This window comes from Agromyces sp. S2-1-8 (assembly GCF_021129215.1).
In the GTDB taxonomy this organism is placed as follows: Bacteria; Actinomycetota; Actinomycetes; order Actinomycetales; family Microbacteriaceae; genus Agromyces; species Agromyces chromiiresistens.
The window spans coordinates 172,636-229,303 of sequence record NZ_JAJOLP010000001.1 but is presented as its reverse complement, the minus strand read 5'-3'; the positions used below and the strand labels follow the sequence as shown (position 1 = coordinate 229,303).

Sequence of the window (56,668 nt, the reverse complement as noted above, 5' to 3'; positions counted from 1 at the left end):
CGCCGACGAGCCAGTACTCGAGCAGCCATCGCATGCGCGGCACCGGCGTCGCGAGCACCTGTTCGGCGGTGCCGTGCGCCTCCTCCTGGCGGGCGCGGATCGCGACCTGCACGGCGCAGCACGCGGCGAGGATGCCGATGATGCTGAGGAACATCGCGATGAACGCCTGCTCGAGCGTCGCCCCGCCGCCGAGGGCGGCCTGCAGGGTGTCGACGACCTGCGGGACGTCGCCGCTGACTTCGTCGATGAGCCCCGACAGCGAGCTCGCGGTGAGCCCGGCGACGGCCGCGCCGACGGCCCACGCGATGAGCGTCGAGACGTTGAGCCGCCAGGCGAGCCCGAACGAGCTCGACAGGGCCCAGCTCGCCGACGCGCGCCCCTTGCGGCCGGGCAGCAGGCTCGCGCCCTGGTCGCGCACCGACTGCAGCGCGAACACGATCGCGACGAGCACCACCGAGACGCCGAGCGCGAGCAGGAGCGGCCACAGCTCGTTCTCGACGAACGCGCCCGTCGCCTGCCCCCAGCCGATGGGCGAGAGCCAGCTCGGCCAGGCCGGGGTCACGTGCAGCAGGTCGTCGGACGGCGTGCCCGCGGCATCCCCGATGCCGCGCAGCAGGTACGCCCCCACGACGACCGCGACGCCCGCGCCGTTCGCCCCGCGCGACGTGCGGAACAGCTGGGCGGCGAACAGCCCGATCGCGACGAACGCGATGCCCGTCGCTGCCATCGCCGCGCCCGTCACCCACGAGCCCTCGGCTTCGAGCCCCGCGCCGATCAACGCGAGTGCGACGACGACGCCGAGCACGAGATTGGCGACCACGCCGTGGATGAGCGTCGCGACGGTCGGCTTCACCCGGCCGGCAGGGGTCGCGGCGATGAGCTCGGCTCGACCCTGCTCCTCTTCCGCGCGGGTGTGCCGGGTGACGAGGAAGGTGCTCATGAGCCCGCCCATGAGGGCGAGCCAGGCGAACAGCTCGAAGAAGCTGAAGGCGCCGAGATCGGTACCGTTCGGCGTGCCGCGGAACACGAGGATCGTGCGGCTCGCGGTCGCGAGCTGCAGGATCTGGGTGCGCTCCGCCTCGTCGCCGTAGGTGTCGAGCACGGCGGCGATCGAGCCGTAGGCGAGCACGCCGATGCCGATGATCCAGAGGGCGAGCTGCAGGCGGTCGCGGCGCAGTCGCTGCCTGAGCAGCGTGCCGAGGGTGCTCATGCCAGCGCCTCCTCCGAGACATCCGTGCGCTCGCGGAGTTCGTCGCCGTAGTGGCGCAGGAAGAGCTCTTCGAGCGACGGCGGCGAGACGGTCAGGCCGTGCACGTCGAGGCGGGCGAGCTCGGGCAGCACCGAGGTCACCCGGTCGCTGTCGACCGTGAAGCTCACCCGCCCGTGATCGATGAGGAGGTCGTGCGCGTCGGGGATGCGGTCGACCTCGGCGGCGAGGGTCGCGGGGTCGACGCCGTCGGCCGCGAACGCGATCTCGGTGCGGGTGAGGTGGCGCAGCTCTGCGAGCGTGCCCGACTCGACGGTCTTGCCCGCACGGATGATGCTCACCCGGTCGCAGAGCTCCTCGACCTCGGAGAGGATGTGGCTCGAGAGCAGCACGGTCGCGCCCTCGGCGGAGACGCGCGCGATCTCGCGGTTGAACACCTGCTCCATGAGCGGGTCGAGGCCGCTCGTCGGCTCGTCGAGGATGTACAGCTCGGCCGATGTCGCGAACGCGGCGATGAGGGCGACCTTCTGCCGGTTGCCCTTCGAGTAGGCGCGGCCCTTCTTGCGCGGGTCGAAGTCGAACACCTCGAGCAGGCGCTGCTTGCGCGCGGCGTAGCCGGCCTTGTCGTGCGTGCCGCCGCGGAGGCGGGCGAGCAGGTCTATCGCCTCGCCGCCCGTGAGGTTCGGCCAGAGGCTGACGTCGCCCGGCACGTACGCGACGCGCCGGTGCAGCTCGCCGGCGTGCTTCCACGGGTCCTGCCCGAAGAGCGCGGCCGAGCCGCCCGACGCCCGGGCGAGGCCGAGGATGATGCGGATGGTGGTGGACTTGCCTGCGCCGTTCGGGCCGAGGAATCCGTGCACTTCGCCGGCGTCGACCTGGAGGTCGAGACCGTCGAGCGCGACGGTGCGGCCGAATCGCTTCTCGAGGCCGCTGGCGCTGATCACTGTCGTCATGAGCGCGATGCTACGCCTGATTCACAAATTTGTGAATCTCCCTAACGGAACACTAACGGGAGGGTTCCCGGTCGGCCGAGGAGGCGCGAAGCGCCGTATCGAGACCACCGCCCTGTCGCCGCGCGGTCCCACTCCGAGGCATCCGCCCCCCGCCTACTCGAGCGCCGCGAACTTCTCGATGTCGCCCTCGGTGCCCGACACGATGATCAGGTCGTGGTTCGACACGACCGTGTTCTCGGTCGCGTACGTGAACGGCTTGCCCGGGCTCTTCACGCCGACCACCGTCACGCGGTACTTCGAGCGCACGCCCGACTCGGTGAGGTTCTTGCCGCGGATCGGCTTCGGCGGGTACATCTTCACGAGCGCGAAGTCGTCGTCGAACTCGATGAAGTCGAGCATGCGGCCCGACACGAGGTGGGCGGTGCGCTCGCCGGCCTCGCGCTCGGGGTAGATGACGTGGTTCGCGCCGATGCGCTGCAGGATCTTGCCGTGCGACGCCGAGATCGCCTTCGCCCAGATCTGGGGGATCTTGAGGTCGACGAGGTTCGCGGTGATGAGCACGGACGCCTCGATCGATGACCCGACCGCGCAGACGGCGATCGAGAAGTCCTGCGCGCCGATCTGCTTGAGGGCGTCGATCGACTTCGCGTCGGCGACCACGGCGTGGGTGACCCGCTCCGACCACTTCTGCACGAGGTTCTCGTCGGTGTCGACGGCGAGCACCTCGCGGCCGAGCCGGTCGAGCTGGCCGGCGGTGGCGGCGCCGAACCGGCCGAGGCCGATCACGAGCACCGGGGCGTCGTGCCTGATCTTGTCAACCAACGATGGGCCTCTCTTCCGGTCGTTTGAACAGTTGGCGGCGCTGGCTCGCGGCGAGTGCCGCGGCGAGGGTCACGGTGCCGACACGGCCCATGAACATCGTCGCGGCCATGACGTAGACGCCTTCGGGCGGCAGGTCGGCGGTGAGCCCCGTCGACAGGCCGCACGTCGCGAACGCGGAGATGACGTCGAAGAGCACGTTCTCGAACGGCGCCTTCGTGATCTGCAGGATCGCGATCGACGCGACCGCCACGATCGTGGCGCCCCACAGCACGACGCTCACCGACAGGCGCAGCATGTCGCGGGGGATGCGCCGGCCGAACGCCTCCATCGAGGGGGCGCCGCGCGCCTCGGCGAAGGCGGCGAGGAACAGCACGGCGAGCGTCGTCACCTTGATGCCGCCCGCGGTCGACGCCGAGCCGCCGCCGATGAACATGAGCATGCTGCTGACGAGCTGGCTCGACCCGTACAGGTCGTGCATGTCGATCGTCGCGAAGCCGCCCGACCTCGTCATCATCGACATGAAGAGGGACTGGAAGATCGTCGGCCCCGCGTCGAGGTGACCGTACGTCTTCGGGTTGGCGTGCTCGAGCAGCAGGAACATCGCCGCGCCGGCGACGAGGAGGATCGTCGTCGTGGTGAGGGTGAGCTTGACGTGCACGCTCCACTTGCGCGGGGTGCGCCAGGCGCGGGCGAGCGCGAAGATCACCGGGAAGCCGAGCGCGCCGAGGAACACCCCGAGCATGAGCATCGTCTGCATCCAGTAGTCGTCGACGAAGGGCTCGAGCCCGCCGGGGTTCGGCGAGAAGCCCGTGTTCGTGAACGCCATCGCCGAGTAGTAGAGGCTGTACCAGATCGAATGCCAGCCGTCGTAGCCCGCCGCGAGCATGCTCGGCAGCAGCGCGACGGCGATGACGCCCTCGATGACCAACGCGCTGACCGCGACGGTGAAGAGCAGTCCGCCGACCTCGCCGAGTCGCACCGCCTGCCGCTCGGCGACCGGGCCGACGTGGATGCGCGACGGGTTGGTGTCGCTCGCGGCCATCAGCTTCGCCCGCAGCCCGAGCCGGCGCGAGATCACGAAGCCGAGCGTCGTCGCGAGCGTCAGCACGCCGACACCGCCGATGTTGACGCCGATGTAGACGAGCGCGTGGCCGAACGGCGACCAGTAGGTCGCCATGTCGACCGTCGCGAGGCCGGTCACGCAGATGACCGAGACGGCCGTGAAGAGCGCATCGTAGAGCGGCGCCGAGGATGCCTCGCCGGCACGCGCGATCGGCAGTGAGAAGAGCACCGTGAACAGCAGGATGAGCGCCGCGAACACGACGATCGCGAAGCGCGACGGCGAGCTCTTCATGAACGCGTCGACGCCGTCGCGAAGACGCCCGAGCCACGAACGCCGGTCGACTCGACCGAGGCGGCTCACCCGCTGTGCGCGCATCGACCCCCCTCGTCAGCCCTACCCGGCGCGAGTGTCATGGTACTCCCCGCCCCGAATGACTACCCTTGGGGCATGGCTGACATCTTCGACGTCGTGGCGGACGCGACCAGGCGAGACATCCTCGCCGTGCTGCTCGAGCGCGAGACGACGGTGCCGCAGTCCGGCGGGGAGATCAGCGTCTCCGAGATCGTCGCCGCGCTCGGCACGAGCCAGCCCACGGTCTCGAAGCACCTCAAGGTGCTGCGCGAGTCGGGCCTCGTCGCGGTGCGCGAAGAGGGCCAGCACCGGTACTACCGCCTCGACCGCGCGCCGCTCGAGACGATCGAAGACTGGCTCATTCCGTTCACGGCATCCGATGCCGCGGCCGATGCCGCGACCCTGGCCGGCGCCGACTCGCACGAGGTGGCGCTGAACGACGATCAGCTCGCCTTCGCCTCGAAGATCGGCAAGGCGTTCGCCGAGACCGCGCACCAGGTCACCGCCGTCGTCAAGCGCAAGTAGCCGTAGCCTCCCGACCCCGGCGGTCGTGCAACGTGCGCCGGCGCGCGTCGCAAGGCCCGGGATTCGGGCAACTTCCGCCAGACTGTCCCGATGAGCATCGTCGCCACCGTCCTCATCGTCGTCGGCATCGTCGGCACCGGAACCGTCTCGGGCGTCTTCTTCGCATTCTCGGGATTCGTCGTGCAGGGGCTCGATCGACTGCCGCCCGCCGACGCCGCCCGGGCGATGCGCGAGATCAACGTGACGGCGCCGCGCCCGCCGCTCATGCTCGCGCTCTTCGGCACGGGGCTCGTGCTCGTGGTGCTCGTCGTGCTCGGGTTCGTCGGCCAGCTCGCCGACGCGACGTGGTGGGTGATCGCGGCTGCAATCGTCTATGTCGCCGGTGCGGTCGGCGTCACCGCGGGCGCGAACGTTCCGCGAAACAACCGCCTGGCCGCCGTTCCCGAGGCGGATGCCGCAGCTCTCGCCGCGGCCTGGCATGAGTTTCGCGCGGCGTGGCTCGCCTGGAACCACGTGCGCTGGCTCGCCTCCGCCGCCGCGTGCGCGGGCCTCGTCGTTCCCCTCGTCGTTCCCCTCGTCGCCCCCTAGGTCCGTCCCGGCCCCGCCCACGCCCCCCACACGATCGAGTCGCCAAAAGACGCTCTTCGGCGAGCGCTGAGGAGCACTTTTCGGCGACTCGCCGGCTGAGGATGGGCGTGCTCGGCGTCAGCGGAGCGGCTTGATCATCTCGAGCTCGAGGCCGCCGGGGGCGAGCTCGTACGGGCGGTCGCGGCCGGTGAACGTGAAGCCGAGCTTCTCGTAGAAGCGGATGGCCCGCGCGTTCGTCTCGTGCACCTCGAGCCGCAGGGTGTCGGCGAAGCCGAGCGCCCACCGCTCGACCGATTCGAGCAGCGCCCGCGAGACGCCCGCGGCGTCGCCGCGGTACCCGGGAGCGACGTAGACGCCGACGAGCATGGGCCCGGTCGCGGCATCCGGAATGTAGCCGGCCATCGTGCCCACCCACCTGGCTCCGTCGATCGCGACCCGCACCGCCTGGTCGGTGTGCTCGCCGCGTGCCGCGCGCAGCCGCCACCCCGCCTCGTCGACGTCGAGCGCGTGCTCGAGCGTCTCGCCGTACGCGATCGGGAAGTCGCGCAGCATCTCGAGGCGCAGTGCGCGCACCGCCTGCCAGTCGTCGGCGGTCGTCGAACGGATCACGAAGTCGGGGCTGTGCATCACTCGACGGTAGCGGGTGAACGAGAACGCTTCGGGAATCGGCTAGACTACTCCGAGGCTTTCTGCCTTCGGCTGCGGCACGCGCGGCCGGCACGATCTTTCTCTGTGAGGTTCTGATGGGTTCCGTCATCAAGAAGCGTCGCAAGCGCATGGCGAAGAAGAAGCACCGCAAGCTTCTTCGCAAGACGCGCCACCAGCGTCGCAACAAGAAGTAGTCGCTCGCGACTGCAGCTGAGCGTCGAGCCCTTCGGGGTTCGGCGCTTTTCGCTGTCTTCGGCGACGTACGATCGAGCCATGGCCCGAGACATCCAGCTCACCCTCATCGGCAAGCCCGGCTGCCACCTCTGCGACGACGCGCGCGAGGTCGTGCAGGCGGTCATGGCCGAGTTCGAGAAGGATGCCTCGCGCAACGTGGCCCTCGACGAGCAGTCGATCCTCGACGACGAGGCGCTGCGCAACCGGTACGCGGAGGAGATCCCGGTGCTGCTCATCGACGGCGAGGTGCACGACTACTGGCGCGTCGACCCCGTGCGGTTGAAGACGGCGATCTGCGCGAAGGCCTGAGCGCACCCAGATCGCGGGGCGCCGTGTTGAGCGTGCCTCATCACTCCGAGTCCGCCGCTATTCTGTGGCGCACCGTGGTGCCCGTGGCTAGGGTGACGAGCGGGGGGCACGGGTCTGCTCCCCACCGTTCGGAGGGGAGCACGTCGTGGCACGAGAATTCAGGGGCAGGATCGAACTCGACATCCGGGACTCGACACCCGACTGGGAGGCGTACGAGGAGCAGAAGGCGCCAGACGGTGCCCCGAACGTCCTCGTCATCCTGTTCGACGACACCGGCCTCGCGGCGTGGTCGCCGTACGGCGGTCGCATCGAGATGCCGACGCTCGACCGGCTGGCGGCGAACGGGCTGACCTACTCGCAGTGGCACACGACCGCACTGTGCTCGCCCACGAGGTCGAGCTTCCTCACCGGGCGGACCCATCACCAGAATGCCTTCGCGACCATCTCCGAATCAGCGGTCGGGTTCCCCGGCTACAACGGCCACATCCCGAAGTCGAACGCGTCGATCGCGCGCATCCTCCGCGACGCCGGATGGTCGACGTTCTGGGTCGGCAAGAACCACAACGTGCCGGTCAACGCGATCTCGAGCGGCTCGAACCGCAGCGAGTGGCCGCTCGGCCATGGCTTCGACCGGTTCTACGGCTTCATCGGTGGCGAGACGAACCAGTGGTACCCCGACCTCGCGGTCGACAACCACTACATCGACCAGCCCTATCCGCCCGAAGAGGGCTACCACCTCTCGAGGGACCTCGCCGACCAGGCGATCCGGATGCTCCGCGACACGAAGCAGTCCGACCCCGACAAGCCGTGGTACCTGTGGTTCTGCCCCGGCGCGAACCACGCGCCGCACCACGCGCCCCAGGAGTACATCGACAAGTACAAGGGCAAGTTCGACGACGGGTACGAGGCGTACCGCGAGTGGGTGCTGCCGCGCATGGTCGAGCGCGGCATCCTGCCCGAGGGCACCGAGCTCACCGAGCTCAACCCGATGACCGAGGGCACCTTCTCGCCCGGTGATTCCGTGCGTCCGTGGAGCGAGCTCAGCGACGCCGAGAAGGCGCTCTTCTCGCGCACTGCCGAGGTGTACGCCGGGTTCTCCGAGTACACCGACGCCCAGATCGGCCGGGTCATCGACCACCTCGAGCAGTCGGGCCAGCTCGAGAACACGCTCATCATCTACGCCGCCGACAACGGCGCCTCCGGTGAGGGAAGCCCGAACGGATCGATCAACGAGAACCTGTTCTTCAACGGCTACCCCGAGGACATCGAGCAGAACCTCTCCATGATCGACAAGCTCGGCGGACCCGAGGCCTACAACCACTATCCGACCGGTTGGGCGGCCGCGTTCTCCACCCCGTTCCGCATGTTCAAGCGCTACTCGTACGCGGGCGGTTCCGCCGACCCCCTGGTCATCAGCTGGCCCGCACGCATCGCCGCCAAAGGCGAGGTGCGCAGCCAGTACCACCACTGCATCGACATCGTTCCGACGATCCTCGAGGCATGCGGCGTCGAGGCCCCCGCGGTCGTCGACGGGGTCGAGCAGACGCCGATGCCCGGCGTCGCGATGAACTACTCCTTCGATGCCCCCGACACGCCGACCGCGAAGGAGACGCAGTACTACGAGATGCTCGGCACCCGCGGGATCTGGCACAAGGGGTGGAAGGCGGTCGCCGAGCACGGTCCCATCCCGATCGGCCTCGGGCACTTCGACGAGGACCGCTGGCAGCTGTTCCACGTCGACGAGGATCGTGCCGAGGCGCACGACCTCGCCGAGCAGTACCCCGAGAAGCTCGAGGAGCTGAAGGCGCTCTGGCTGTCGGAGGCGAAGAAGTACGACGTGCTGCCGCTGAACGACCTCGGTGTCGCCGACTTGATCGAGCACGAGTACCACCGCCCGGTGCCGGTCGACGGCCGGTACACCTACTACCCGGGCACCACCGAGGTGCAGGAGCAGCTCGCCGCCCGCACCCAGCAGGTGTCGTTCAAGATCATCGCCGACGTCGATCTCACCGGCGAGACCGAAGGCGTGATCGTCGCGCAGGGGTCGCGGTTCGGCGGGTACAGCCTCTACGCGCAGGACGGCAAGCTGTCGTTCGTGTACAACTTCCTCGGGATTCCGCCCGAGCAGCGCCTCTCGACCGATCTGCCCGCGGCAGGCCGGCACCTCGTCGGCGTCGGGTTCGAGAAGCAGGGCAACGGCGAGCACGGCGAGGCGCTCGGGGAGCTGACGCTCTACGTCGACGACCAGGCCGTCGGCTCACGACAGATCCGCACCCAGCTCGGTCGGTACGCACTGACCGGCGAGGGCCTGAGCGTCGGCTACGACTCGGGCGACACCGTCACCGCGTCGTACCCGAACCGGTTCGAATTCACGGGCGGCACGATCCACGAGGTCGTGTACGACGTGGCCGACGATCACTACATCGATGTCGAGAAGGAATTCGCGGCGAAGCTCGCGAGCGACTGAGCGGCCCGCTGCCAGAATGGCGGAACGGGGGTGCGGATGCCTCGCGCCCCCGTTCCGCGTTTCGAGAGGATTCCCATGCCGAACGAACTGCCCTCGTGGGCCGACACTCCGACCCGTGCGGCGATCGTGGACTTCGTCGAACGCGTCACCACCGGCCCCGACGCGGTGCCCGAGTCGGAGCGCGTCGCCGTCTTCGACAACGACGGCACGCTGTGGAGCGAGAAGCCCATGCCGACGCAGCTGCACTACATCGTCGAGCAGTGGCGCACCCAGGCCGCGGCCGACCCGTCGCTCGCCGACGAGCAGCCGTACAAGGCGGCGGTGACCGGTGACTTCGCGTGGCTCGGCGGCGCGATCGACAAGCACTACGCGGGCGACGACCGCGACCTGAAGGTCCTCATCGGCGCGCTCGTCGGCGTGACCGCCGGCATGAGCGTCGACGACTACGCGACCTCGGTCACCGAGTTCTACGCGACGGCGAAGCACCTCACCCTCGGCACCCCGTACGCCGACGCCGTCTATGCGCCGATGGTCGAGCTGCTGCGCTACCTCGAGGCGCACGGGTTCTCGGTGTACATCGTCTCGGGCGGCGAGCGCGACTTCATGCGCCCGATGACGCAGCAGAACTACGGCATCCCGCCCGAGCGGGTCGTCGGCTCGGCGTTCGGGCTCTCGTACGACCCCGAGACGCACGAGGTCCGCTACGCCGCCGGTCTCGACGTCTTCGACGACGGCCCCGAGAAGCCGGTGCGCATCTGGAGCCGCATCGGCCGCCGCCCGCTCTTCGCCGGCGGCAACTCGAACGGCGACCAGGCGATGCTCGACTTCACCCGCAAGGGCGGCGGGTTCGCCCTCGTCGTGCACCACGACGACGACACCGATCGCGGCGACATCCCGTACGACAAGGGCGCCGAGAAGGTGCTCGCCGAGGCATCCGCCAACGGGTACGCGGTCGTCAGCGTGAAGCGCGACTGGACCCGCATCTTCCCCCAGGGCTGAACACGTGAGCACGACCGCCCACGCGACCCGACGGTTCCGGCTCTTCCCGACGCTCGCCGGGTATCAGCGCCGCTGGCTCGGCGCCGACCTCATCGCCGGGCTCTCGGCGGGCGCCGTCGTCGTGCCGCAGGCGATGGCCTACGCCACGATCGCGAACCTGCCGGTGCAGCTCGGCCTCTACACCTGCATGGTGCCGATGTTCGTGTACGCGATGCTCGGCGGATCGCGGGCGATGAGCGTGTCGACGACGTCGACGATCGCGACGCTCACGGCGACGACGCTCGTGTCGGCGGGGGTCGCAGCCGGCTCGGACGACCCGGTGCCCGACCTCATCGCGCTGACGCTGATGGTCGGGCTGATCCTGCTGATCGCCCGTGCGGCGAAGCTCGGCTCGCTCGTCGAGAACATCTCGCAGGCGACGATCGTCGGCATCCAGATCGGCGTCGGGGCGACGGTCGCGGTCGGGCAGCTGCCGAAGCTGCTCGGCGAGACCTCCGACGTGTCGGGCGAGGGATTCTTCAGTTCGTTCCTCGCCGCCCTCGAGGCGCTGCCGTCGGCGCACGTGACGACCGTGCTGCTCTCGGTCGCCTCGATCACGGCGATGTTCCTCATGAAGGCGTTCCTGCCGAGGGTGCCGGCGCCGCTCATCGTGGTGGCCGCCGGCATCCTGCTCGTCGCGTTCACCGGCATCGAACAGCAGGGCGTGGAGCTCATCGCCCCCGTGCCGCAGGGCTTCCCGCCCTTCGAGCTGCCGACGTTCGCGAACGTGCTGCCGATGCTGCCGGGCGCCTGCGCGATCGCGATCATGGCGTTCCTCGAGTCGGCGGCGGTGGCGCGCGGCATCCGCCGACAGGGCGAGCCGCAGATCGACAGCAACCAAGAGCTGTTCGCGACGGCGGCGGCGAACACCGTGGGATCGTTCTTCCAGGTGCTGCCGTCCGCCGGCGGGTTCTCGCAGAGCGCCGTGAACCAGGGGGCGGGCGCGCGAACCCAGCTGTCGACGCTCGTGACGGTCGTGCTCGCGGTGCTCGTCGCGCTCTTCCTCGGCCCGGTGCTGAGCCTGCTGCCGCAGGCGACGCTCGCCTCGCTCGTGTTCGTCGCGGTGGTCGGCCTGATCGATTTCGGCTCGCTGGCCAGGTTCTGGCGGATCAGCCACAACGACTTCTGGATCGCGGTGTCGACGGCCGTCGTCGGCCTCACTGCGGGCCTGCTGCTCGCGGTCGCCGTCGGCATCATCGCGACGATGGTCGTCATCCTGCGCGAGCTCAACCGGGTGCGGGTGCGCGTGGGGGAGGCGCGCGACGGCGTGCTGCCGGTGCGCCTGCTCGGGCCGATGTACACCGCGAACGTGCTCGCCTACGAGAACGCCGTGCTCGACGCGGTGCGGGCGCGCGCCGGCGTCACCGCGGTCGCCCTCGAGCTCACCCGGCTCGACGTGGTGTCGGTGACCGTGCTCGACGGGCTCGCCGAGCTCGACCGCGAGCTCGCCGGCGACGGCGTCGAGCTGCGCGTCGCGGACGTCCCCGAGGACGGCGCCGCCGCGGCACGCCGCGGGCGCTGGTTCGCCGGGCTCGAGGCGGCGGGCCGCGTCTACCCGACGCTCGACGAAGCGGTCTCGGCGAGGTCGTCGGAGGGTTCGGGCAGCTGACGACGCCCGCCGGGCGCGGTCGATCGAATCAGCCGGCGGTGCGGGCGCAGCGGAAGCCGATGTGCGTCGTGGCCGTGTCGTCGGCCTGCGGCGAGCGGGCGGCGGGGCGGTAGCGCAGGCAGTACTCGGGCGAGCAGAGGTGCGAGCCGCCCTTCAGCACGCGCCGCGGGATGCGCGAACCGGGCTCGGCCGACGCCGCGGCGAGCAGGTTCGGCCGGGCCCCAGCGTCCACCGCGTCGGCCTCGGTGCCCGGCACGATGTGGCGGGGGGTGTAGTAGTCGGTCGTCCACTCCCACACGTTGCCGGCCACGTCGAAGAGGCCGTAGCCGTTCGGCGCGAACGTCTTCACGGGCGAGGTGCCGGCCCAGCCCACGCTCGTCTCGTAGGGGAAGTGCCCCTGCCAGCGGTTCACCATGACCTCGCCGTCGGGAGTCTCGTCGTCGCCCCATGCGAAGCGCGCGCCGTCGAGGCCACCCCGGTGGGCGTACTCGAGCTCGGCCTCGGTGGGCAGGCGTCGGCCGGCCCACTCGGCGTAGGCCGAGGCATCCTCGAAGCTGACCTGCACGACGGGGTGCGTCGGGTGTTCGGCGAGCGCGTCGGGGCCGTCGGCGCCGAAGGGATGCCGCCAGCTCGCGCCCGCGCCCCACCGCCACCACTGGCGCCAGTCGCGCAGGTCGACCCGGCCCGAGGTGGGCGTGAACACGAGGCCGCCCGGCACGAGGTCGGCGGGGTCGGCACCCGGGAAGTCGGCGGGGTCGAGCGGTCGCTCGGCGACGGTCACGTAGCCGGTCGCCTCGACGAAGGCCGCGAACTGCTCGGTCGTCACGGGGTGCTGCTCGAGCTCGAACGCGTCGACCTCCCGTTCGTGCACGGGCGTCTCGTCGGCGTAGAACTCGTTCGAGCCCATGCGGAACGTGCCGCCCTCGATGCGGATGAGCGGGGTGAGGTCGACCATGACTCGAGCCTACGGGCTCGCGGGGATGCGCGACCTCGGCGCCGGCCGGCCGATGGCCTGCCGCGGGACTACGGCAGCAGGCGCGTCGGACCGCGGAACAGGTACGTCGTCTCGCGGATCGAGTGCTCGTCGAGCATGAGCATCAGCACGCGGGCGAGGCCCATGCCGAAGCCGCCGTGCGGCGGCACGCCGTAGCGGAAGAAGTCGAGGTAGAACTCGAGCTCCTCCGGGTCCATGCCCTTGTCGCGCGCCTGCTCGACGAGCACGTCGATGCGGTGCTCGCGCTGCGCGCCCGTCGAGATCTCGACGCCGTTGTAGATGAGGTCGTACGAGTTCGTCAGCTCCGAGTCATCCGCGTGCCGCATGTGGTAGAACGGCCGGATGCTCGCCGCGTAGTCGGTCAGGAAGACGAAGTCGTGGCCGTACGTCTCCTTGACGTACGCCGAGATCTGGCGCTCGCCCTCGGGGTCCATGTCGGCGTCGGCGCGGGGGATGACGTAGCCGCGGTCGGCGACGATCTGCTTCGCCTCGGCGAGGGGGATGCGCGGGAACGGCCGCGACGGCACCTGGATCTCGAGGTCGAAGAGCTCCTTGATCTCGGCACCGTGCTTGTCGACGACGGCCTGGAAGCCCGCGACCATGAGCTCCTCATGGAGGTTCATGACATCTTCGTGCGAATCGATCCAGCTGATCTCGGTGTCGATCGAGGTGAACTCGGTCGCGTGGCGGCTCGTGAACGAGGGGTCGGCGCGGAACGCGGGGCCGACCTCGAACACGCCGCCGAAGCCGGCGGCCTGCGCCATCTGCTTGAAGAACTGCGGGCTCTGCGCGAGGTACGCCTTGCCCTCGAAGTACTCGACCTCGAACAGCTCGGCGCGCGACTCGGAGGCCGATGCCATGAGCTTCGGGGTCTGGATCTCGATGAGGCCCTTCTCGACCCAGACGCCGCGCAGCGCGTGCAGGAACGTCGTCTGGATGCGGAAGATGAGGTTCTGCTTCGGGTGGCGCAGGTCGAGGAAGCGCCAGTCCATGCGCTTGTCGAGGCTCGAGTCGGCTGCGATGGGCGTCTCGGGGTTCGCGGCCGCGACGACGTCGAGCGTGGCGAGCTTCACCTCGATGCCGCCGAGCTTGACGCGCTCGTCGTGCTTGAGCTCGCCGGTCACGGTGATGAACGAGCCGTGCGCGAGGGCCGAGATCGCCTCGGTCGTCGCCAGGCGGGCGGATGCCTCGGCGTCGCCCTGCTGGCTCTCGTCGAGCTCGCGCGTGGCGGGGTTCACGAGCTGCACGGCCCCGGTCTCATCGCGCAGGATGACGAACTGCACCTTCTTCTGATCGCGAACCGTCTCGACCCATCCGGACACGGTGACGGGGCCGTCGGGCAGGGCGGCGAGGTTCTTGACGAGGGTGCGGTTGTTCACAGCGGGAAAGTCTACTTGAGCAGGGCGATCGCCCGATTCGGCCGGTTTCCCGTCGGTTGAGCAGCGCCGACGACGTCGACGCCTATCGAAGCCCTCCTGCCGCACGACTTACAGGATGAGCGGACCACCACCCCCGCATGCGAGAGTGGTGGTCCGCTCATCCTGTAAGTGCGATCGGGCGTCGGAGAGGACGGGATGAGATGGGTTCAAGCGGGCAGCGTCGCCGCAAGAAGCGGGCGAGAGACATCGAGGTGGATGAGTACGCTCCGGTGCGGGCTCGCCGCGCACGCCTCTTCCTCATTGTGGCCGGCGTCGTGGCGACCGTGATGTACGTGCCGATCATCGTGTGGCTCATCTCGGAAGGCATCGCGGGCACGCTCACGCTCGGGTCGTTCTGGGTGCTCACAGTTCCAGCGCCGGTCCTGCTCGGAACCATCGGCTTCATCGGCCTCGCCCAGCGCAACTCGACGCTTCGCGACAACCCCATGACGTGGACGCAGAATCTGTGATCGTGCAGTCCAGCCGCTATGTTCCACCGAAACCCGGCTGGGCCGCTGAGCTGCTTCTGCTCGGTGCTGTAGGCGGGCTTCTGCTCGGCGCTGTGTTCGGTCTGCTCCATGCGCTCGTTCTCACCGATGCGGCTCTGCGACAAGGCGCGGGCATCGCGGCCTTCTTCGCTGTCGGCGGAGCCTGCGCCGGAGTCTTCATCGGCGCCGCTGTGGCGGGCTTGGGCGCGCTGGTTCGCCTTGTTGTTGGGCTGTTCGTGCGAGCAGAGTGGATCGAGGCAGCCAGTGTCGGCCTTGGAACTGCGATGGGTGCGCTTTCCGTCTACTACCTGATCCCATGGGGATATCCGATGAGCTTGGGTCTTTACGTACCGCTCTTCGTCATTGCTCCAGCCGCCCTCTGCAGCATGAACACACTCTGGGCGCGGCGCATACCCGCGCTCCGGGGCTGAGACGAGCTACGAGTCGCACGCTGCGCCGAGCGCGCTTCCGATGAGCGGGGCGCGTTCAGCGGGTTGCCGATGGACTTCGGGCGTGCAACCAGAACACGTGACATGTCGGCCCGGCCGGCCGTAGGGTGACCGCAGGAACCGTCGCCGACGAGGGAGCACACGATGGACACGACCGGCCGCCGAGTCCCGTTCGACGCGCAGCAGGTCGACGCGCCGCTGTCGCGTTCGGCCGTCTTTCTCACCGTGACGATCGGCCCGGCACCGGAGCAGCTGAAGACCGCACTCGAGGTCGTGGCCGGCATCGACGACCTCGTCAAGTCGGTCGGCTTCCGCGACCTCGGGGCGAACCTCTCGTGCATCGTCGGCATCGGATCCGGCGCCTGGGATCGGCTCGGCCGCAGTGACCGACCCGCGGAGCTGCATCCCTTCGCCGCGATCGCAGGCCCGAAGCACACGGCGCCGTCGACGCCGGGCGATCTGCTGTTCCACATCCGCGCCGAACGCCCCGACTTCTGCTTCGAGTTCGAGCGGCTGCTGTTCGAGCAGCTCGGCGACTCGGTCGAGGTCGTCGACGAGGTCAACGGATTCCGCTACTTCGACGCCCGCGACCTGCTCGGCTTCGTCGACGGCACCGCGAACCCGACGGGGCGCGGCATGGCCGACGCGACCCTCATCGGCGACGAGGACGAGGCGTTCGCCGGCGGCAGCTACGTCGTCGTGCAGAAGTACCTGCACGACCTCGGCGCCTGGAACGCGCTCACCACCGAACAGCAGGAGGCCGTGATCGGCCGCCGCAAGGCCGACGACCTCGAACTCGACGACACCGAGCCGCAGCGCGCGCACAAGACGCTCGCGACGGTCACCGACGACGACGGCAACGAGTTCGACATCCTGCGCGACAACATGCCCTTCGGGAGTCCCGCGGCCGGCGAGTACGGCACCTACTTCATCGGGTACACCCGCCGCCTGTGGGTGATCGAACGGATGCTGCAGCGCATGTTCCTCGGAGACCCGCCGGGGTTCCACGACCGGATCCTCGACGTCTCGACGGCCGCCACCGGCGCGACGTTCTTCGTGCCGTCGCTGCAGTTGCTGGAGGGGATCGCTGATGGGTTGACCACCTCGTAGAACCCGCTCCAGGGCGTTCCCCCACGCCGCCGTGTGGTCATGCGGTCATCTGGTCGCGTTCTCCGAATCGGGTCTCCGCGGGCCGGGTGGCCTCGAAACGCGTCCTCTTCCGTCGGGCGCTAGGTTTCGAGATACGGCGCTTCGCGCCTACTCAACCCACTTCTCGACCGACGGGGTCTCGGCGGATTCAAAGGATGCGGCTCTCTAGACTGGAACCCGTGCCGGCCGAGCAGATACATCTCGTGCGCCATGGCGAGGTGTTCAACCCGCAGGGCGTGCTCTACGGCCGTCTTCCCGGCTACGGGCTCAGCGATCTCGGCCGCGAGATGGCGAAGACCGCCGCCGACGACCTCGTCGCGCGCGGTCGCCCCGTCTCGGCGCTCATCACCTCGCCGCTGCAGCGCACGCAGCAGTCGGGCGAGCCGATCGCGGCCGCGTTCGACCTCGAGCCGACGCTCGACGAACGGGTGATCGAGCCCGAGAACCGCTTCGAGGGCAAGCGCATGCGCGGCCCGGGCGGCGCGCTCCGCGACATCCGCAATTGGGGTCTGCTCGTGAACCCCTGGGAGCCGAGCTGGGGCGAGCCGTTCGGCTCGATCGCGGCGCGCATGATGGCCGCCATCGAGGACGCGTGGAACGCAGCCGACGGCGGCGACGTCGTGATCGTGAGCCATCAGCTTCCGATCTGGATGGTGCACCGCCACCTCGCCGGCGTCCGACTCTCGCACGACCCGCGGCGACGACGCTGCGCGCTGTCGAGCATCACGACCCTCGAGATGCAGGGCGCCGCAGGCAGTGCCGCCGGACGCCGCTTCGTCGAGGTCGGGTACACGGATCCCGCGGCGGGACTCGCCGCGCAGGCGACGGATGTGGGTGCGGTGTGATGCGTGTTCGTGCACGTGGTCTCGATACGCGTCGCGCTGCGCGCGGCGCTACTCGACCGACGGTCGGGATCGTCGCGATCGCCGCGGCGACCGCGCTGCTGTTGACGGGCTGCACGAGCGACCCGCTCGCCGACCAGTTCCGCGAGGGCAGCGGCAAGAACTACATCGCCGGTGACGGCAGCATCTCGGAGTTCGACGAGGGCTCGCGCGGCGAGCCCGTCGCGTTCTCGGGCGAGACGGCCGACGGCGACGAGTTCGACTCGGCCGACACCGAGGGCCAGGTCACGGTCGTGAACTTCTGGTACGCGGGCTGCGCGCCGTGCCGGGTCGAGGCGCCCATCCTCGAAGAGGTCTACGATCACTACGGCTCGGGCGAAGAGGATGTCGCTTTCGTCGGCGTGAACGTGCGCGACCAGGCCGGCAACGCCAACGCCTTCGAGAAGACCTACGGCGTCGAGTACCCCTCGATCCTCGACGTCGACGACGGCGACGTGCAGCTCGCGTTCGCGGGCGACGTTCCGCCCGCCGCAGTGCCGACGACGCTGGTGCTCGACAAGCAGGGCCGCGTCGCGGCCCGGGTGCTCGGCCAGCTCGAGGACGCGTCGATCCTCCGCGGGCTCGTCGACAGCCTGCTCGAGGAGAACTGACGTGTCGCCCGGCGAGATCGTCTTCAGCGGCCAACTCCTCATCGCGGTGCCGATCGCCCTCGCGGCCGGCGTCATCTCGTTCCTCTCGCCGTGCGTGCTCCCGCTGGTTCCGGGCTACCTCGGCTACATCGGCGGGTTCACGGATGCCTCGGCCGATGCCGCGATCGAACGACGCAACCGCCGTCGCCTGTTGCTCGGCGTGCTGCTCTTCATCGCCGGATTCACGGCGATCTTCCTCATCTACTCCGCGCTCGCGGGCGCGGCGGGCGCGTGGCTGCGCGCCTGGCAGGACCCGATCACGCGCGTGCTCGGCGTCGTGCTCATCGGCATGGGCCTCGTGTTCATCGGCCAGTTCACCTTCATGCAGCGCCAGTTCAAGCCGAGCTGGCGGCCCGCGACGGGGCTCGCGGGTGCGCCGCTGCTCGGCGTCGTGTTCGGCCTCGGCTGGACCCCGTGCATGGGCCCGGCCCTCGTCGCCGTGTCCGCGCTGAGCCTCAACAGCGAGTCGGTCTGGCGCGGCGTGCTGCTCGGCCTCGCGTACTGCATCGGCCTCGGCATTCCCTTCCTCCTCGTCGCCCTCGGGTTCGGCTGGGTGACGGGGTCGATGGCGTTCCTGCGACGACATGTCCGCACCATCAACCTCATCGGCGGCGGCCTGCTCATCGTGATCGGACTGATCATGGTGTCGGGCCTCTGGACCGCGTGGATGAGCGACCTGCAGGGAGTGATGAGTGGCATCGACCTCGTCCTCTGATCGGAAGGGCCCTCGACCGGCTCACGACACGCACGGCGTCGATCCGCTGCGCCCCGCCGATCACTTCGACTCGCCCGAGCCCAAGGCGCCCGCCCCGGGCGACCGCGGCGACGGCATCGCCCAGCCGAAGCTGGGCTTCGTCGGCTGGCTGCGGTTCGGCTGGCGACAGCTCACGAGCATGCGCACGGCGATCCTGCTGCTGCTGCTCCTCGCGATCGCCGCGGTGCCGGGCTCGCTCGTGCCGCAGCGCTCGAGCGACCCGAACGGCGTCACCCAGTACTTCACCGACAACCCCGACCTCGCGCCGGTGCTCGACCGGTTCCAGATGTTCGACGTCTACACGTCGGCCTGGTTCTCGGCCGTGTACCTGCTGCTGTTCGTGTCGCTCATCGGCTGCATCATCCCGCGCACGAAGCACCACTTCGAGGCGCTGCGCGCCCGGCCGCCGCGCACGCCGGCCCGGCTGAACCGCCTTGCGGGCTACACCGAGCGCGCCCTGCCCGACGGCGTCGACGCCGAGACGGCGGTGGCCGAGGCATCCAAGCTGCTGAAGCAGCAGGGGTACCGCGTCGAACCGTACGAACTGCGGGGCGACCCGAGCGTGTCGGCCGAACGCGGGTACCTGCGCGAGACCGGCAACCTCGTGTTCCACACGGCGATGCTCGGCGTGCTCGTCGCCGTCGGCGTCGGCGGCGGGTTCGGCTTCGCCGGCCAGCGCGTCGTCGTCGAGGGGCAGTCGTTCGTCAACACGCTCGCCGCGTTCGACTCGTTCAACCCCGGCCGGTTCTTCAGCGACGCCGAGCTCGACCCGTACAAGCTCTCGCTCGGCGAGCTCGACGCGGTGTACGAGACCGAGAACCAGGACGCGCTCGGCCAGCCCGTCGACTTCACCGCGCACGTCACCGTGACCGACCGCGACGGCACCCTCGAAGAGGGCGCGGTCAAGGTCAACGACCCGCTGCGCACCCACGGCACCGACGTCTACCTGCTCGGCAACGGCTACGCACCGCACGTCGTCGTCCGCGACCCGTCGGGCGAGGTCGTGTTCGACGACGCGGTGCCGTTCCTGCCGCAGGACGCGAACCTGTTCTCGATCGGCGTCATCAAGGTCACCGACGGGCTCGACGAACAGCTCGGCATGATCGGCCTGTTCTACCCGACGCAGGAGACGATGGACAACGGCGCGTCGGCCTCGACGTATCCCGACCTCGTCTACCCGGTGCTGTCGCTCACGGTCTACGAGGGCGACCTCGGCATCGACGCGGGCAAGCCCACGTCGGTCTACACGCTCGACCCGTCGGACATGACGCAGCTGAACGGTCGCAACACCGACGTCGCCTCGATCGAGCTCATGCCCGGGCAGGTGACCGAACTGCCCGGCGGACGCGGCACGGTCGAGTTCGTCGACGACAGCACCGATGCGGCTCCCGCGGTCGAGGTCGCGGCCGACCGGGCCGACGCCGCGCCGACCGACGACCGCTCGTTCGACCAGTCGGTCAAGCGGTTCGCGTCGTTCGACATCCACCACGACCCGACGCAGGGCTGGGTGCTGGTGTTCGCGATCCTCATCCTCGGCGGACTGCTGCTCTCGCTCTTCGTGCCGCGCCGCCGCATGTGGGTGAAGGTCGCCACGCGCCGCGACGGCACCCGCGTGCTCGAGTTCGCCGGCCTCGCGCGCGGCGAGGACCCGAACCTCGAACAGGCCGTCGCCGCGTTCGCCGACCGGCTCGCCGGGCCGGTTCCCGAAGCGGCCGACGACGCCGCGCCGGTGCCGGCGGCCGCCGCCGAATCCCCAGACGACACCGCGAAACCCACGACGTAAGGTAGTCACGTGCCCTCCCTCGACGAAATCTCGGTCCTCTGCGTCTACTCGGCGATGGCCGTGTACGCGATCGCGTTCATCGCGTACGCGATCGACCTCGCGAAGCGCGGTGCTGCGGCCGCGGCGGCGGCAGACGCGGCGGTGGATGCCTCGGCAGAGAGCACGGGCGAACGTGTCGGCGTGCTGCAGGCGGCCGCCGCGGCGAAGGCGTCGACGGCCGGTGCGGCCCCGGTCGCGGCATCCGGTTCGACCGGGTCGCCCGCCGCAGGCCGTCGCTCGCGCTGGAAGAGCGCCGTCGACGACGGTGCGACCGTCGACTACGGGCGTTCGCCGGCGCTGCGCGTCGCGGTCGCGATGACGGTCGTCGCCTGGCTGCTGCACCTCACCGCCGACGTGCTGCGCGGCATCGCCGCCGAGCGCGTGCCGTGGGCCAACATGTACGAGTTCGCGCTCACCGGCACGCTCGTGATCACGACGGTCTATCTCGTCGTGCTGCTGGTCGCGAAGCACGACCTGCGGTTCCTCGGCACGTTCGTCACGGGGCTCGTGCTCATCCTGCTCGGCGTCGCGACGGTGAACTTCTACGTCTCGGTCGTGCCGCTGCCGCCGGCACTGCAGTCGGCGTGGCTCGTGATCCACGTGTTCGTGGCGACGACGTCGGTCGGCTTCTTCGCGCTGAGCTTCGCGCTCTCGGTCGTGCAGCTCATGCAGGCGCGACGCGAGTCGCTCGTGGCGAGCGCGCAGGCCGTGAAGAAGAGCTTCCTCGCGACGCTGCCCGACTCGGTCACGCTCGAGACCCTCGCCTACCGGGTCACGATCATCGGCTTCATCCTCTGGACGTTCACCCTCATGGCCGGCGCGATCTGGGCCGAGCGCGCCTGGGGCCGCTACTGGGGCTGGGACACCAAGGAGGTGTGGACCTTCATCATCTGGGTGGTCTACGCCGGCTACATCCACGCGCGCGCGACGCGCGGCTGGCGCGGTTCGCGCTCGGCCTGGCTCGCGATCATCGGCTTCTCGACGGTGCTGTTCAACTTCACCGTGGTCAACCTGTTCTTCAAGGGGCTGCACGCGTACTCGGGTCTCTGATCCCCGCCTCCCCCCTCAACGCCTCCGCCCTCCCCGCCTCTCCCTCCGCCCCTCCCCGCCTCTCCCTCTCAGCGGCGAGTTGCCGAAAAACGCTGCTCATCGCGCCACGAGCAGCGCTTTTCGGCAACTCGGCGCAGGAAGAGGGGCGACAGGCGGCGGGCGACTGTGGCGCGGACCCGCGCGAGCGGGCTCGGGCTCGGGCTCGAGGGGCGGGCAGGGGTGAGTCAGGGCCGCCCCTGTTGCGGAGTCGGCCGCCTGCGGGCACGATCACCCCATGGGCAGGGACCTGCTCGAGCGGGATCGAGAACTCGACGAACTGCGCGGCGCCGCGAGCGACGCGTCGATGGGGCACGGCCGGGTGGTGCTGCTGCACGGCGAGGCCGGCATCGGCAAGTCGAGTCTCGTGAACGCGCTCCGGGCTGATCCGCCCGGAGGCGTGCGGGTGCTGCTCGGCGCGTGCGACGCGATGTCGACACCCCGGCCGCTCGGGCCGCTGCGCGACCTCGAGCACGCGGTCGGCCCGCGACTCGGCGAGGCGCTCCGCACCGGTGAGCGCGAAGAGGTGTTCGCCGCCCTCCGCGACGAGCTCTCGGATGCCTCGGGCACGGTGCTCGTCGTCGAGGACGTGCACTGGGCCGACGAGGCGACCCTCGATGCGCTGCGCTACCTCGCGCGACGCATCGACGACCTGCCCGCGGCGCTCGTCATCACCTATCGCGACGAGATCGAACGCGACCACCCGCTGGGCCGGTTGCTCGGCGATCTCGGCCACGGCGACCGGGTCGGGAGGCTCGCGCCCCGCCGGCTCAGCTCGGGCGCCGTGGGCGAGCTCATCGCCGGCAGCGGACTCGACGCCGACCGCGTGTTCGAGACGACGGCCGGCAACCCCTACTTCGTGCGCGAGGTGGTCGCGTCGGCCGACGAATCGGGCGTGCCGCGGACGGTCGTCGACGCCGTCACCGGTCGCCTGCGGCGGCTCGACGCGCTGACGCAGGAGCATGTCGAGCAGCTGGCCGTGGTGCCGTCCTCCGTCGATCCCGTGCTGCTCGCCCGCCTCGTGCCCGGCGCGGCAGGTGCGTTGCGCACGGCGGAGGAGGGCGGCCTGCTCGACGTCCGCCCCGACGGCGTACGCTTCCGCCACGAACTGACCCGGCGGGCGGTCGTCGACGGACTGCCGGCGTCGCGTCGCATCGAGGTCGAGCACGCGGCGCTCGTCGCGCTGCTCGACGTGGGGATCGCCGATCCCGCGCGCCTCGTGCACCACGCGGCTGCGGCGGGCGATGTCGATGCGCTCGTCGAGTGGGCGCCGCGCGCGGCCCGCGATGCCGCGGCCTCGGGCGCGCATCGGCAGTCGGCCGCGCACTTCCGTGCGGCGCTCGCCCACTCCGATCGGTACCGCCCGGCCGACCTCGTCGAGCTCTACGAGGAGCTCGCGATCGAGTCGTACACGATCGGGGCGGCGAGTGCGGCGGTGACCGCGCAGAAGCGGGCGGTCGCGCTCCGTCGTGAGCTCGGCGATGCCCGCAGGCTCGGGGCGAGCCTGCGGTGGCTCTCCCGGTTCGACTGGTTCGACGGTCACCGATCCGACGCCGAGGCCGCCGCCCGCGAGGCCTCCGCGGTGCTCGCCGAGGCGGGCGACCCGAGCCTTCACGCGATGGCACTCAGCAACGAGGCGCAGCTCGCGCTGCTCGCCCACGACACGCACCGGGCCCTCGACCTCGCCGCGCGTGCGATCGCGATCTCGCGCGAGACGGGCGACCGGCGGGTGCTGTCGCATGCCCTCAACAACCACGGCACCGGGTTGCTCTTCATCGGCCTCGAGGAGGGCGTCGGCGAACTGCTCGAGGCCGCCGATGCGGCGCTGTCGATCGACGACATCGAAGACGCGGCGCGCGCGTTCGTGAACCTGGTCTGGGCGCTGCTCGACCAGTACCGGCTCGACGAGGCCGAGCAGCACCTCGCCCGGGCGCTCGACCTGACCGAGCGATCGGAGTTCATCGGCTTCGCGACCTACCAGCGCATGGAACAGGCGAGACTCGACCTCGCCCGGGCTCGCTGGGACGACGCCCTGGCGCTCGTCGAGCCGCCACCCGACATGCCGCACGCCCGTTGCGTCGCCCTCACGGTGGCCGGCACCGTGCGCCTCCGACGCGGTGACGACGGCGCCGGCGAGCTGCTCGACGAGGCGCACCACCTCGCCGTGGAGCTCGGCGAGCTGCAGCGGCGCGGCCCTGTGGCCGCCGCCAGGGCCGAAGCCGCGCTGCTGCGCGGCGACGCCGACGCGGCGCGCACGATCGCCCGCCCCGAGTTCGGCGAGGCCGAGCGCCGTGAGGCCCGCGCACTGCACGCCGAACTGGCGTACCTGCTGCGGCGGGCGGGCGACGAGGTCGAGGTGGGCGACGACGATCCGCATCCCTTCGCCGTGCAGGCGCGCGGCGAGTGGCGTCGCGCCGCCGAGCTGTGGCGAGCGGCGGGTGCGCCGTACCACGAGGCGGCCGCACTCGCCGAGAGCCCCGACGAGGCGGATCTCATCGAGGCGATCGCCGTCCTCGATCGCATCGGCGCCGTGCCGCTCGCCCGGCGGGTCAGGGCGGAGCTCCGGGACCGGGGCGCCCGGAGCATCCCGCGCGGGCCGTCGAGCCTCACCCGCGCCAACCCGGAGGGACTCACCGAGCGGCAGCTCGGGGTGCTCCGGCTTCTCGCGGAGGGACTCACGAACGCCGAGATCGCCGACCGCCTCGTGGTGTCGGTGCGCACGGTCGACAGCCACGTCGCCGCCGTGCTCGCGAAGCTCGGCGTCGCGTCCCGGCAGGACGCCGTGCGCATCGCGGAGGAGCGGAATCTGCTGTCGGAATGATCTCGGTAGCGCCTACCGGTGATCTCGGTAGTGCTTGCCGATTCCCCGACGATCGCATCGCGGTGGGATGGTCTCACGGCCCGCGAAGGCGGGAACCGGCAACGACAGGGGATCACCATGAACACGGCACTCGCCGCATCAGCATCCACGGCACTCCGCCCGCGCCGCTCGGGCTTGTCCGGATGGATGACGCGCGCACTCGCTGCAATCCGCATCGGAGACCGGCGCCCCGCCGCGCAACCGCTCGACCGCGAGGAGCTCGCGCGCCGGCACCAGCTGCGGCAGGACGCGCGGCGGCTGCGTGAGGAGCAGTTCCGCGCGGGCGCGTACGCGCGCCTGCTCTGACGGCCTTCGCCAACGCCACCCGCCGGTCGAGCATACCGACGCGGAGCGGCCCCCGCTGGTCGAGTCGCGTCGACGCGGAGCGCCGACGCGACTCGAAACCGACCGATCTTGGCAGCGCTTGCACGACTGAGAGCAGCATGAATCCAACGATCGCGTCACGCTGAGGCATCCATGGTGTAAACGCTTGCATTAACGTGCGCGGCGCTGCTACCTTCGCGAGCAGTGTCGGTGGCACGGAGTCGTGCCGGGAATCGGGAGTCAAGGATGACGCAACGCGCGCTCGCTCGCAGGTGGTTCGCCTCAGCGCTGGTGGGAGGGCTCGCCGTCACGGCGCTGAGCTTCGCCCCCGGGCTCGGCCTGAGCGCGGCGGCGGCCGACGACCGCAGCTTCGCCCTCGTCGGCAGCCTGCAGTCCGAACTCGGCTGCGCCGGCGACTGGGCGCCCGACTGCGCCGAGACCGAGCTCGTGCCGACCGCGACCGCAGGCGTCTACGCCGCCGAGTTCACCGTGCCGGCAGGCGCGTGGGAGTACAAGGTCGCCGTGAACGACTCGTGGGACGAGGCGTACGGACTGAACGGCGGAGGCGACAACATCCCGCTGACGGTCGCGGGCGACACGACCGTGCGGGTCGTGTTCGACGACAACCTCAAGAAGGTCGGCCTCGAGCTGACGCAGGCGGCGATGGCCGGCGCCTACGACGAGGCATCCGATGCGACCCTCGTCGCCGCGCCGGTGCGCCAGCCCGGCAGTGACGAGACCTTCTACTTCGTGATGACCGACCGCTTCGCGAACGGCGACCCCGCCAACGACGAGGGCGGGCTGACCGGCGACCGGCTCACGACGGGCTTCGACCCGACCGACAAGGGCTTCTACGAGGGCGGCGACCTCGCGGGCCTCCGCTCGAAGCTCGACTACGTCGAGGGCCTCGGCACGACCGCGATCTGGCTGACCCCGAGCTTCAAGAACCGCCCGGTGCAGGGCGAGGGTGCGAACGCGAGCGCCGGCTACCACGGCTACTGGGTCACCGACTTCACCCAGATCGACCCGCACCTCGGCACGAACGCCGAGCTCGAGGCGCTCATCGCCGATGCGCACGAGCGCGGCATCAAGGTGTACTTCGACATCATCACGAACCACACGGCCGACGTCATCGACTACGAGGAGGGGCAGTACTCGTACATCGACCAGGCGACGAGCCCGTACCTCGACGCCGACGGCACCGCGTTCAAGCCCTCCGACTTCGCCGGCGCCGACACGGGCGCGGACTTCCCCGAGCTCGACGCGGCGACGAGCTTCCCGTACACCCCGAAGCTCTCCGAGGCCGACGCGAACCTCAAGGTGCCGGCCTGGCTCAACGACCCCACGCTGTACCACAACCGCGGCGACTCGACCTGGGAGGGCGAGTCGGTCACCTACGGCGACTTCTCGGGCCTGGACGACCTCATGACCGAGCACCCGACCGTCGTGAACGGCTTCGTCGACGTGTACGACACGTGGATCGACCTCGGCATCGACGGCTTCCGCATCGACACCGCGAAGCACGTGAACTTCGAGTTCTGGCAGCAGTGGGCGACCGAGGTGCAGGACTACGCGCACGCCGCCGGCAAGGACGACTTCTTCATGTTCGGCGAGGTCTACGACGCCGACCCGAAGAAGCTGAGCCCCTACGTGCGCAAGACCGACATGAGCTCGGTGCTCGACTTCACGTTCCAGTCGCAGGCGGTGAGCTTCGCGGCGGGCAACTCGGCGAAGAACCTGCAGTCGCTGTTCGCGGGCGACGACTACTACACGACGCCCGACTCGTCGGCGACGGCGCTGCCGACGTTCCTCGGCAACCACGACATGGGTCGTGTCGGCCACTTCCTGCAGTCGACCGACGCTCCGCTCGAGCGCGACGAGCTCGCGCACGACCTGATGTTCCTCACCCGCGGCCAGCCCGTCGTCTACTACGGCGACGAGCAGGGCTTCGCCGGCACCGGCGGCGACAAGGACGCCCGCCAGTCGCTCTTCGCGAGCCAGGTCGCCGAGTACCAGAACCAGCAGCTCGTGACGGGCGAGCAGGCCGGCAGCGTCGACCGCTACGGCACGGATGCCCCGCTCTACGAGCACATCGCCGCGCTCGCGGAGCTGCGCGAGGCGCACCCCGCCCTCTCGAGCGGTGCGCAGATCGAGCGCTACGTCGACGACGGCGCGGGCGTCTACGCCTTCAGCCGGGTCGACCGCACGGAGAAGGTCGAGTACCTCGTCGCCGCGAACAACGCGAACGAGGCCCGCACGGTGAACGTGCCGACGCTCACGAAGGGCGGCGAGTTCGCGCCCCTCTACGGCACCGACGGCCCGGCGGTCACCGCCGACGCCGACGGCGTGGTCTCGGTCGCCGTGCCCGCGCGCGGCACCGTCGTGCTCCGCGCCGACCGCGAGGTGAGCGCCCCCGACGCGGCGCCCGCGATCACCGTCGCGACGCCCGCCGCGGGCGCCGGCGTGACCGGCGTGAGCGCCGTCGCCGCCGACGTCGACGACGCGACGTGGCAGGAGACGAGCTTCGCGTGGCGCGTCGCCGGCGCGACCGGCGACGACGCATGGCATGCGCTCGGCACCGCTGAGGACACGAGCCCCCGTGTGTTCCACGACACCGCGGGGCTCGCGAAGGGCACGCTCATCGAGTACCGCGCGATCTCGACCGACGCGGCGGGAAACCGCTCGGCGGCCTCGACCTACGCGTCGGTCGGCAACGCCGTGAACCTCGCCGACGGCGGCGAGGAGCCCGAGCAGCCCATCGACCTCGTCACGGTGCCCGGTTCGCACAACAGCGAGATGGGCTGCGCGGGCGACTGGGCGCCGGGCTGCGAGGCGGCGAAGCTGACGCTGCGCGCCGACGGCATCTACGCCGGCACCTTCGACGTGCCGGCCGGCGACTACGAGTACAAAGTCGCCCTCAACGGCAACTGGGACGTCAACTACGGCGCCGACGGCGAGCAGAACGGCGGCAACATCGCCTACTCGACCGACGGATCGAAGCCCGTCACCTTCTATTGGAACCCCGCCACGAAGGTCGTCTCCTCGACGGCCGAGGGCCCGGTCGTGACGCTGCCCGGCAGCTTCCAGCAGGAGATCGGCTGCCCGGGCGACTGGGCGCCCGACTGCCTCGCCTCGCTCATGCAGGACGGCGACAAGGACGGCGTCTACACGTTCGCAACCACCGCGATCCCCGACGGGTCGTACGAGGTGAAGGTCGCGCACGGCCTCAGCTGGGACGAGAACTACGGTGCCGGCGGAGCCCCGGGCGGCGCGAACTACACGTTCACCGCGACGGGCGGCAAGCTCGTCGAGTTCCGCTACACGCTCGCCACGCACGCGCTCGAGATCGTCGTGACCGACCCGCCGCTCGCCGGCACCGGCCAGTCGCGTGCGCACTGGGTCGACGAGGACACGCTCGCCTGGCCGGCCGACCTGCTCGGCGGCACGGCGGCCGGGGATGCCTCGTGGTCGATCGAGCACGCGGCCGACGCCGGCCTCGCGGTCGACGACGGCGCGGTGACGGGCGGCGGCGACGCCGTCGAGCTCGAGCTCGACCCCGCCGGGCTCAGCGACGGCCAGCTCGAGCGCTTCCCGGCGCTCGAGGGCTACCTCGCACTGCACCCGGTCGGGCTCGACCGCGCCGAGGTCGCCGGGCTGCTCACCGAGCAGCTCGCGGTCGCGCAGCGGGTCGGCGACGAGCTCACCGCCTTCACGGGTGTGCAGGTGCCGGGCGTGCTCGACGACCTCTACGCCGACGCGCTCGCGTCGACACCGCTCGGCACGAGCTGGTCGGGCAGCGGCGACGCCGCCACGGCGACGGCGGCCGTCTGGGCGCCGACGGCGCAGTCGGTGAAGCTCGAGCGGTGGGCCGCCGGCGCGGCCGGTGACCCCGAGCTCGTCGATGCGGCCTTCGACGCCGAGACCGGAACGTGGGCGGTGCCCGAGGCATCCCTCTCGAAGGACGACGAGTACCGCTGGCGCGTCGAGGTGTACGCGCCGACGACCGGGAAGATCGAGACCAACTCGGTGACCGACCCGTACTCCGTGGCCCTCACGACGAATTCGGCGCGCTCGGTCGTCGTCGACCTCGACGACCCGGCCCTCGCCCCCGAGCAGTGGGCCGAGACGCCGGCGCCGGTGGTCGAGCGCCCGGTCGACCGTGCGATCTACGAGCTGCACGTGCGCGACTTCTCGATCACCGACGAGACCGTGCCCGAGGCCGAGCGCGGCACCTACCGCGCGTTCACGCGCGACTCCGCCGGCACGAAGCAGCTGCGCGAGCTCGCCGACGCGGGCATCAACACCGTGCACCTGCTGCCGACGTTCGACATCGCCACGATCGACGACCGACGCGACGCGCAGGCCGTGCCCGACTGCGACCTCGCGTCGTACGGGCCCGCGTCGGCCGAGCAGCAGGCATGCATCGAGCAGGTGCGCGCCGCCGACGGCTTCAACTGGGGCTACGACCCGTACCACTACCAGGCGCCCGAGGGCTCGTACGCCGTCGACGCCGAGGGCGGCGCGCGCGTCGAGGAGTTCCGCGAGATGGTCGGCGCGCTGCACGCCGACGGCCTGCAGGTCGTGCTCGACGAGGTCTACAACCACACGGCCGAGGCGGGACAGGGCGGCAAGAGCGTGCTCGACCGCATCGTGCCCGGCTACTACCAGCGGCTCAACGCGTTCGGCGCCGTCGAGACCTCGACGTGCTGCCAGAACGTCGCGACCGAGCACGAGGCGGCGCAGAAGCTCATGGTCGACTCCGTCGTGCTGTGGGCGAAGCAGTACAAGGTCGACGGGTTCCGGTTCGACCTCATGGGGCACCACTCGAAGGAGAACATGCTCGCGATCCGCGCCGCGCTCGACGAGCTGACGCTCGAGGCCGACGGGGTCGACGGTGCGGCCATCTACCTCTACGGCGAGGGCTGGAACTTCGGCGAGGTCGCGAACAACGCGCTGTTCGAGCAGGCGACGCAGGGCCAGCTCGGCGGCACAGGCATCGGCACCTTCAACGACCGGCTGCGCGACGCCGTGCACGGCGGCAGCCCGGTCGACGGCACGTCGACCTTCCAGCAGGGCTTCGGCACCGGCCTCGGCACCGACCCGAACGGACGACCCGGCACGCCGTCGCAGGCCGACCAGCTCGCCGACCTCGGCCACCAGACCGACCTCGTGAAGCTCGGCCTCGCGGGCAACCTGCGCGACTACGAGCTCGAGGATGCCTCGGGCGAGACCGTGCGCGGCGACCAGCTCGACTACCGCGGTGCGCCCGCCGGCTACGCCGACGAGCCCGACGAGGTGATCAACTACGTCGATGCCCACGACAACGAGACGCTCTTCGACCTCTCGGTGTTCAAGCTGCCGCAGTCGACGTCGATGGCCGACCGCGTGCGCATGAACACGCTGTCGCTCGCGACCGTGACGCTCTCGCAGTCGCCCTCGTTCTGGCACGCGGGCACTGAACTGCTGCGATCGAAGTCGCTCGACCGCAACAGCTACGACTCGGGCGACTGGTTCAACCGCGTCGACTGGACCGGGCAGGAGTCGACCTTCGGCTCGGGCCTGCCGGGCGAGGCCGACAACGGCGACAAGTGGCCGATCATGCAGCCGCTCCTCGCCGACCCCGCGCTGAAGCCGACCGCGGCCGACATGGCGGCGGCCGAGGCATCCGCCCTCGACCTGCTGCGCGTGCGCTCGTCGGTCGACCTGCTGCAGCTGGGCTCCGCCGAGCTGATCGACCAGAAGGTGTCGTTCCCGAACTCGGGGCCCGACGCGACGCCCGGCGTGATCGTGATGCAGGTCGACGACCTCGTCGGCGACGACGTCGACCCCGAGCTCGAGGGCGCGCTCGTCGTCTTCAACGCCTCGCCGACGGCTATCGCGCAGACGGTCGGCGGGCTCGCCGGGCGCGACTTCGCGCTCGCCGAGGCGCAGGCGTCGGGTTCCGACCAGGTCGTCAAGCAGACGACGTGGGATGCCTCGACCGGCACGGTCACGGTGCCCGCTCGCAGCGTCGCCGTGCTCGTCGACGAGCAGCCGCCGCCGGCGGTCGCGACGATCGCCGTCGGCGCTCCGAGCAAGGCGCTCGCGAAGGCCGGTTCGACCGTGAAGTACCTCGGCAAGGTCGTCGCGCTCGACGGCTCGGCGCCGGTCGGCAGCTTCGCGATCTACGAGGGCGACACGAAGCTCGCCGAGGTCGAGCTCGCGGCGGGCGACGACGGACGCGTGAACGTCAAGCTTCCGAAGCTGCCCGCCGGCCTGCACCTCGTGCGCGGCGTGTTCACCGGCGGAGACGGTTACGCCGACGCGCAGCCCATGCCGGTGCCGCTCGTGCTCTGGTGATCGCTCCGCCGGTCGCATAGCTCGAACGGCTACGCCTCCGGTGCGCCACACGCACCGGAGGCGTAGCCGCCTGGATGAGGCACGCGCGTCAGAACGGCATCGGGACGCCGCACTCCTCGAAGCTGCCGACGATGTCGGCGCCGTGCGCGGCGAAGATCTCGTCGATGCCCGACCCGTCGCCCGCCTTCTCGGGGTGCGGGTTGTTCGAGGCGATCGTGCCGTCCTGGCCGACCGCGCCCTTCACCATGATCGTGAACGACGTCGGCGCGCCGGTGGCGGCGTACGCGTCGAGCACGCACTCGGCATCGGCCTCGGGCAGTCCGGCGGTGAGTTCGTCGATGTGCACGGTCAGCCAGGCCTGCGAGTGCGAGGCGCCCGCGTTGCCCTGCTCCGAGCGGTTCGGGTTGAAGCACTCGTGCGCGAAGGCGGCAGTGCCGCTCGCGAGCACGCCCGCCGCGGCGAGCGCGACGCCCGCCCCGATCGTGGTCATGGTCTTCTTGAACATCTGGTCTCCTTCGGGTGGAAATCGGGTCGTGCGACGCGCAGTGCGCACGCACGGTCTCCACCGTCGCCGGTGGGGCCGTCGGTGGCATCGGTGCCCGCACTGAGACGAAGCGTTCTCGGCCCGGAGGCTGCACCCCAATCCGGGGGGACTCGACCGGTGCCGATGATGACTCGAGCGCGCGCCGAGCCCGTCGATCGAGGAGGCGCGAAGCAACGTGTCGAGACCGATTCCTGTTGCGTTCGCGCTCCTCCGACACTGAGTCGCAGCGCGACTCAGTGTCGGAGCGGGGCGAAGGCGGCACGCGAGGTCGACGCGATGAGCGCCGCGACGGCGACGAGCACGAGGGCGACCCAGGGCAGGGCGGCGACCCCGGCGGCCTCGAGCACGATCCCGCCGATGAAGGCGCCGGCGGCGATCGAGCCGTTCCAGGTCGCGACGACCATCGACTGGGCGACATCGGCGGCGCTGCCGGCGATGCGCGCGGGCGCGGACTGCAGCAGGGTCGGTGCTCCGCCGTAGGCGATGCCCCAGAGCGCGACCGCGGCGTACACGGCGATCGGCTGCGCCGCGAGGCATCCGATGGCGATCATCGCCGCACCGAGTGCGACCGCGGCGATCAGCACCATCGCGCGCAGGTGCCGGTCGACCAGCGCGCCCGAGACGAGGACGCCCGCGACGGCGAAGACGCCGAACACGAGCAGCACGATGTCGAGGTGTCCGTCGAGGCCCGACGGCACCGTGAGCGGCGCGATGTAGGTGTACGCGACGTTGTGCGCGAGCACGAATGCGGCGGTCGTCGCCAGCACGGCGACAAGGCCCGGCAGACGCAGCACGGTGCCGAGCCGCGGACGCGAGCCCGCCTTCTCGCCGGGGAACCCGGGCAGCGCGAGCGCGGCCCACGCGGCGAGCACGAGCGCGAGGCCCGCGAGCACGGCGAACGCCGAGCGCCAGCCGAGCGCCGCGCCGAGGGTCGTGGCGATCGGGAGGCCGAAGGCGAAGGCGAGCGGCGTGCCGACCATGGCGATCGAGAGTGCTCGGCCCGAGTGCTCGGGCTCGACCATGCGCATCGCGTAGCCGGCCGCGATCGCCCAGAGGAGTCCGGCGAGCATTCCGCCGATCGTGCGCGCCACGAGTATGGTCGTGTAGTCGCCGGCGATCGCGGTCACGCCGCTGACGAGCGCGAAGCCGACCACCAGGGCGAGCAGCAGTCGCTTTCGCGGCACGGCTCGGGTCAGCGCGGTGAGCGGGATGGCCGTCACGGCCGTCGTCACGGCGTACGCGGCGACGAGCCATCCGATCTGCGCCTCGGTGACGCCGAGGTCGGCGCTCATCTGCGGCAGGAGGCCGGCCGGCATGATCTCGGTGACGACGCCGACGAACACGATCGCGGCCAGGGCGAGCAGGCCGTTGTAGGGGAGTCGCGTGCGCGACGGCGCGTCGACGACGGGTGCGGGAGCGGTGATCGGAGAAGCCATGCCGCAAGTGTCGAACCTTGACACTAGTGTTAAGGTCAAGTCGACTTCTTGGAGGCGTCATGCGCATCGGTGAACTCGCCTCGCAGACCGGGGTGTCGACCCGGCTGCTGCGCTACTACGAGGCCCAGGGACTCATCTCGTCGACGCGTGAGAGCAACGGGTACCGCGACTACCCCGACGGCGCCGTCGAGCGGGTCGGGCAGGTGCGCGACCTCATCGACGCCGGCATCCCGACCGCGGTGATCCTCGACATGATCCCGTGCCTCGCGAGCGTGGCCGATCCCGAGACGCCGGTCATCCAGCGCGCGCTCGCCGAGTCGCTCGCCGAACGCCGTGCACAGCTCGAACAGCGCATCGGCTGCCTCACGAAGAACCGCGACGCGATCACCGCGTACCTCGACCGCGCGACGATCACGGGCTGATCGCGCCCCCCGGCCTCACGCTCCGGCGGCGTGGGCGCGAGAGAGCACCTCGTGGCATCGGCCGACGCGCTCCATCCACCAGTCGGCCCGTTCTTCGGAGGCCGCGTAGCGGTCGAGCAGCCCGGGGTCGGGCACGACCCGCCGGACCGCGATCGACCCGCCCTCGGCGAGGAGCGGCGACGCCGAGACATCCGCCGCCAGCAACGACGCCGTGCCGAGCCCGCAGTCGAACTCGAGCGACGGCACCGACGCGGCCAGCTGCGCGCCCATCGCGAGGCCGACGCTCGTGTCGAGCGCGCTCGACACGACGACCGGCAGGCCGGCCTCGGCCACGATGGCGAGCGCGCGGCGGATGCCGCCGAGCGGCTGCGCCTTGATCACGAGCAGGTCGGCGGCGCCCGCCTGGGCGACCGCGAGCGGGTCGTCGGCGCGCCGCACGCTCTCATCGGCCGCGATCGGAATGCCCATGTACTTCGTGCGCCGACGGATCTCGGCAAGCTCCTCGACCGTCGCGCACGGCTGCTCGACGTACTCGAGGTCGAACGGCGCGAGCGCATGGATGGCGTGCTCGGCCTCGTCGACGTTCCAGCCGCCGTTCGCGTCGACGCGCACCCGGCCCTCGGGGCCGAGCGCCTCGCGCACGGCGCGCACCCGCGCCACGTCCTGCGCGAGCGTCTGGTCGGAGCCCGCGACCTTCACCTTCGCGGTGCGGCACCCGGCGAAGCGGGCGAGCACGGCGGGCACGCTGTCGGGATCGACGGCGGGCACTGTCGCGTTCACGGGGATGCGGTCGCGCAGGGCGGGCGGCGGAGCGTTCCAGCCGTAGTCGATCGCGGCGGCCAGCCAGGCAGATGCCTCGTCGTCGTCGTACTCGGCGAACGGGCTGAACTCGGTCCAGCCCTCGGGCCCCTCGACGAGCATCGCCTCGCGCACGTCGATGCCGCGGAAGCGCGTCACGAGCGGCAGTGCGACGACGCGCGCGGTGGCGAGCAGCTCGTCGAGCGAGGGGAGCGAGGGGAGCGCCGGGAGTGCTGCGGGGGCGGCGGGACGTTCGGCGGACGGCATGAGCCAAGTCTCGCATCCGGTGGACTGACGCGAACAGGGGAATAGGGTGGGACGCATGGGCGCTGACGGAATCGACGAGTTCGGACTCGAGGCGACCGAGGTGCGCGCCGAGTCGACCGGGCGCGACATCGCGATCGGCGTCGGCGGCATCCTCGTCGTCATCGCGGCGGCGATCCCGCTGACGTGGGGTGTCCTCACCGTGGGCACGGCGGCGTATGCGCTCGTGAGCGGCATGCTCGCCGGGGCGACGGGCACCGGCGTCTGAGACCGCGCGACTGCGGCGGCCCGCTGCGGCCGGCAGCCCTCGCGCGGCAGCGCCTCGCGGGCCGGCCCGCCCGCCGGCGGGCGCCGCAATAGGCTTGGGTGCATGAGCGCCGAGGTCTCCGAACTGTTCGATCCGGGCGAGTGGGCCGAGGCTCCGGTCGGGGCGTCGTTCACCGACATCACCTACCACCACTCGCTCGACGGCCGCATCGCGCGCATCGCGTTCGACCGGCCCGAGGTGCGCAACGCGTTCCGCCCGCACACGGTCGACGAGCTGTACCGCGCCCTCGAGGACGCCCGCACGAACCCGCGCATCGGCGTCGTGCTGCTCACGGGCAACGGCCCGAGCCCGAAGGACGGCGGCTGGGCGTTCTGCTCGGGCGGCGACCAGCGCATCCGCGGACGCGACGGCTACAAGTACTCCGACGCCGAGACCGCGATCGTCGACGGTGCGGGCGGCACCGCCGACCCGCACGGGCACGCGGCGGTCGGCCGCCTGCACATCCTCGAGGTGCAGCGGCTCATCCGCTTCATGCCGAAGGTCGTCGTCGCGGTCGTGCCCGGCTGGGCGGCCGGTGGCGGGCACTCGCTCCACGTGGTCTGCGACCTCACGATCGCATCGCGCGAGCACGGGCGCTTCAAGCAGACCGATGCCGACGTGGGTTCCTTCGATGCCGGTTACGGCTCGGCGTACTTCGCCCGCCAGACCGGTCAGAAGTTCGCGCGCGAGGTCTTCTTCCTCGCCGAGGAGTACTCGGCCGACCGCGCCTACGAGATGGGCGCCGTGAACCGGGTCGTGCCGCACGCCGAGCTCGAGCGCGAGGCGATCGCGATGGCGCGCACGATCCTCACGAAGTCGCCGACGGCGATCCGCATGCTGAAGTTCGCGTTCAACGCGGTCGACGACGGCATGGTCGGCCAGCAGGTCTTCGCCGGTGAGGCGACCCGGCTCGCCTACGGAACGGATGAAGCGGTCGAGGGCCGCGACGCGTTCCTCGAGAAGCGCGACCCCGACTGGGGGCCGTACCCGTGGCACTTCTAGCTCGGGCGGTGACATGAAACCGCTCGTGCAGGTTGCGGCCGAGGATGCCTCGGCGCTGACCGCCGCGCTGACCGCCGCGCTCGACGGCGGCCCCGCCGTCTGGCCGGTGCCCGGCCCGGCCGCTTCCGGGGGAGCAGTCCCGCAGGCGGCGGATGAGATGGCCCACGATTTCCGCCAAGATGCAGCCCCGGATCGTGCGGCGGCGCGCGTCGCGGGCCGCGAGGTCGACGACGCCGTCGCGCTCGTGGTCGAGACGAGCGGGTCGACCGACCGCCCGAAGCGCGTGCTGCTGTCGGCCGGCGCGCTCGAGGCGAGCGCGCACGCGACCCACGATGCGCTCGGCGGGCCCGGGCAGTGGCTGCTCGCCCTGCCGGGTCACTACATCGCGGGGGCGCAGGTGCTCGTTCGCGGCATCGTCGCCGGTACCGAGGCCGTCGTGGTCGGCGACGGGGGAGGGGGCGGCTTCAGGCCCGCGGCGTTCGCCGAGGCATCCGCCCGCATGCTGCCCGACGTGCCGCACTACACGTCGCTCGTGCCGGTGCAGCTCGGCCGGGTCGTCGAGGCGGCCGAGCGCGACGCGTTCATCGCGGCGGCGCTGCGGTCGTTCGACGCGATCCTCGTCGGCGGGCAGGCGCTCGGCGCCGAGGTCGCGGCCCGGGCCGACGCGCTCGGTGCGCGCATCGTGCGCACCTACGGTTCGAGCGAGACCGCGGGCGGGTGCGTGTACGACGGGCTGCCGATCGGTGACACGCGCATCCGCTTCGACGACGGCTCGATCGAGCTCGGCGGCTCGAGCCTCGCCGACGGCTACCTCGACGACCCCGAGCGCACCGCGGCGGCGTTCGTCGTCGATCGCGGCGTGCGCTGGTACCGCACGGGCGACCTCGGCGAGTTCGATGCCGGCACCGGCCGGCTGCGCGTGCGCGGACGCGCCGACGACGTCATGATCTCGGGCGGCGTGAAGGTCGTGCTCGGCGAGGTCGAGCGCGCGGTGCGCCGGCTGTCCGGATGCGGCGACGCGGTCGTCGTCGCGGTGCCCGACCCCGAGTGGGGCGAGCGGGCGGCGGTCGTCGTGGGCGCCGGCACGGAGGGCGTCGAGGTCGACGACGAGGAGTTCGAGCTCGGCCGGCTCCGCGAGGCGACGGATGCCTCGGGCCTCGGCCCCGCCGCCCGGCCCGTGCGGCTCGTGGTCGCCGACCCCTGGCCCCTGCTCGCCTCGGGCAAGCCCGACCGCCGGGCCCTCGCGGCCCTCGCCGCCGCGCCGCGCTGACTCGCCGCCGCAACCCGTCCCCCCGCGCACGACTCGCCGAAACGTGCGCTTCCCGGCCCGGCGAAGCGCAACTTTCGGCGACTCGCCGCGCGGTGCTGACGTGCCACCCGCCTCGTGTCGCACGACTCGCCGGAAAATGCGATTCCCGGGTCGGCGAAGCGCACGTTCCGGCGACTCGCGCACCGGTGGGGTGCGGGCCGCGCGCGGGGATCCGCGCGTGGGGATCAGCCCGCCACGGCGGGGCCCGTCGCGACGACGATCGGCGTCGCGGACGCGGCGCCCGCCTCGACCGCGGCGCCCGCCTCGACCGCGGCGCCCGCCTCGACCGCGGCGCCCGCCTCGACCGCGGCGCCCGCCTCGACCGCGGCGCCCGCCTCGACCGCGGCATCCGCCTCGATCGCGGCGTCGCCCTCGGCGAGCCGGCGCTCCTCGTCGAGGTGGGCCTGCACGGCGGCCCGCCCGGGCAGCAGCAGGCTCGCGACGGCGGCGATCGCGAAACCGGCGACCGCGACCCAGACCGAGGCCTGCAGGGCGGTGAGCACGTGCTCGCGGCTCCAGTCGTCGCCGACGATCGAGAAGAACACGGTCGTCGAGATCGCCACGCCCGCCGCCGCGCCGAGCTGCTGGAACGTGCTGTACGCCCCGGAGGCGGCCCCGGCGTCGGTGACCGGCACGGTCGCGAGCGCGACATCGACGAGCGGGATCACGAGCAGCGCGAGCCCGATGCCGGCGATGAGCATCGGCCAGACCGCCGCCCAGCCCGTGAACGCGGCGCCGGTGTCGGCGACGATCGCGAACGTCCACAGCACGCCGGCGGCGAGCGTCACGGCGCCGAGCGTCACGAGGTACTTGCCGACCCGCGCGACGAGCGGGATGACGACGCCCGTGCCGACCATCGCGCCGAGGCTGAAGGCGAGCAGGTTGAGCCCTGCGGTGAGCGCATCGAAGCCGAGGGCGATCTGCAGGTAGACGATGAACGGCAGCGTGAAGGCGTTGAGCGCGCCCTGGAACGCGGCCTGCGTGACGATGCCGGCCGAGAAGCCGCGATCGGCGAAGAGCGGCATCGGCAGCAGGGCCGATCCGTCACGGCGCATACGCCGGCGCTCGACGACGACGAACACGCCGAGCAGCGCCACGCCGGCGGCGACCGGCCACCACAGCCACGCCGGCCAGCCGAGCGACTGCCCCTCGACGAGCGGCACCATGAACGCGAGCACGACGGCGCTGAGCAGCACCACGCCCGTGAGGTCGAGGCGCATCGGCCGCGACGAGCGGGTCTCGGGCACGAAGATCGCGGCGAGCACGAAGATGACGATGCCGACCGGGATGTTGATGAGGAACACCGTGCGCCAGCCGAGCCCCCACAGGTCGGCGTCGATGAGCCACCCGCCGAGCACGGGGCCGGCGACCGCGGCGAGTCCGCTGACGCCGCCGATGAGGCCGTACATGGGCGCGCGCTCGCGCGGCGAGAACAGCGCCTGCACCGAGGCGAGCAGCTGCGGCACCATGAGCGCGGCGAACAGCCCCTGCAGGATGCGGGTGACGACGAGCACGTCGCCCGACCAGGCGAGCGACGCGGCGGCAGAGGCGAGGGTGAACCCACCGATGCCGATGAGGAAGATGCGCCGCCGCCCGAACAGGTCGCCGAGCCGGCCGCCCGTGATGAGGGCGACCGCGAAGGCGAGCATGTAGCCGCTCACGATCCATTCGAGTTGCGATTCGGATGCCTCGAGGTCGGCGCCGATCGTCGGCAGGGCGACCTGCACGATGGTGACGTCGAGCAGGTCCATGAACGAGGCGAAGAGCAGGATGCCGATGGCGAGTCCTCGGCGAGGTGCGGTGGCCATGGCGGCCGTCCTTTCGTATGCTGGGTTTGGTTCCGAAACGGAATAGTTCCGATATGGGATAATCCCACATTGGAGAGAGTAGAAGGGTGCCGTCGGGATGTCAAGCAAGGCCGAGATCTCCGCGCGCATCTCCGAGCTCATGCAGCTCGTCATCGCGTCGTCGGTCATGAGCAACGAGCGCATCGCGCGGTCGATGGGCATCAACGTCGTCGACCTGCAGGCGCTCGGGTTCATCGCCCGCAGCGGCGCACCCATGACGGCCGGTGAGGTCAGCCAGGCGACCGAGCTGCCGACGAGCACGACGACGCGCGTGCTCGACCGCCTCGAGAAGCAGGGCTACATCGAGCGATCGCACGACCCGGCCGACCGCCGCCGCGTGGTCGTGCAGCTCGCGCCCGGCGCGCTCGCCGGTGCAGGTGCGGGCGGCGACGACGACCCGTACCGCGACATCCTCGAGGGCATGCGGCGGGCGCACGAGGGGTTCACCGTCGCCGAGCTCGAGGTGGTCGCGCGATACCTCGACGTCGTGAAGGACGTGCGGTGAGGCGGTCGGTCGAGTAGCGACGGAGGAGCGTATCGAGGCCACCTGGCCGGCGTGGTCTCGATCCGGCGCTGCGCGCCTCCTCGACCGACCTGCGCTGAGCGACCCCATAGCCGCGCGAACTAGCATGGCCGTGTGGCACGCCCGAAACCCCAACGGATGACCCCAGCCGACCAGCCTGCGAAGCGCCCGCGCACGCACAGCCGATCGGGAAACCCCGCGAAGGCCTCCGGCCGCGTCGAGGCGGCGAAGCCGGTCGGCCCCGCGACCGCCGCCGACTGGATCTCAGGCGCGCGCCTGCGCACCCTTCCGCTCGCGATCGCCCCGGTGGCGCTCGGCACGGGCGCCGGCGTGCTCGCGATCGCCGAAGGCCCGTGGCATCCCGCCCGCGCCCTGCTCGCCCTCGTCGTCGCGCTCGCGCTGCAGATCGGCGTCAACTACGCGAACGACTACTCCGACGGGGTGCGCGGCACCGACGACCACCGGGTCGGCCCAGCACGACTCACCGGGTCGGGTGCGGCGAAGCCGAAGCACGTGCTCGCCGTCGCCCTCGCGTTCTTCGCGATCGCGGCCCTCGCGGGCCTCGCGCTCGTCGTCGTGACCCAGCAGTGGTGGCTGCTCGCGATCGGAGCGGTCGCGATCGTCGCAGCCTGGTTCTACACCGGCGGCAAGCACCCGTACGGCTACTACGGGCTCGGCGAGCTGTTCGTGTTCGTGTTCTTCGGCCTCGTCGCGACCGCCGGTTCGGCGTACGTGCAGGCGCTCACCGTCAACCTCGAGGCGTGGCTCGGCGGCGTCGGCACCGGGCTGCTCGCGTGCGCCGTGCTCATGGCCAACAACCTGCGCGACGTCGCACAGGACAAGCTCGCCGGCAAGCGCACCCTCGCCGTGCTCGTGGGCGAGCGCGCGGGCAGGGTGCTCTTCGTCGTGTTCGCGCTCGTGCCGTTCGCGATCGCCGGCTTCCTCGCGATCTTCTACCCGACGGCGTGGCTCGTGCAGTTCGCGCTGCTCGCCCTGCTGCCGGCGTGCCTCATCGTGCTCACCGCGAAGACGCCGCGCGAACTCATCACGGCGCTGCAGCTCACGAGCCTGACGGCGCTCGTCTACGGCGTCGGACTGGGGCTCGTGCTCGCGTTCTGACGCCGGTTGGCTGAGCTACTCGGGCTTGCGTGCGGCGTCGGCCGAGGCATCCGCGTCGCGCGAAGCGGCGTCGAGCGCCGCGTCCTCTTCGGCGTCGTCCTCGCGCACGAGCGGCTTCTCGCGGTGGCGCGCCTCGTAGAGGTCGCTCGACATCGCGTTGCGCGGCTTGCGCAGGAAGATGAGCGATGCGCTCAGCCCGAACAGGGCGGCGACGATCGCCGACACCCACACGTTCACCCCCGCGATCAGCAGCACGGCGAGCGGCGCGGCGAACAGCACGACGCGAATGGCCGTGTACCAGATCCAGACGGGTACGGATTTCACCCTGACAGTGTAGGCGCGGAGACTGCACGCGACTCCCAGCCTGCCGTGACCCGGCGAGCATAGACTTGGGGCATGGCACGGCTGCTCTTCGGACTCGTCGTCGCCGTGGCGATCTTCATGATCTACGCGGTCGTCGACTGCGCCCTGATCGATCGCTCCCGCATCCGGGGCATCGCCCGTGGATGGTGGATCGTCGTGATCCTCGTCATTCCCGTGATCGGCGGGCTGCTCTGGTTCTTCGTCGGCCGCGCCCGCGCCGAACGCATGCCCAGCGGCCGACTCCGCACGGTCGCCCCCGACGACGACGCCGACTTCCTGCGTCGCCTCGGCGTCGACGCGGCACAGGAAGAGCGGATCCGTCGCCTCGAAGCGGAACTCGCCGACCTCGACGGCGAGCCCGATGCCTCGGCCGACGGCCGCAACGCCGGCCACCAGGCCGAACCCGGCACGCACCCCGAGAACCCCGACAAGCCGGGGGAGCCCGGATCCACGGGCCGCCCGAATGCCTGAGCCCGCCCCGGTGGTCGAGCGGTGAGCGCCGGCGAGCGTTTCGAGACCGCCCCCGCCACCGCCTACTCGGTCGCGCTCTTCGACGCCCTGACCGCGGCAGGGGTCACCGATGTCGTCGTCGCACCCGGGTCGCGGTCGCAGGCACTCGCCCTCGCCGCCGCCGAGTTCGAGCGGCTCGGCCGGCTGCGCCTGCATGTGCGCATCGACGAACGCGGCGCCGGATTCCTCGCGCTCGGCCTCGCCGTCGAGACCGGCCGACCCGCCGTCGTCGTGACGACCTCGGGCACGGCGGTCGCGAACCTGCATCCCGCGGTGCTCGAGGCGCATCACTCGGGGGTTCCGCTCGTGCTCGTCACCTCCGATCGCCCCGCCGAGATGCGCGGCATCCGTTCGAACCAGACGACCATGCAGCCCGGCATCTTCGCGGGAGCGGTCCGGCTCGAACGCGACGTGACCGCGCCCGAGGGGGCCCCGGGCGAGGCGGCCGCCGCCGAGCGGCTCGCGCGCGAGGCGCTCGCCGCGGCGCTCGGGCGCGACCTCGACGGCGGGATCATCGCGCACCCCGGGCCCGGACCCGTGCACGTGAACCTGCAGCTGCGCGAACCGCTGTCGTCGGCGTGGAGCGGGTCGTCGAGCGACGACGGAGCGTCACGAAACCCGGCCGCCTCGAGCGGGTCGGAGAGCGGCGTCGGAGCGTCTCGAAACCCGGGCGGCCCCACCGGCGCCCTCATCGCCCGCGGCCCGCGCACCGTCGTCGTCGCGGGCGCCGGAGCCGGCCCCGAGGCCGAGGCGTTCGCACGTGCGGGCGACTGGCCGCTCATCGCCGAGGTCACGAGCGGTGCGCACTTCGGACCGAACCTCGTCGTCGCCTACCGCGAGCTGCTGCGCGAGCCCGGCTTCGGCGACCAGGTGCAGCGGGTCGTCGTGTTCGGGCATCCGACGCTGTCGCGCGAGGTGCCGGCGCTCGTGCAGCGCGACGACGTCGAGTCGATCGTCGTCGCTCCGTCGGGCGTCGAATGGTTCAACCCGGGCCGTCGCGTGCGCCGCTTCGAACGCGCCGTGCACGCCGACCCCGCATCGCCGACCCCCGACGAGCGCGCCTGGGTCCGGCGCTGGGTGCATGCGAGCCGCATCGTCGTCGACGCCGGCCTGCCGACCGCGCCGCCGCCGGTCTCGCCGGGCATCGACGAGACGGGGCACGTGCACGACTTCGAGGCGCATCGCGAGTTCATGCGCGCCCAGCTCGACGGGGTGCGCGCGCCGATCACGCGCCGCATGCTCGTCGACGCGGTCTGGGCTGCGACGTGGCCGCACGACCGGCTCGTGTTCGGGGCGTCGCGGTTGATCCGCGACGCCGACCGGGCGGTGCCCGGCCGCCGCATCGCGGCGCATGCGAACCGCGGGCTCGCGGGCATCGACGGAACGGTCGCCACCGCGCTCGGCATCGCGATCGCGAGCCAGCTGGATGCCTCGGCGGAAGAGCCGGTCGAGGAGCGCCCGTCTCGAGTCCAGCCGCAGCCGGGTTCCGAGACGCCCGCCTCTCGCTCCTCGACCCACTCGGATTCCACGCCTCGGCCCGCGGGCGGAGAGCTCGCCGCCATGCTCGCCGCGGCCGAACAGGTCGAGCGGTCGATCGCGGCCTCGGCCGAGGCATCCCGCGGCGGTGCTGCCGACTCGAGCACGACCCGTGCCCTCATCGGCGACCTGACCCTGCTGCACGATGTCGGGTCGATGCTGATCGGCGCCGGCGAGGCGCGGCCGCGGCTGCTCGTGATCGTCGGCAACGACGGCGGCGGCACGATCTTCGATTCGCTCGAAGTGGCCGGCACGGCACCGACCGACGCATTCGACCGCGTGCAGTACACGCCGCAGCACGTCGACGTCGCCGCGCTCGCGACCGCGTACGGCTGGGGATACCTGCGCGCGACGACCCGAGGCGAGCTCGACGAGGCGCTCGCGAAGCGGGTCGAGGGGCCGACGATCCTCGAGGTGCCGCTCCCGCGCTGAGGCGTTCGGCCACCCCTTGCCGCGGTCGCCGCGGCACCGGCAGGATGGCCGCATGAGCCGCGAATCGTTCTGGACCGCCGATCCCTCCGAACTGCTGCGCGTGGGAGAGGGGTTCCGCCTCGCCGATGCGCCGACCGACACGCACCCGGGTTTCGACGGCGGCAAGTCCGAGGGCAAGGACGCGCTCGACGAAGGCGCCGGCATCCTCGCCGAGCTGCAGGAGAAGCTGTTCGCCGGCAGCCGCATGGGCGGGCACCGCCGCCGCATCCTGCTCGTGCTGCAGGCGATGGACACCGCCGGCAAGGGCGGCATCGTGAAGCACGTCATGGGCGCCGTCGACCCGCAGGGCGTGCAGCTCGCATCGTTCAAGAAGCCCACCGAAGAGGAGCTCGGCCACGACTTCCTCTGGCGCATCAGCAAGGAGACGCCCGGACCGGGCATGATCGGCGTCTTCGACCGATCGCACTACGAGGACGTGCTCATCGGCCGGGTGCGCGAACTCGCCCCGCCCGAGGAGATCGAGCGCCGCTACGACGCGATCAACGAGTTCGAGCGCGGTCAGGTCGCGGGCGGCGCCACCGTCATCAAGGTCATGCTGCACATCTCGGGCGACGAGCAGAAGGAGCGCCTGCAGGAACGGCTCGACCGCCCCGACAAGCACTGGAAGTTCAACCCCGGCGACATCGACGAGCGAGTGCTCGCCCCCGCCTACCAGGAGGCCTACCAAGCGGTCTTCGACCGCACTTCGACGCCGGATGCCCCGTGGTACGTGATTCCGGCGGATCGCAAGTGGTACGCGCGGCTCGCGGTGCAGCACCTGCTCATCGACGCGCTCGAGGCCATGGACCTGTCGTGGCCGCTGGCCGACTTCGACCTCGCGACCGAGCGCGCGCGTCTCGCCGCCAGCTGACCGGCGGGCGCGGTCGGGCGCGGGCGTAGGCTGGTGCGGTGAGTCAGACGCACGCCAGGGCGCGCCTCGTGGTCAGAACGGTGGCCGTCGACGAGACCGAACCCCTGATTCCGCGCACCGACCCCCGCCATCCGCTCGTCTGGCTGCGTCGCGGCGAGGGCATCGTCGGACTCGGCGAAGTGCTGCGCATCGAGTCGTCGGGCGCCACCCGCATCGAGGATGCCGCGTCGGCGTGGACCTCGCTCGCGGGGGCCGCCGACATCGACGACCGGGTCGGCCTGCCGGGAACGGGGCTCGTCGCGTTCGGTGCGTTCGCATTCGCCGACGAGTCGACGGCGACGAGCGTGCTCATCGTGCCCGAGCTCGTCATCGGTCGTCGCGAAGGCCGCGCATGGGTCACCCGCATCGGCTTCGAGACGCCCGCCGAGGTGACGATTCCCGAGCCGTCGCCGAAGCGCCAGGTCCCACGGGTCGCCTTCGAGCCCGGTTCGATGCCGCCCGAGGCATACGAGGGCGCCGTCGCCGAGGCGGTGCGCCGCATCGACGCCGGCGAGTTCGAGAAGGCGGTGCTCGCGCGGCAGCTCGTCGGCACGCTGAGCGACGACGCGGGCCTGCGAGCCACGATCAACCGGCTCGCCGAGGACTACCCCGACACGTGGACCTTCGCCGTCGACGGACTCATCGGCGCGAGCCCCGAGACCCTCGTGCGGGTCGATCACGGCACCGTGTCGGCGCGCGTGCTCGCGGGCACGGCGCCGCGCGGTGCCGGCGAGGCATCCGACCGCGATCATGCCGCCACCCTCGCGGCGAGCGAGAAGAACCTGGCCGAGCACGCGCTCGCGGTCGCGAGCGCCGTGCAGCGGCTCGCACCGCACACCACCCGGCTCGACACGAGTCCCGAGCCGTTCACGCTGCAGCTGCCGAACCTGTGGCACCTCGCGACCGACCTCAAGGGCACGCTCGGCGACGGGTCGAACTCGCTCGACCTCGTGCGCGCGGTGCACCCGACGGCCGCGGTCGCCGGCACCCCGCGCAAGGTCGCGCTGCGCGCGATCGCCGAGCTCGAGGGCTTCGACCGGGGCCGCTACGCGGGGCCCGTGGGTTGGGTCGACGGCGACGGCGACGGCGAGTGGGCGATCGCGCTGCGCTGCGCGCAGGTCGACCCCGACGGCACGGTGACGGCGTATGCCGGTTGCGGCATCGTGCACGACTCGGTGCCGGCCGAGGAGCTCGCCGAGACCGACATGAAGTTCCGTCCGATCGTCGAGGCGTTCGGCGGGTAGCCGGCACCCGGCATATCCGGCACCGGCACCGGGCTCATCGGCGCGCGACGCCCGCCGGTAGACTCGAGGGATGACGCGCGCAGACCTCGGCAAGGACCCTCGCGAGGTGTCGGCGATGTTCGATCGCGTCGCCGCCGCGTACGACCGCACCAACAACGTGCTCTCGGTCGGCAACGCCCCGCTCTGGCGGGTCGCCACGACACGCGCGGTCGACCCGAGGCCCGGCGAGCGCATCCTCGACGTCGCCGCCGGCACGGGCACCTCGAGCGCGAGTCTCGCGAAGTCGGGGGCCTCGGTCGTCGCCGCCGACTTCTCGCCCGGCATGATCGAGGTCGGCCGCAGCCGTCAGGCGCACGTGCCGAACCTGGTGTTCGTCGAGGCCGACGCGACGAAGCTGCCGTTCGACGACGCCTCGTTCGACGCCGTCACGATCTCGTTCGGCCTGCGCAACGTCAACGAGCCCAAGCGCGCGCTCGACGAGTTCTTCCGCGTGACGAAGCCCGGCGGCCGCCTCGTGATCTGCGAGTTCTCGCACCCGCCGGTCGCGTTCGTGCGACTCGGCTACGACGTCTACCAGCGCTACGTGATGCCCCCGCTCGTGAAGCTCTCGAGCTCGAACGACACCGCCTACGAGTACCTCAACGAGTCGATCAGGGCGTGGCCCGACCAGCCCGCCCTCGCGAGCTGGATCCGCGAGGCCGGCTACACCAAGGTCGCGTGGCGCAACCTCACGATGGGGGTCGTCGCACTGCACCGGGCGACGAAGCCGCTCGCCTGAGCGGCGAAGCCCGAGGCATCCGTTCGCCGTCGGTGACACGGGCCCGCATATCGGCACCGGTAGGCTGGTAGGCGTGAATCCGAGCCACCCGGTCGCACGTCGCGGCTCAGCGCTCGCCGCCAATCTCGGGCTGAGCGAGCGGGTCTTCGCGTCCGCCGCAGACAAGGCCATGGCGCGAGCGATCGACGAGGGCATCGAACGCGTCGAGGCGGGTCTCGTGCGCGAGGTCCTGTTCGCCGACTCCATCGCCGACGTCTCGACGCGGTACCTGCTCGAGGCGGGCGGCAAGCGGGTTCGCCCCATGCTGACCCTGCTGACCGCGCAGCTCGGCGCCGGCGTGACCGACGACGTCGTGACCGCCGCCGAGGCGATCGAGATCACGCACCTCGGCTCGCTGTACCACGACGACGTCATGGACGACTCCGACCGGCGTCGCGGCGTACCCAGTGCCCACTCGGTGTGGGGCAACTCGGTTGCGATCCTCACGGGCGACCTGCTCTTCGCACGTGCCAGCCAGCTCATGGCGAGCCTCGGCGAGCGGGCGATCAAGATGCAGGCCGACACGTTCGAACGGCTCGTGCTGGGCCAGCTGCACGAGACCGTCGGCCCGGCGCCCGCCGACGACCCGATCGAGCACTACATCCGGGTGCTCGCCGACAAGACGGGCTCGCTCATCGCGGCGGCCGCGCAGTCGGGCATCGTCTTCTCGGGCGCCGACCCGGCGTTCGAAGCGCCCATCATCGAGTTCGGCGAGAAGGTCGGCGTCGCCTTCCAGCTCATCGACGACGTCATCGACCTGTCGCCCCAGCCCGAAGAGACGGGCAAGGTGCCCGGCACCGACCTGCGCGCCGGTGTCGTCACCCTGCCGCTGCTGCGGCTGGCGGAGATGGCGAAGACGGATGCCTCGGCCGCCGAACTCCACGCCCGCATCGAGCGCGACGTGCTGCCGGCGAAGCCCGCCGAGCTCGGCGACGCGCTCGACACGAACACCATGGCCTCGCGCATCGTGCCGTCGCGGGCGACGGTCGACGCGATCGTCGCCGAGCTGCGCGAGCACGAGGCGACGAAGGCGACGCTCGCCGAGGCGCACCGCTGGGCGCACGAGGCGGTCGCGGCGCTGGCCCCGCTGCCCGACGGCAGCGTGAAGAAGGCGCTGACGAGGTTCGCCGAGACGGTCGTCGACCGGCAGAGTTAGACCGATGCCGTCTCGGCCGATCGGCTGGAGCGGCATCGACAGACCTACGAGGAGAGACGTGACGAGGAACAAGCTGCGACTGGCGATCGTCGGTGCCGGCCCCGCCGGCATCTACGCCGCCGACATCCTGCTGAAGGCCGAGCGCAACTTCGACGTCTCGATCGACCTGTTCGACCACCTGCCGGCCCCGTACGGTCTCGTGCGCTACGGCGTCGCGCCCGACCACCCGCGCATCAAGGGCATCATCACGGCGCTTCGCGAGGTGCTCGACCGTGGAGACATCCGCATCTTCGGCAACGTGCGCTTCGGCGAGGACATCACCCTCGACGACCTCAAGCACCACTACAACGCGGTCATCTTCGCGACCGGTGCGGTGCGCGACGCCTCCCTGAACCTTCCGGGCATCGACCTCGAGGGCTCGTACGGTGCGGCCGACTTCGTGAGCTGGTTCGACGGGCACCCAGACGTGCCGCGCACGTGGCCGCTCGAGGCGCGCGAGGTGGCCGTGATCGGCAACGGCAACGTGGCGCTCGACGTGTCGCGCATGCTGGCGAAGCACGTCGAAGACCTCATGGTGACCGAGATCCCCGCGAACGTCGCCGCTGGCCTCGCCGCCTCGCCCCTGACCGACGTGCATGTGTTCGGCCGTCGCGGCCCGACGTCGGTGAAGTTCACGCCGCTCGAGCTGCGCGAGCTCGGCGAGCTGCGCGACGTCGACATGATCGTCTACGACGAGGACTTCGACTACGACGACGCCGCGCGTGCCGCCGTGTCGGGCAACAAGCAGGTCTTCGTCATCGACAAGGTGCTGAACCAGTGGCGTCAGCGAGAGGTCGGCCAGGCGTCGCGCCGGCTGCACCTGCACTTCTTCGCGAAGCCGCTCGAGATCGTCGACGACGGCACGGGCAAGGTCGGCGCGATCCGTTGGGAGCGCACGAAGTCGGATGGCGCGGGCGGGGTCGTCGGCACGGGCGAGATCCGCGAGCTGCCGATCCAGGCGGTGTACCGCGCCGTCGGCTACTTCGGGTCGCCGCTGCCGGGGGTGCCGTTCGACAAGAAGTTCGGCGTCATCCCGAACCACGAGGGCCAGGTGCTCATTCGCGACAAGGATACGGGCGAGGCGCGCCAGATGTACGGCGTGTACGCGACCGGCTGGATCAAGCGCGGCCCCGTCGGCCTCATCGGCCACACCAAGTCGGACGCGATGGAGACCATCAAGCACGTCATCAACGACCTCGGAAATTGGTGGCACCCCGAGTCGCCGTCGGAGGAGTCGGTGATCGAGATGCTCGACTCGCGCGGCATCCGCTGGACCGATCTCGACGGCTGGCACCGCCTCGACGAGCACGAGCTGGCGCTCGGCGCGGCCGAGGAGCGCGTGCGGGTCAAGGTCGTGCCCCGTGACGAGATGGTCGACGTGTCGCGCGACGAGGTGGCGTAGCCGCACCGTCGGTCGAGGAGCGGCGCGCGCACGTTATCGTCGGTCGGGCAACGCCGGCGCGCGTCGACGGGTCAGAAGCTGCGTCGACCCTGATCGATCTGCCGCTGGACCTCGGCGAGCTCCTGCTGCAGTCGGGGGTCGCGTGCCGGGGCGGCGAGTCGTCGACGGTGGCCCATCACGGCGGTGAGGGCGACCAGGGCGCCCGCAGCGGTGATCGCGCTGGTCGAAACAAGGGCGATGACGTATGCGCTCATGGCTCCTCCATCGGTGACGGGTCTGCTCAGACTATGCGAGTCAAGCACCGAGATCACCACCTGCACCTGAGTATCGCCCCTGAGATGCGGGCGGCGTCGTTCGCTGCGCGAGGTTCCCGAGGCGCCGCAGGCGAACGTACGTCTTGGCGTGTCGCGGACATCTCGCTTACAGTTTCGAATATCTGTTCGAACTCGTGGGGAGGTCATGATGCTCACGCTCAGTGAGGCGGAACCGGTGGCCGTCTGGCTCGACGGCTCCGATCGGCCGGCGCGGCTCGTCTATCACGGCACGAGGTATCGGGTCATCGACACCCCGACGCCGCTCACGCGCCAGCCCGAGTGGCCCTCGGGCATCAGCCATCCGCCGGCCGAGGTGCTGCTCGCTCCGGGCTGGCGGGTCACCGGCCGTTCCGACGGCGACGATGTGCTCGTGTTCGACCTGCGCCTCGCGCCCTCCGGCTGGGTCGTCGAAGCGACCTACACGTGAACGGCCACGTGCAGGCGACCGGCGACGTTCACGTGGTGCCCGCGACGAGTCGATCGGGTGCGGCGTAGATGGGCACCAATCGGCGCTACCCCGAGCGCGCCGACGAGCGGTCCGACGACCTCCTGCTCGCGCAGGCGAAGCGTGGCGCACCGGTGTCGCTCACGACCTCAGAGGTGCGTCGCACGGGTCGCCGCAACGACGCACGCGAGGCGGTGCCGGTCACGGCGACGATCCGGTATCGCGTCGCGTACGAGGAGCCCCGCGAGGTCGAGGGTACGGCGATCGCGTGGACGCGCGGCGCCGTGCTCGTGCAGTACCCCGACCCCGCGACCCGCCACGACAACTACGTGTGGGTCTACGCGAATGCGGTGCGCCGGCGCGGGTGAGGTGCCGACGCCTCACTCCACGGTGAGGTTCGTGACGTCGACGCCCCACGTGGTGAGCAGCGGGCCGTCGTCACCGGCGGTCTTGCGGAGCTCGAGGTGCAGGGTGGCGTTCGTCGCGATCCTGACGTTCGCCGGGATGGCGGCCTCGACCTTGTGGGTCTTCGAACCGTCGACGGTGAACTTGTAGCCCGGCGAGCTGCCGCCCTCGGTGAACTCGAGCAGCAGCGTGCCCTCGACCTGGGCGTCGGCGGGGAAGTCGTCGAAGTAGAGGTTGACGACCATGCTGTAGAGCCCGAGACCGCCGGTGCCGGCGGCCAGGTTGTCCCGGCGCGGGTTGGCGCTGTACGTGCAGCGGTGCCAATCCTCGTCGAGACGGATCGGGGTGTCGTCCTGGAATCGTGTGAACTTGGCCACGTCGGCCTCCTCGGTCTGGCCGCCGAAGAGCGTTTCGACGGTGGTGGGTGAGCTGTTGCCGTCGATCTCGAGGCCCGCGACCCGCGACTTGCTCGAGAACTGGTGCACGTCCCAGCGATCGACCGAACCGTCGAGGGCTGGCACGTGATCGGGTGAATGACCCGTCGGGAACCCGCCGTACGCCGACCACCAGATGCGGATTCCCTTGTCGGTGATGCGGTGCCACGGTCGGCGGTCTCGAGTGAGCGACGCCGGGCAGTACAGCCAGAGCCGCGACCACGGGATCCCCGTGCGGGCCTGCACGCGCGCGAGGAACGCGAAGGCCTGGTCCTGCGACCAGAACACCGGGTTCGAGTCGAGGGGTTCGTTGTCGAGCGCGAGCACGTCGTGGTGGGGGTCGTAGTCGTGCAGGTGGTCGACGAAGTGGTCGGCCTGCCTGACCGGGTCGCCTGCGCCGACGAGGTAGTAGTGGCCGACGGCGAGGCCCGCGGCGCGAGCGCCGTCGACGTGCTGGTGGTAGCAGTCGGCGACGTACAGCTCGCCGGTGTTGAAGCCCGAGGCCTTCACGATGATGAACTCGACGCCCTCGTCGCGCGCCCCCTCGTAGTCGAACGGGTTCTGGCTGCCCGAGATGTCGATGCCGAAGGTCATGAGCGTCCTCCCCGTGCAGTGATTTCACTCGACGGGCAGGTTCGCCACGTCGGCGCCCCAGAAGGTCAGCAGCGGGTTGCGTTGGCCGGCGGACTGCCGCAGCTCGAGGTAGAGCGAGGCGTTCGACTCGACCAGCACGTTCGCGCGGATCGCGGCCTCGACGCTGCCCGTCGGTGACCCGTCGACGGTGAACCGATAGCCGGTCGACGTGTCGCCCGCCGTGGGCTCGAGCACCAGCATCCCCTCGATCTGGGCGTCAGCGGGGAAGTCGTCGAGCGAGAGGTTCAGCGTGAGGCTGTAGAGACCGAGGCCGCCGGTGCCGGCCGCGAGGTTCTCCTGGCGCGGATTCGTCACGTAGGGGAAGCGCTGGAACGCCGTGCGAACCGCGAACTGGCCGTCGGACTGGAAGCGCCGGAACTTCGTCACGTCGGCCACAGGGGTGCTCTCATCGCGGAACGGGCACGTGTTGCCGCCGTTCCGCCACGACCAGCCGAGATACGTCGCCTCGGTGTTCTGGTCGTTGTAGTCGTCGAGCGTGATCCAGCCGGCGTGGTGGTCGACCCACTGCTCGGTGAGGAAGTGCGACGCCATGAGCACGCGGCCGTCGTTCATCATGAACCCGACATGGCCGTCTTCGCGCCAGTCCCAGTAGAGGAACGCACCGGGCGGCGGCGTGCCGTCGTGCACGCGCTCGGCGCTGCGCTCGGTTCGGAAGGCGCCGATCGCCTGCGTCGGCGTGTCGACGATCGTGCCGAACCGGTTCGCGAGCTGCCACATGAGGGCCTGGCACAACCCGCCCCAGTCGCGCTCGTAGTCGGCGAGCCAGCTGTGGATCTCTGCTTCGGTGGCCATGGGAACACCCCTGCGCCGATCGTCCGATCGCACGCTCGCCGCCGCATCCGTGGCAGCACCGGTTCGGGGTGCTCCGAACGGAGCGCCGCTGTGCACAGGCCGCCGTTCACCGCCCCGGCGGGCGCTACGCTGCCTGCATGCCCCTGCTCGAGACATCCCTCTCGGTCGTTCTGGCGGTCGTCGGTTTCGTGCTGGGCTGGTGGCCGCTGGCCGCGTGGGCCGAGCACTCGATGAAACACGGGCGGATGCCTCGGCGCACGATCCGCGTCGCCTCGGCCGTGACCGCCGCCGTCACGTTCGGGTTGCTCGCCCTGCGGGTGGGCCTCGAGTGGCTGCTGCCGGCGCTCGTCGCGTTCGCCGCGTTCGCGACGGTGCTCGCGATCGTCGACCTCGCCGAGAAGCGGCTGCCGAACGCGGTCGTGTTCCCCGCGCTCGCCGTGGTGGGCGTGCTGCTCGTGCCTGCGACGTGGGCGACGGGGGAGTGGATGCGGCTCGTCTGGGCGCTCGCGGGCGCCGCCGCGATGTTCGCCGCCTACTTCGTGCTCGCCCTGATCTCGCCGTCGGCGATGGGCATGGGCGACGTGAAGCTCGCCCTCGTGATCGGCCTCGTCGCCGGGTGGTTCGGCCTGTCGGCCTGGTTCGTCGCCCTGCTCGCCGCATTCGTGATCGGCGGGGTGATCTCGCTCATCGCGCTCGCGCTCAAGCGGGTGACGCTGCGGGGTTCGATCCCGTTCGGGCCGTCGATGCTCGCGGGCGCGCTCGTCGCGGTGTGGCTGGCGGCGGGCTGAGGGGCTGAGTGATCGAGGCTGGAACCGCGCTAAGAAGGTCGATATGGAACTCACTCAGATACGCCTGTTGGTGTCCGACTTCCCCGCCGCCTACCGCTTCTATCGCGACGTTCTCGGGCTCGAGCCGCAGTTCGAGGCCGAGAGCGGTCCGTACGCGAAGCTCAGCTTCGACTCCGGTCACGCTGCGATCGCGTTGCAGGACCGGGCGCAGGTGGCCGGCGTGCTCGGGCGGTTGGGGTCGGCGCCGGAGGGGTATCGCGCGCTGGTCGTGCTGCGGGTGGAGGACCTCGACGCTGCGCACGCCGAACTGAGCTCGCGAGGTGCGGTGTTCACCCGGGATCCGGGGCCGATGGGCGATCGGTTGCGGGTCGCGTATCTCGAGGACCCGGAAGGGAATCTGATCGAGCTTCAGGAGTGGCTGGCGTTGCGCGACCAGACCGGTGGCTCGACGGCGTAGGCGCCGAGGCGCCACGGCGAGGTGGGCTCCTTCACCGAGAAGGTCCTCCGGCTCGCGCAGAGCTGAAGCCTCGCGCCGGTCGCCGTACCTGAAGAACGGAAGTTGAACCCGAGGGGATCGCGTTGTCGGGCATCGACCCACGAGAGCAACTCCGAGGTGGCGCCGCCCTGCCAAGGAACCACACGCACCCTGGCATCGAGTGTCCCCCATTTGCATCGACCGGGGTACTCCCCGTTCGAGGGGTGGGGGCGTGGCGCCATCTCCGCGACGAATGGCTCGGTCGCGGTGGACGATCTGAGAGCTTCGCGTGATCCCCGGTTCCGCGGGTTGAAAACCGGGGCCGCGGGTCTGATAGCAGCTACCTCATTGCCGAGGGACTTGCTCCTCGTGGTCTGCGGATCGGGGTACATCTGTACCCCGAACGATGGGTACGTCTGTACCCCATTCTTGTACCCCGATGAACCCCCAGACCGGGGGGCAAGGTCTCGCATGTTGCGCAAGAACTGGCCGATCTGCGCGGTTCTTTGCGCCCCGCCCGGGATGTCTCCCCCAAAAGGGGGCGTAGGTGGTGCGGAATCCGGTGGATAGCTTCATGTCACCGCATGTACCCGCATGCGGGATGCACCTCCTCTAGGGGGCTGGTGCAGGAGTTCCCGCAATACCCGAAGGGGTCCACCATGCTGAAGGCATTCGCCGCGCTCCAGGCGCGCATCAACTCGCTCCGCACTGAAGAGGACGGCGCGACCGCCACCGAGTACGCGCTCATCATCGGCGTCGCCTCGATCGCGATCGTCGGCGCCCTCGCCCTGCTCGCCCCCGCGATCACCGACTTCGTCAATGAGGTCGTTATCCCGGCGCTCGGCGTTCCCGCCACCTGAGTCGTCCGTCGAGGCAGCGTCCCGGTCGGCCCTGTGCCGGCCGGGCATTGCCCGTCTCTAAGGAAAACGCATGAAAGCGCGGCGTGAACGCGGAGCCGCGGCGGTCGAGTTCGCTCTCGTGCTTCCGCTGCTCCTGATCATGCTGTTCGCAATCATCGACTTCGGCTGGGTGCTTACTCAGCAGTTGTCGGTGACGGCAGCGGCTCGAGAGGGTGCCCGGTACTACGCGATCCACAATCTCGAGCCGGGTGCGCAAGGCGTCGCGGAGGATCGAGCCACCGAGCTCGTCACGGGCACCCTGACATTCAGCTACCCGTCGACGTGCAGTGCCTCCGTTGACGACGACGAACTAACCATGGTGGTGCGTACACCGCTGACCGATCTGACCGGCTGGCTCGGTGCAGTCACCGGAGGCGTGATGCTTGAGGGAACCGGGAGCATGAGATGCGGCGGTTGATCGGGCGTTCGGCGATGAAGCACGAGCGAGGAGGCGTCGCAGTCACGGTTGCGGTTGCCATGGCGTCGCTTCTGGCCGTGGTAGCGCTCGTGGTAGATGTCGGCCTGTTGTACTTCGAGAAGGCAGAATTGCAGAACGGTGCCGACTCGGCTGCGCTGGCCGTGGCTCAAGAATGTGCCCTACGGCCGACGACGTGTGAGGCCGGGGCGACCGAGATGGCGATCACATACGCCGGTGACAATGCGAACGATGCCAACGCAGACGCCACAATCCCTGCCGGGAGCTTTGTTGTCAACCCACGTAGTGGGACGGTCACGGTCGATACTTCTACGCGCACTCAGGATGGCAGCGCCGCGCTTAATCACCCGTTGGCAGCACTGATCGGCCTTGATCCGACATCGCTGGAAGCGACAGCGACTGCGACCTGGGGCGTCCCGGTCTCGGGACCAGCCTTGGCTCTCACGTTTGGCCGGTGCGAGTTTGCGGATCACGAGCCGACAGGCGAGGACGTAACTGGTCCGCCGATCAATATCAGCTACGACGTCACAGACCGGCGCCACTGTGGCCCCGACGAAGACGGGGATGGCGTGGCCGATGTCTTTTCGCGTGGGGCGTTTGGCTGGGTGGAATCATCTAACTGCAACATCCATGTAGATCTCGCAAACCCTTGGGTCCCAGGCACCTCAGGTGCAAGTGGAAGTTCATCCGGGTGCACATCGGCGCTGTTGAGTGGCTACATCGGCCAGACCGTGCTTATTCCGTTGTTCGATGATTGCCGGGACGCGAGCCGACCTCTTGATCCGAATCCGAGGTGCAACGGCTCGGATGTCGAATATCACCTCGTCGCGTTCGCTGCGTTTCACATCACCGGTATCAGTGTCCCAGGCGTCAACAGCGGAGACACTTCGGTCTGCGGCGGGCATTGCAGCAACAAAACAATCCAGGGCTACTTCCAGCGGTATGTCGACCTCGCCGACGCATATGAACTTGGCGAAGGCACCGAGGCAGGCCTACAAAGCGTGGTGCTTGCGAAATGAACCCCCGCGGATCCCTATGCCGCCGCAAGAGGAGAACTAAGTGAAGACCCGAATCATCGGCGCAATAGTCGCCCTCGTTCTTGCTGTTGTTGGCGCGTTCGCGCTCATCACGTACGTGCGCGGTGCCGATGCGCGTGCTGCAGCCGGTGCCGAACTCAGAGATGTTTATGTCGTTCAAGAGACAATCGTTGAGGGGACACCTGGCGAAGAAGTCGCGGAACTCGTACAGCTCGACAGCATCCCCGAGCGCAACATTGCAGATGGCGCGGTGACCGATCTCGAGGATCTCGCCGGTCTCGTCGCCGACGCCGAACTCCTCCCCGGAGAGCAGTTGCTGCTGGGGCGCTTCGTTGATCCGTTGGAACTCGCGGCGAATGGCGACGTCCGCGTGCCGGACGGCATGCAGGAGGTGAGCTTTGCCCTGCCCGTGCAGCGAATGGTCGGCGGTGCGGTACAGGCGGGCAATACCATCGGGGTGGTTGTGACCGGACCCGGCGATGGCGCGGGTATCGGCACTCGATTCGAGCTCGACCGCGTGCTCGTCACGAAGGTGGCAGTCGGCGTGACCGCGACCACTGGAGGTAACGACGGTGCAGCGGCTCAGCAGACCGGAAACATGCTGATGTTCACAGTCGCTCTCGCGACTCACGACGTCGAACGGCTCGTTTGGGCTCTCGAGCACGCAGAGAAGCAGTCTCAGGTGTATGGCGTTTGGGTAACTCTGCAGAACGAGAAGACCGACACCTCCGGTTCGATGCTCACGACAGAAAGCAATATGCGGCGGTGACCCCTTACGTCCTGGTGAGCCGATCCGCCGAGTACGAGACCCGATTGCGTACTCTCCTCGGCGAGCGACTTGCCGTCATCCCAGGCGAGTTCCTGACCTTCGGGCCGGAGGCCGTCGCGAGTCGGCTGCCGGAAGCGCCGCGTGTCGCTCTTCTCGGCCCGGTGCTCAACTTC

The 56,668-nt window shown here is 70.6% G+C and carries 55 protein-coding genes (2 of these 55 running past the window's edge); 40 read left to right on the top strand and 15 right to left on the bottom strand.

The window, feature by feature from the left end:
* From LR269_RS01005 to LR269_RS00990, 4 genes are all read right to left on the bottom strand, one after another.
* On the bottom strand, window positions 1-1,210 hold the 5' portion of the coding sequence (locus LR269_RS01005) for an ABC transporter permease (RefSeq protein WP_231428852.1). 413 nt of this gene lie to the left of the window's left edge; the window shows 1,210 of its 1,623 coding nt (coding positions 1-1,210); the start codon lies at window positions 1,208-1,210; the stop codon falls past the left edge of the window.
* On the bottom strand, window positions 1,207-2,160 hold the full coding sequence (locus LR269_RS01000; protein ID WP_231428851.1) for an ABC transporter ATP-binding protein: 954 nt from the start codon (window positions 2,158-2,160) through the stop codon (window positions 1,207-1,209). The genes LR269_RS01005 and LR269_RS01000 overlap by 4 nt, the downstream gene beginning before the upstream one ends.
* A gap of 153 nt (window positions 2,161-2,313) precedes the next feature.
* Window positions 2,314-2,982: a TrkA family potassium uptake protein gene (locus LR269_RS00995; protein WP_231428850.1), complete on the bottom strand. Its 669-nt coding sequence runs from the start codon at window positions 2,980-2,982 to the stop codon at window positions 2,314-2,316.
* Window positions 2,975-4,420, bottom strand: coding sequence for a TrkH family potassium uptake protein (locus LR269_RS00990; protein ID WP_374201060.1), 1,446 nt, complete (start codon window positions 4,418-4,420; stop codon window positions 2,975-2,977). Before LR269_RS00990 ends, LR269_RS00995 begins: the two co-directional genes overlap by 8 nt.
* A gap of 72 nt (window positions 4,421-4,492) precedes the next feature.
* Here LR269_RS00990 and LR269_RS00985 point away from each other — a divergent pair, with 72 nt between their 5' ends.
* A complete protein-coding gene (locus tag LR269_RS00985) occupies window positions 4,493-4,921 on the top strand; it encodes a helix-turn-helix transcriptional regulator (RefSeq protein ID WP_231428849.1) in 429 nt (142 codons plus the stop codon).
* A gap of 90 nt (window positions 4,922-5,011) precedes the next feature.
* The gene (locus LR269_RS00980; protein WP_231428848.1) at window positions 5,012-5,509 is read left to right on the top strand and encodes a DUF1772 domain-containing protein; all 498 of its coding nucleotides are present in this window, start codon (window positions 5,012-5,014) and stop codon (window positions 5,507-5,509) included.
* Between the two features lie 117 nt (window positions 5,510-5,626).
* Here the strand turns inward: LR269_RS00980 and LR269_RS00975 are convergent, their stop codons facing one another.
* Window positions 5,627-6,136 (bottom strand): N-acetyltransferase, encoded by a 510-nt coding sequence (locus LR269_RS00975; protein WP_231428847.1) that lies wholly within the window; start codon window positions 6,134-6,136, stop codon window positions 5,627-5,629.
* 116 nt (window positions 6,137-6,252) lie between these two features.
* On the opposite strand from LR269_RS00975, the gene LR269_RS00970 reads away from it, so the two are divergent.
* From LR269_RS00970 to LR269_RS18945, 5 genes are all read left to right on the top strand, one after another.
* A complete protein-coding gene (locus LR269_RS00970) occupies window positions 6,253-6,351 on the top strand; it encodes a 30S ribosomal protein bS22 (RefSeq protein WP_003792170.1) in 99 nt (32 codons plus the stop codon).
* Between the two features lie 79 nt (window positions 6,352-6,430).
* A complete protein-coding gene (locus tag LR269_RS00965; RefSeq protein WP_231428846.1) occupies window positions 6,431-6,700 on the top strand; it encodes a glutaredoxin family protein in 270 nt (89 codons plus the stop codon).
* A gap of 145 nt (window positions 6,701-6,845) precedes the next feature.
* Entirely contained in the window at window positions 6,846-9,167 is a 2,322-nt protein-coding gene (locus LR269_RS00960; protein ID WP_231428845.1) for an arylsulfatase, read from the top strand.
* Between the two features lie 75 nt (window positions 9,168-9,242).
* Entirely contained in the window at window positions 9,243-10,166 is a 924-nt protein-coding gene (locus LR269_RS00955; protein WP_231428844.1) for an HAD family phosphatase, read from the top strand.
* Window positions 10,167-10,170: 4 nt separating this feature from the next.
* Window positions 10,171-11,814 carry a SulP family inorganic anion transporter gene (locus LR269_RS18945; RefSeq protein WP_231428843.1) on the top strand — a complete coding sequence of 548 codons (1,644 nt, stop codon included), beginning with the start codon at window positions 10,171-10,173 and terminating at the stop codon, window positions 11,812-11,814.
* A gap of 28 nt (window positions 11,815-11,842) precedes the next feature.
* Here the strand turns inward: LR269_RS18945 and LR269_RS00945 are convergent, their stop codons facing one another.
* Both LR269_RS00945 and aspS read right to left on the bottom strand, forming a co-directional pair.
* Window positions 11,843-12,769, bottom strand: a complete 927-nt coding sequence (locus LR269_RS00945) for a formylglycine-generating enzyme family protein (protein WP_231428842.1) — start codon at window positions 12,767-12,769, stop codon at window positions 11,843-11,845.
* Window positions 12,770-12,837: 68 nt separating this feature from the next.
* Window positions 12,838-14,187 carry an aspartate--tRNA(Asn) ligase gene (aspS, locus tag LR269_RS00940; protein WP_231428841.1) on the bottom strand — a complete coding sequence of 450 codons (1,350 nt, stop codon included), beginning with the start codon at window positions 14,185-14,187 and terminating at the stop codon, window positions 12,838-12,840.
* A 251-nt stretch (window positions 14,188-14,438) separates the two neighbouring features.
* Here aspS and LR269_RS00935 point away from each other — a divergent pair, with 251 nt between their 5' ends.
* From LR269_RS00935 to pulA, 11 genes are all read left to right on the top strand, one after another.
* A complete protein-coding gene (locus LR269_RS00935; RefSeq protein WP_231428840.1) occupies window positions 14,439-14,696 on the top strand; it encodes a hypothetical protein in 258 nt (85 codons plus the stop codon).
* Window positions 14,693-15,145 (top strand): hypothetical protein, encoded by a 453-nt coding sequence (locus LR269_RS00930; RefSeq protein WP_231428839.1) that lies wholly within the window; start codon window positions 14,693-14,695, stop codon window positions 15,143-15,145. The genes LR269_RS00935 and LR269_RS00930 overlap by 4 nt, the downstream gene beginning before the upstream one ends.
* Window positions 15,146-15,307: 162 nt before the next feature.
* The gene (locus LR269_RS00925; RefSeq protein ID WP_231428838.1) at window positions 15,308-16,273 is read left to right on the top strand and encodes a Dyp-type peroxidase; all 966 of its coding nucleotides are present in this window, start codon (window positions 15,308-15,310) and stop codon (window positions 16,271-16,273) included.
* A gap of 218 nt (window positions 16,274-16,491) precedes the next feature.
* A complete protein-coding gene (locus LR269_RS00920) occupies window positions 16,492-17,157 on the top strand; it encodes a histidine phosphatase family protein (RefSeq protein WP_231428837.1) in 666 nt (221 codons plus the stop codon).
* Entirely contained in the window at window positions 17,157-17,804 is a 648-nt protein-coding gene (locus tag LR269_RS00915; RefSeq protein WP_231428836.1) for a TlpA disulfide reductase family protein, read from the top strand. The genes LR269_RS00920 and LR269_RS00915 overlap by 1 nt, the downstream gene beginning before the upstream one ends.
* A 1-nt stretch (window position 17,805) precedes the next feature.
* Window positions 17,806-18,558: a cytochrome c biogenesis CcdA family protein gene (locus tag LR269_RS00910; protein ID WP_231428835.1), complete on the top strand. Its 753-nt coding sequence runs from the start codon at window positions 17,806-17,808 to the stop codon at window positions 18,556-18,558.
* Window positions 18,559-18,604: 46 nt separating this feature from the next.
* Window positions 18,605-20,380 (top strand): cytochrome c biogenesis protein ResB, encoded by a 1,776-nt coding sequence (locus LR269_RS00905; protein WP_231432189.1) that lies wholly within the window; start codon window positions 18,605-18,607, stop codon window positions 20,378-20,380.
* Window positions 20,381-20,434: 54 nt separating this feature from the next.
* Window positions 20,435-21,469 carry a c-type cytochrome biogenesis protein CcsB gene (gene ccsB, locus LR269_RS00900; protein WP_231432188.1) on the top strand — a complete coding sequence of 345 codons (1,035 nt, stop codon included), beginning with the start codon at window positions 20,435-20,437 and terminating at the stop codon, window positions 21,467-21,469.
* Between the two features lie 274 nt (window positions 21,470-21,743).
* A complete protein-coding gene (locus LR269_RS00895) occupies window positions 21,744-24,326 on the top strand; it encodes an AAA family ATPase (protein WP_231428834.1) in 2,583 nt (860 codons plus the stop codon).
* Between the two features lie 186 nt (window positions 24,327-24,512).
* The gene (locus LR269_RS00890) at window positions 24,513-24,671 is read left to right on the top strand and encodes a hypothetical protein (RefSeq protein ID WP_231428833.1); all 159 of its coding nucleotides are present in this window, start codon (window positions 24,513-24,515) and stop codon (window positions 24,669-24,671) included.
* Between the two features lie 264 nt (window positions 24,672-24,935).
* Window positions 24,936-31,028 (top strand): pullulanase-type alpha-1,6-glucosidase, encoded by a 6,093-nt coding sequence (gene pulA / locus LR269_RS00885; protein ID WP_231428832.1) that lies wholly within the window; start codon window positions 24,936-24,938, stop codon window positions 31,026-31,028.
* A gap of 88 nt (window positions 31,029-31,116) precedes the next feature.
* Here the strand turns inward: pulA and LR269_RS00880 are convergent, their stop codons facing one another.
* Window positions 31,117-31,533, bottom strand: a complete 417-nt coding sequence (locus tag LR269_RS00880; protein ID WP_231428831.1) for a hypothetical protein — start codon at window positions 31,531-31,533, stop codon at window positions 31,117-31,119.
* A gap of 272 nt (window positions 31,534-31,805) precedes the next feature.
* Window positions 31,806-33,008, bottom strand: coding sequence for an MFS transporter (locus LR269_RS00875; protein ID WP_231428830.1), 1,203 nt, complete (start codon window positions 33,006-33,008; stop codon window positions 31,806-31,808).
* A gap of 59 nt (window positions 33,009-33,067) precedes the next feature.
* Here LR269_RS00875 and LR269_RS00870 point away from each other — a divergent pair, with 59 nt between their 5' ends.
* Entirely contained in the window at window positions 33,068-33,430 is a 363-nt protein-coding gene (locus tag LR269_RS00870) for a MerR family transcriptional regulator (RefSeq protein WP_231428829.1), read from the top strand.
* A gap of 15 nt (window positions 33,431-33,445) precedes the next feature.
* Here the strand turns inward: LR269_RS00870 and LR269_RS00865 are convergent, their stop codons facing one another.
* Window positions 33,446-34,495, bottom strand: coding sequence for an o-succinylbenzoate synthase (locus tag LR269_RS00865; RefSeq protein WP_231428828.1), 1,050 nt, complete (start codon window positions 34,493-34,495; stop codon window positions 33,446-33,448).
* A 55-nt stretch (window positions 34,496-34,550) separates the two neighbouring features.
* Between LR269_RS00865 and LR269_RS00860 the strand changes: the two genes are divergently transcribed.
* The 3 genes from LR269_RS00860 to LR269_RS00850 all read left to right on the top strand — a co-directional run bounded on the left by LR269_RS00860 (window position 34,551) and on the right by LR269_RS00850 (window position 37,071).
* Window positions 34,551-34,760 carry a hypothetical protein gene (locus tag LR269_RS00860; RefSeq protein WP_231428827.1) on the top strand — a complete coding sequence of 70 codons (210 nt, stop codon included), beginning with the start codon at window positions 34,551-34,553 and terminating at the stop codon, window positions 34,758-34,760.
* A 102-nt stretch (window positions 34,761-34,862) separates the two neighbouring features.
* Entirely contained in the window at window positions 34,863-35,801 is a 939-nt protein-coding gene (locus LR269_RS00855) for a 1,4-dihydroxy-2-naphthoyl-CoA synthase (protein ID WP_231428826.1), read from the top strand.
* 13 nt (window positions 35,802-35,814) lie between these two features.
* On the top strand, window positions 35,815-37,071 hold the full coding sequence (locus LR269_RS00850; RefSeq protein ID WP_231428825.1) for an AMP-binding protein: 1,257 nt from the start codon (window positions 35,815-35,817) through the stop codon (window positions 37,069-37,071).
* Between the two features lie 224 nt (window positions 37,072-37,295).
* Here the strand turns inward: LR269_RS00850 and LR269_RS00845 are convergent, their stop codons facing one another.
* A complete protein-coding gene (locus tag LR269_RS00845; RefSeq protein ID WP_231428824.1) occupies window positions 37,296-38,918 on the bottom strand; it encodes an MFS transporter in 1,623 nt (540 codons plus the stop codon).
* Window positions 38,919-39,015: 97 nt separating this feature from the next.
* Here LR269_RS00845 and LR269_RS00840 point away from each other — a divergent pair, with 97 nt between their 5' ends.
* Both LR269_RS00840 and LR269_RS00835 read left to right on the top strand, forming a co-directional pair.
* On the top strand, window positions 39,016-39,462 hold the full coding sequence (locus LR269_RS00840) for a MarR family winged helix-turn-helix transcriptional regulator (RefSeq protein WP_231428823.1): 447 nt from the start codon (window positions 39,016-39,018) through the stop codon (window positions 39,460-39,462).
* Window positions 39,463-39,618: 156 nt separating this feature from the next.
* Window positions 39,619-40,599, top strand: a complete 981-nt coding sequence (locus LR269_RS00835; RefSeq protein ID WP_231428822.1) for a 1,4-dihydroxy-2-naphthoate polyprenyltransferase — start codon at window positions 39,619-39,621, stop codon at window positions 40,597-40,599.
* A 15-nt stretch (window positions 40,600-40,614) separates the two neighbouring features.
* On the opposite strand, the gene LR269_RS00830 is transcribed toward LR269_RS00835, so the two are convergent.
* The gene (locus LR269_RS00830) at window positions 40,615-40,923 is read right to left on the bottom strand and encodes a DUF4229 domain-containing protein (protein ID WP_231428821.1); all 309 of its coding nucleotides are present in this window, start codon (window positions 40,921-40,923) and stop codon (window positions 40,615-40,617) included.
* A gap of 72 nt (window positions 40,924-40,995) precedes the next feature.
* Here LR269_RS00830 and LR269_RS00825 point away from each other — a divergent pair, with 72 nt between their 5' ends.
* From LR269_RS00825 to LR269_RS00795, 7 genes are all read left to right on the top strand, one after another.
* Window positions 40,996-41,433 carry a PLDc N-terminal domain-containing protein gene (locus tag LR269_RS00825; RefSeq protein ID WP_231428820.1) on the top strand — a complete coding sequence of 146 codons (438 nt, stop codon included), beginning with the start codon at window positions 40,996-40,998 and terminating at the stop codon, window positions 41,431-41,433.
* Window positions 41,434-41,454: 21 nt separating this feature from the next.
* A complete protein-coding gene (gene menD / locus LR269_RS00820; protein WP_231428819.1) occupies window positions 41,455-43,440 on the top strand; it encodes a 2-succinyl-5-enolpyruvyl-6-hydroxy-3-cyclohexene-1-carboxylic-acid synthase in 1,986 nt (661 codons plus the stop codon).
* 52 nt (window positions 43,441-43,492) lie between these two features.
* Window positions 43,493-44,350 carry a polyphosphate kinase 2 family protein gene (locus LR269_RS00815; protein WP_231428818.1) on the top strand — a complete coding sequence of 286 codons (858 nt, stop codon included), beginning with the start codon at window positions 43,493-43,495 and terminating at the stop codon, window positions 44,348-44,350.
* 38 nt (window positions 44,351-44,388) lie between these two features.
* Window positions 44,389-45,633, top strand: a complete 1,245-nt coding sequence (locus LR269_RS00810) for an isochorismate synthase MenF (protein ID WP_231428817.1) — start codon at window positions 44,389-44,391, stop codon at window positions 45,631-45,633.
* A gap of 70 nt (window positions 45,634-45,703) precedes the next feature.
* Complete coding sequence (locus LR269_RS00805) at window positions 45,704-46,411, top strand: class I SAM-dependent methyltransferase (protein WP_231428816.1); 708 nt, start codon at window positions 45,704-45,706, stop codon at window positions 46,409-46,411.
* 73 nt (window positions 46,412-46,484) lie between these two features.
* The gene (locus LR269_RS00800) at window positions 46,485-47,606 is read left to right on the top strand and encodes a polyprenyl synthetase family protein (RefSeq protein WP_231428815.1); all 1,122 of its coding nucleotides are present in this window, start codon (window positions 46,485-46,487) and stop codon (window positions 47,604-47,606) included.
* A 4-nt stretch (window positions 47,607-47,610) separates the two neighbouring features.
* Window positions 47,611-49,047: an FAD-dependent oxidoreductase gene (locus LR269_RS00795; protein WP_374201059.1), complete on the top strand. Its 1,437-nt coding sequence runs from the start codon at window positions 47,611-47,613 to the stop codon at window positions 49,045-49,047.
* A 71-nt stretch (window positions 49,048-49,118) separates the two neighbouring features.
* Here the strand turns inward: LR269_RS00795 and LR269_RS00790 are convergent, their stop codons facing one another.
* Window positions 49,119-49,301 carry a hypothetical protein gene (locus LR269_RS00790; RefSeq protein ID WP_231428813.1) on the bottom strand — a complete coding sequence of 61 codons (183 nt, stop codon included), beginning with the start codon at window positions 49,299-49,301 and terminating at the stop codon, window positions 49,119-49,121.
* 208 nt (window positions 49,302-49,509) lie between these two features.
* Between LR269_RS00790 and LR269_RS00785 the strand changes: the two genes are divergently transcribed.
* Entirely contained in the window at window positions 49,510-49,788 is a 279-nt protein-coding gene (locus tag LR269_RS00785; protein ID WP_231428812.1) for a hypothetical protein, read from the top strand.
* 68 nt (window positions 49,789-49,856) lie between these two features.
* Complete coding sequence (locus tag LR269_RS00780) at window positions 49,857-50,174, top strand: hypothetical protein (protein WP_231428811.1); 318 nt, start codon at window positions 49,857-49,859, stop codon at window positions 50,172-50,174.
* A gap of 12 nt (window positions 50,175-50,186) precedes the next feature.
* On the opposite strand, the gene LR269_RS00775 is transcribed toward LR269_RS00780, so the two are convergent.
* Window positions 50,187-51,239 carry a glycoside hydrolase family 25 protein gene (locus LR269_RS00775; RefSeq protein ID WP_231428810.1) on the bottom strand — a complete coding sequence of 351 codons (1,053 nt, stop codon included), beginning with the start codon at window positions 51,237-51,239 and terminating at the stop codon, window positions 50,187-50,189.
* A 24-nt stretch (window positions 51,240-51,263) separates the two neighbouring features.
* Complete coding sequence (locus LR269_RS00770) at window positions 51,264-52,091, bottom strand: hypothetical protein (protein WP_231428809.1); 828 nt, start codon at window positions 52,089-52,091, stop codon at window positions 51,264-51,266.
* Between the two features lie 137 nt (window positions 52,092-52,228).
* On the opposite strand from LR269_RS00770, the gene LR269_RS00765 reads away from it, so the two are divergent.
* The 7 genes from LR269_RS00765 to LR269_RS18940 all read left to right on the top strand — a co-directional run.
* Window positions 52,229-52,879: an A24 family peptidase gene (locus LR269_RS00765; RefSeq protein ID WP_231428808.1), complete on the top strand. Its 651-nt coding sequence runs from the start codon at window positions 52,229-52,231 to the stop codon at window positions 52,877-52,879.
* 43 nt (window positions 52,880-52,922) lie between these two features.
* Window positions 52,923-53,336, top strand: coding sequence for a VOC family protein (locus LR269_RS00760; RefSeq protein WP_231428807.1), 414 nt, complete (start codon window positions 52,923-52,925; stop codon window positions 53,334-53,336).
* A gap of 677 nt (window positions 53,337-54,013) precedes the next feature.
* Complete coding sequence (locus tag LR269_RS00755; protein WP_231428806.1) at window positions 54,014-54,214, top strand: Flp family type IVb pilin; 201 nt, start codon at window positions 54,014-54,016, stop codon at window positions 54,212-54,214.
* A gap of 70 nt (window positions 54,215-54,284) precedes the next feature.
* Window positions 54,285-54,671 (top strand): TadE/TadG family type IV pilus assembly protein, encoded by a 387-nt coding sequence (locus tag LR269_RS00750; RefSeq protein WP_231428805.1) that lies wholly within the window; start codon window positions 54,285-54,287, stop codon window positions 54,669-54,671.
* Entirely contained in the window at window positions 54,659-55,708 is a 1,050-nt protein-coding gene (locus LR269_RS00745; protein ID WP_231428804.1) for a pilus assembly protein TadG-related protein, read from the top strand. The genes LR269_RS00750 and LR269_RS00745 overlap by 13 nt, the downstream gene beginning before the upstream one ends.
* A gap of 40 nt (window positions 55,709-55,748) precedes the next feature.
* Complete coding sequence (locus LR269_RS00740; RefSeq protein ID WP_231428803.1) at window positions 55,749-56,495, top strand: Flp pilus assembly protein CpaB; 747 nt, start codon at window positions 55,749-55,751, stop codon at window positions 56,493-56,495.
* Window positions 56,492-56,668, top strand: the 5' end (the start) of a protein-coding gene (locus tag LR269_RS18940) for an AAA family ATPase (protein ID WP_231428802.1). The gene runs 1,110 nt beyond the window's last position; the window shows 177 of its 1,287 coding nt (coding positions 1-177); the start codon lies at window positions 56,492-56,494; the stop codon falls past the right edge of the window. The genes LR269_RS00740 and LR269_RS18940 overlap by 4 nt, the downstream gene beginning before the upstream one ends.

Bases quoted from the DNA above. Each gene is read 5' to 3' on its own strand.
- LR269_RS00760 (WP_231428807.1), top strand. From the start codon at position 52,923: ATGGAACTCACTCAGATACGCCTGTTGGTGTCCGACTTCCCCGCCGCC.
- LR269_RS00895 (WP_231428834.1), top strand. From the start codon at position 21,744: ATGGGCAGGGACCTGCTCGAGCGGGATCGAGAACTCGACGAACTGCGC.
- LR269_RS00890 (WP_231428833.1), top strand. From the start codon at position 24,513: ATGACGCGCGCACTCGCTGCAATCCGCATCGGAGACCGGCGCCCCGCC.
- LR269_RS00775 (WP_231428810.1), bottom strand. From the start codon at position 51,239: ATGACCTTCGGCATCGACATCTCGGGCAGCCAGAACCCGTTCGACTAC.
- LR269_RS00815 (WP_231428818.1), top strand. From the start codon at position 43,493: ATGAGCCGCGAATCGTTCTGGACCGCCGATCCCTCCGAACTGCTGCGC.
- LR269_RS00780 (WP_231428811.1), top strand. From the start codon at position 49,857: ATGGGCACCAATCGGCGCTACCCCGAGCGCGCCGACGAGCGGTCCGAC.
- LR269_RS00955 (WP_231428844.1), top strand. From the start codon at position 9,243: ATGCCGAACGAACTGCCCTCGTGGGCCGACACTCCGACCCGTGCGGCG.
- LR269_RS00860 (WP_231428827.1), top strand. From the start codon at position 34,551: ATGGGCGCTGACGGAATCGACGAGTTCGGACTCGAGGCGACCGAGGTG.
- LR269_RS00785 (WP_231428812.1), top strand. From the start codon at position 49,510: ATGCTCACGCTCAGTGAGGCGGAACCGGTGGCCGTCTGGCTCGACGGC.
- LR269_RS00750 (WP_231428805.1), top strand. From the start codon at position 54,285: ATGAAAGCGCGGCGTGAACGCGGAGCCGCGGCGGTCGAGTTCGCTCTC.
- pulA (WP_231428832.1), top strand. From the start codon at position 24,936: ATGACGCAACGCGCGCTCGCTCGCAGGTGGTTCGCCTCAGCGCTGGTG.
- LR269_RS00965 (WP_231428846.1), top strand. From the start codon at position 6,431: ATGGCCCGAGACATCCAGCTCACCCTCATCGGCAAGCCCGGCTGCCAC.
- LR269_RS00980 (WP_231428848.1), top strand. From the start codon at position 5,012: ATGAGCATCGTCGCCACCGTCCTCATCGTCGTCGGCATCGTCGGCACC.
- LR269_RS00835 (WP_231428822.1), top strand. From the start codon at position 39,619: ATGACCCCAGCCGACCAGCCTGCGAAGCGCCCGCGCACGCACAGCCGA.
- LR269_RS00970 (WP_003792170.1), top strand. From the start codon at position 6,253: ATGGGTTCCGTCATCAAGAAGCGTCGCAAGCGCATGGCGAAGAAGAAG.
- ccsB (WP_231432188.1), top strand. From the start codon at position 20,435: ATGGCCGTGTACGCGATCGCGTTCATCGCGTACGCGATCGACCTCGCG.
- LR269_RS00875 (WP_231428830.1), bottom strand. From the start codon at position 33,008: ATGGCTTCTCCGATCACCGCTCCCGCACCCGTCGTCGACGCGCCGTCG.
- LR269_RS01000 (WP_231428851.1), bottom strand. From the start codon at position 2,160: ATGACGACAGTGATCAGCGCCAGCGGCCTCGAGAAGCGATTCGGCCGC.
- LR269_RS00855 (WP_231428826.1), top strand. From the start codon at position 34,863: ATGAGCGCCGAGGTCTCCGAACTGTTCGATCCGGGCGAGTGGGCCGAG.
- LR269_RS00845 (WP_231428824.1), bottom strand. From the start codon at position 38,918: ATGGCCACCGCACCTCGCCGAGGACTCGCCATCGGCATCCTGCTCTTC.
- LR269_RS00985 (WP_231428849.1), top strand. From the start codon at position 4,493: ATGGCTGACATCTTCGACGTCGTGGCGGACGCGACCAGGCGAGACATC.
- LR269_RS00840 (WP_231428823.1), top strand. From the start codon at position 39,016: ATGTCAAGCAAGGCCGAGATCTCCGCGCGCATCTCCGAGCTCATGCAG.
- LR269_RS00765 (WP_231428808.1), top strand. From the start codon at position 52,229: ATGCCCCTGCTCGAGACATCCCTCTCGGTCGTTCTGGCGGTCGTCGGT.
- LR269_RS00790 (WP_231428813.1), bottom strand. From the start codon at position 49,301: ATGAGCGCATACGTCATCGCCCTTGTTTCGACCAGCGCGATCACCGCT.
- LR269_RS00915 (WP_231428836.1), top strand. From the start codon at position 17,157: ATGCGTGTTCGTGCACGTGGTCTCGATACGCGTCGCGCTGCGCGCGGC.
- LR269_RS00975 (WP_231428847.1), bottom strand. From the start codon at position 6,136: ATGCACAGCCCCGACTTCGTGATCCGTTCGACGACCGCCGACGACTGG.
- LR269_RS00745 (WP_231428804.1), top strand. From the start codon at position 54,659: ATGCGGCGGTTGATCGGGCGTTCGGCGATGAAGCACGAGCGAGGAGGC.
- LR269_RS00795 (WP_374201059.1), top strand. From the start codon at position 47,611: ATGCCGTCTCGGCCGATCGGCTGGAGCGGCATCGACAGACCTACGAGG.
- LR269_RS00870 (WP_231428829.1), top strand. From the start codon at position 33,068: ATGCGCATCGGTGAACTCGCCTCGCAGACCGGGGTGTCGACCCGGCTG.
- LR269_RS00880 (WP_231428831.1), bottom strand. From the start codon at position 31,533: ATGTTCAAGAAGACCATGACCACGATCGGGGCGGGCGTCGCGCTCGCC.
- LR269_RS00770 (WP_231428809.1), bottom strand. From the start codon at position 52,091: ATGGCCACCGAAGCAGAGATCCACAGCTGGCTCGCCGACTACGAGCGC.
- LR269_RS00945 (WP_231428842.1), bottom strand. From the start codon at position 12,769: ATGGTCGACCTCACCCCGCTCATCCGCATCGAGGGCGGCACGTTCCGC.
- LR269_RS00925 (WP_231428838.1), top strand. From the start codon at position 15,308: ATGGACACGACCGGCCGCCGAGTCCCGTTCGACGCGCAGCAGGTCGAC.
- LR269_RS00805 (WP_231428816.1), top strand. From the start codon at position 45,704: ATGACGCGCGCAGACCTCGGCAAGGACCCTCGCGAGGTGTCGGCGATG.
- LR269_RS00850 (WP_231428825.1), top strand. From the start codon at position 35,815: ATGAAACCGCTCGTGCAGGTTGCGGCCGAGGATGCCTCGGCGCTGACC.
- LR269_RS00990 (WP_374201060.1), bottom strand. From the start codon at position 4,420: ATGCGCGCACAGCGGGTGAGCCGCCTCGGTCGAGTCGACCGGCGTTCG.
- LR269_RS00865 (WP_231428828.1), bottom strand. From the start codon at position 34,495: ATGCCGTCCGCCGAACGTCCCGCCGCCCCCGCAGCACTCCCGGCGCTC.
- LR269_RS00825 (WP_231428820.1), top strand. From the start codon at position 40,996: ATGGCACGGCTGCTCTTCGGACTCGTCGTCGCCGTGGCGATCTTCATG.
- LR269_RS00755 (WP_231428806.1), top strand. From the start codon at position 54,014: ATGCTGAAGGCATTCGCCGCGCTCCAGGCGCGCATCAACTCGCTCCGC.